The following is a 57,671-nucleotide window of genomic DNA, read 5'->3' as shown; positions in this document are numbered from 1 at the left end:
CGATCAGTGCCGCCGCCCCCGGGATCGCCCTGGAGGCCGAGGTCCCGCTGCCGGACGGCCATGAATCGCTCGGCGTCGTCGTCCCCTTCAGCCGCCGCCGCTTCCAGTACACGGTGAAGGACCTCGGGCGGCCCGTGCACGGGCACCTGACGCTCGGTTCGCAGCGGATCGGGATCGACGAGAGCGACTCCTTCGCTGTCCTCGACCACGGGCGCGGCAGGTGGCCTTACGCCGTCACCTGGAACTGGGCGGCCGGCTGCGGCCCCGGACGTGCCGTCCAGTTCGGCGGCAAGTGGACCGACGGCACCGGCTCGACGGAGAACGCCCTGTTCGTCGACGGCCGGCTGCACAAGATCAGCGATGAGCTGACCTGGGCCTACGACCGCGCGGACTGGCTGCGTCCGTGGCGTATCGACGGGCCCGGGGTGCAGGCCCTTTTCCACCCGTTCCATGAGAAGGCCGCCCGGACCAACCTGGGTCTTGTGGCCAACGAGACGCACCAGTGCTTCGGTCATTTCACGGGACGGGTGCGGACCGATGACGGCACCTGGGTGGACATCGACGGACTGACCGGGTGGGCGGAGGAGGCTCGCAACCGCTGGTGACCAACGGGCGCCGGACCGAACAGGGCCGACGCCCGTTGCCGCTCACTCCTGGTGCGACACCGTCTCGTCCCGGCGGGCCAAGGCGACGGCCCCTGCCGCGACCAGGGCGCATGCGCCGGCCACCAGCCACAGGGTGACGTAGGCCGACTCGCTCGGCGCGGCCCCGTCCTCGGTGAGCAGAGAGCCGAGGACCGTGGCGAACACACCACCGGCCACGGCGCCGCCGAGCGTCTTGACGTTGTTGTAGACCGCGGTCGCGATCCCGGAGCGCGACACGTCACTGGCCTCCACGATGACGGTGGGCATCGCGCTGAGGGCGAGACCGACGGCGAAGCCGAGGAAGGCGTACGTCAGCGACATGTGCCACCACGTGTCGTGCAGCAGCGCGAACGAGCCGAACGACAGCGTGATCACCGCGAAGGCGCCCATGACCGCGGGCCGGTACCCGGTGCGGCCCGCGATACGCGCGGTGAGCGTCGAACCGAGCACACTGCCCACCGCCCCCGGAAGCGCCATCAGCGCGAGCGAGAGGGCCCCCAGACCGAAGCCGTAACCGGTCTTCGCGGGGTCCGCCGCCCAGTATGTGGTGTTCGGGGCCTGCACACCGAAGAAGAAGACCCCGAACAGGAACGAGGTCAGATAGAAGGGCGACGCAGCGCCAGAACGCGCGCAACGGACGGATCAAGGACTACCGCATCGAGGTGTCCGTCGACGGCAGCACGTGGAAGGAAGTTGCCGCAGGTTCACTCACTGAGCAACTGACTCCGCAGAACATCGAATTCAATGCCGCTCCCGGACGTTATGTGCGGCTGACCGGACTGTCCTCCCACGCCGGCAATGCGTTCGGCGGTGCGGCCGAACTCAATGTCGCAGGACGCGAGTCCTGACACGCTTCGCAGCGAGTGTGCGGCGTCGGGCGCGAAATACCCGACGCCGCACACCTCTGGCGGCCCCGCACTCATGGTGCCCCCGGAAAGCCTCAGCCCACGGCAGGCTGAGGGTGCAGGCAATGCCACCGGTGACCGTCGCCCTGCACATCCTCCGGGGGGAAGACGGTCGCGCAGGCATCGTCAGCTTTCCAGCACCGGGTGCGGAACGGACAGCCGGCCGGTGGCTGGGTCGCCGAGGGAATCGGGCCCTGGAGGACGATGCGGTCGGAGCGTTCGAGGAGGCTGGGCGTCGCCGACAGGAGCGCCTCGGTGTACGGGTGACGCGGGCGGCCCGTCACATCGTCCGCCGCGCCCTCCTCGACCACCCGGCCCAGGTAGAGCACCGCGATGCGGTCGGCGAGATAGCGCACGGTCTGCACGTCGTGGGAGATGAACACCATGGCGAGTCCGAGGCGTTCGCGCAGTTCCGTGAGGAGGTTGAGGATCTGGGCGCGCACCGAGACGTCCAGTGCGCTGGTGGGCTCGTCGGCGACGATGAGTTCGGGCTCCAGGGCGAGTGCCCGCGCGATGGCCACGCGCTGCCGCTGGCCGCCGGACAGCTGGCCGGGCAGCGCGTCGAGGGTGTGGCCGGGGAGTCCGACCAGGTCGAGGAGCTCCCGCACGCGCGCCTCGCGTGCGGCACGTGTGCCCCGGCGGTGCACGTCCAGCGGATCGCGCAGGATCTGCCGAACTGAAAGGCGCGGGTTGAGCGCGGTGGACGCGTCCTGGAAAACGACGCCGACGGACGGTCCGAACTGTGTGCGGCGTTCGGTGCCGGACAGGGACCAGAGGTCCTTGCCGCGGAAGTCGACCTGCCCTTCGGTCGGGCGCTGCAGCCCTGTGACCACGCGGGCCAGGGTGGACTTTCCGCACCCCGACTCGCCGACCAGACCGAGGATTTCGCCGGCCTGTATCTGCAGCGTGACATCGGTGAGGGCGAACACGGAGTCGCGGCGCAGCACACCGCCGCTGCGGGCTTTGTGCCGCACATGGATTCCGTCCAGCCGGATCAGAGGGCCCGTCGCGGCTTTTCGGGTCCCCGGTGTGTCCTGGGTCAGTGTCATCGGGTGGCCTCCAGAGGTCGCGCCTTCGGTGCGTCGGCAGGGTGGTGGCAGGCGAACCTGTGGTCGTGCGCGCCGTCGCGGTCCACTGGCGGTGGCGGTGTGGTGGCGCACAGTTCGGTGGCCGCGGCGCAGCGGGAGGCGAACCGGCAGCCCGCGCCGAAGGCCCGGGGCGCGGGCACCACGCCGCGGATCTGGTGCAGCCGCCGCGAGCCTGCCTCCAGGGAGACCACAGAGCTCAGCAGCCCACGGCTGTAGTGGTGGGCCGGATCGGTCAGCAGCGCGCGGGTGCTGCCGACCTCGGCGACCTGGCCTGCGTACATGACTGCGACGCGGTGCGCGAGATCGCCGACGAGGGCGAGGTCGTGCGAGACGAGCACCATGGCGAAGCCGAGCTCGTCGCGCAACTGGACAAGCAGCTCCACGACCTGGGCCTGCACGGTGACGTCGAGCGCCGTCGTCGGCTCGTCCGCGATCAGCAGGCGAGGGCTGCGCGAGAGCGCCATGGCGATCAGGACGCGCTGGCGCTGGCCTCCCGAGAGCTCGTGCGGGTAGCTGCGCAGGGTGCGTTCGGCCGAGAGGCCCACCAGTTCGAGGAGTTCGGCGGGGGTGCGCGTGCCGCCGCGTGAGGTGAGGCGCTTGAGCTGGGTGCCGATCAGGACCGACGGGTTGAGCGAGGACATGGCGTCCTGGTAGACCATGGCGATCTCAGGACCCATCAGAGCGCGCCGTTGCTTCGGCGTCAGCGTCAGCAGGTCACGGCCGCGGTACAGGATCTCGCCGGAGGCCTCGGCGTTGCGGGCGAGCAGGCCCATGATCGCGAGGCTGGTGATGGACTTGCCGCAGCCGGACTCGCCGACCAGGCCCAAGGTCTCTCCCTCGCGCACCGTGAAGGAAATGCCGTCGACGACACGGGTGTCGCCGTACCGGTCGGGGAAACGGATCGACAGATCGCGTACGACGAGGAGTTCGTCGGCGTCGTCCGGCAATGGGGCGACCGCGGGTGCGATGTCGGCCAGGCGGTCGGCCAGGTCCTTGAGGGCGGCGCCGACCTCGTCCTCGTCCGCAACCACAGCGGTGGGCGTCTGTGCCTCGTCGGTGCCACCGGTCCGGCTCGTGTCGGGCGAGGCCGTGGCGTCGGTCATGCCCTCGGACAGGATGTTCAGGGCGAGCACGGTGATCAGCAGGCACAGGCCGGGGAAGAAGGTGGCCCACCAGCCGCCGGACAGCAGGATCTGCCGGCCGTATGCAAGGACGCTGCCCCAACTGGGGTCGGGGTCCTGCACACCGGCGCCGATGAACGAGAGACTCGCCTCGAAGATGATCGCGTCCGCGACCATCACCGTCGCGAACACCAGCACAGGGGCGGCGCAGTTGATGGCGACGTGCCGGGCCACGATGTAGTGCCGGCGCGCGCCGATGACATGCTCCGCGGCCACGTAGTCCTCGCCGTACTGCTCAAGGACGTTGGCGCGCACAACGCGGGCGAGAGACGGCGCGTAGACGAACGCGATGGTGAAGATGATGACCGGGACGCTCGGTCCGAACACGGCGACCAGGACGGCTGCGAGCGCGATCGGCGGGAACGACATCACGACGTCGAGGGTGCGCATGACCGACTCGTCCGCGAACTTGCGCGAGGTCGCCGCGAGAGCGCCCAGCACCGAGCCGATGACCAGAGCCAGCAGAGTGGCGCCGAGACCGATGACAAGCGAGTAGCGGGCGCCGTGCACCACGCGAGCAAAGACGTCGCGGCCGGCCCGGTCGGTGCCGAACCAGTGTTCGGCGCCGGGCGGCATGGCCGGGGTTCCCGTGGCGAGCGGATCCTGGGTGAGCAGGGGAGCGAACAATGCGCCGAGAACGACGACAAGGAGCACGCCCAGCGCGATCCGGGAGGTCAGGGGCAGGCGCCGCAGCCGGGCACCGGGCCTGGCGAGGCGCTCGGCGAGAGAGCGTGGGGCGAGCATCACACCGTCCTGATACGCGGGTTGACGAGCAGGTAGAGCAGGTCGACGACGACGTTGACCACGAGGAACGCGATGGCGATGCTGAGCACGGTGCCCTGGACGAGCGCGACGTCACCGCCGGTGACGCCTTCGAGGATCAGCTTGCCCATGCCGGGCAGGTCGAAGATCGCCTCGATGACGACGGCACCGCTGAGCAGATAGCCGACCTTGACCCCGAGCACGGTCAGCGGGGTGACCAGGGCGTTGCGCAGCACGGACCGGATGACCAGGAACGGCGGCAGTCCGCTGCCCTTGGCGGTGCGCACGTAGTCACGGTCCAGTTCGGCCACCATCGACGTACGGATCAGGCGGGCCAGCGACGCGGCGACGGGCAGCGCCAGGGCGATGGCGGGCAGCGCGAGTGAGCGCAGCCAACCGGTGAAGGAGTCGGAGGGGTTGACGTAGCCGCCGGTCGGGAAGAGCGGTGTGTTGAGCGCGAACTGCTGGATCAGGAGCACGCCGAGCCAGAACGACGGCAGGGCGATGCCGGCCATCGACACGACGCGGAAGACCTGGTCGGGCCAGCGGTCGCGGTACACGGCGCTCGTGACGCCGAGGACCAGCGCGAGCACGATGGCGAGGGCGAGGCCGAGCAATGTGAGCTGGAGCGTCAGCGGGAACGCAAGGATGATCCGGTCGACGACCGGTTGGCTGGGCGGCATTGTGACGCCCAGGTCGCCCTGCAGCAGTTGGCCGATGAAGGTGACGTACCGCACCGGCAGCGGGTCGTCGAGACCGTTGGCCTCGGCGAACGCCGCACGTGCCTCGGGGCTCGCGCTGTCTCCGAGCGCGTTGTACGCGGGGTCGGCCGGCGAGAACTGCAGGACGACGAAGACCAGCAGCGCGATGCCGAGGATCATCACCGGCATCATCGCGACGCGGCGCAGCGCGAGCCGGAGGAAAGCAACCATCGTGAGGTTCCTAGGGATTGAGGGGCCGGGCCCGCCCCGCGTCAGGGAGCAGGCGGACCCGGCGGCCTTGGGGGATTGCGCTCAGGCGCGGCCGACGCCGATGAAGGACAGGCCGGTTGTGGGCAGCGGCTTGAAGCCCGCGAGCGCGCCGGAGTCCCAGCCGGTCGGCAACTTGCGGTGCAGCACCGGATAGAGCGCGGCTTCCTCGGCGACGAGATCGGTCACCTTGCCCCACAGGTCCTTGCGCTTGTTCTCGTCCGCGGTGCTCGCGGCACGGTCGAGCAGGGACTTGGCCGACTTGTACGCTGCCGAGCCGGCCCAGCCGTAGCGCTTCTCGGGCCAGAACCCGTAGTAGAACCAGCGCAGCAGCAGGTCGGCGTCGTTTCCGAAGACGGACGGGTCACCGGGCGCGGCCAGCGCGTCGAAGTCGCCTTTGTCCACCTTCGCGTACTGGGCGGGGGACTGGGCGATGTCGAGCGTGGCGTCCACGCCGACGGCGGCCCAGCTCTCCTTGATCAGCGGGGCGATGTCCTTGACCCAGCCGGTGTCGGTGAGGAGCAGCGTGAAGGAGAGCTTCTGTGCCCCGGCCTCTGCGAGCAGCTTCTTCGCCTTGGCGACGTCGTGACCGTAGACGGTGGACGCCTTGTGGTAGTCCGGGTGCGTCGCCGGGACGTAGCCCATTGCGGGTTCGGCGTTGCCGAGCAGCGCCGTCTTGATGATCTTCTCGGTGTCCAGGGCGTAGTGCAGCGCCTGGCGCACCCGCTTGTCGGCGAACCGCTTGTCCTTGCAGTTGAACATCAGGAACAGCAGCCCGAAGGACTGGACCGACTCGACCTTGTGCTTGCTGCTGATGCCCTTGATGTCGATGTAGGGGACGTCCTCGATGGCCTGCACACGGCCGGACTGCAGAGCGCTGACCCGGGCGGACGGGTCGGCCATCAGGCGCCACACCATCTTCTTGGTCTTGGCGGGCTGCGGGCCGTTGTACTTGTCGTACGCCTCCATCACGATCTTGTCCTCGCGGACGGCCGAGACGAAGCGGTAGGGACCGGAGCCGACCGGCTTGGCGTCGAAGGCCTTGGCATCCTTTCCGGCGATCTTCTTCGGCACGATGCGGACGACGGATATCCGGGAGGGGAAGAGCGCGAAGGAATGCTTCAGCTTGAACTCGACGGTGCCGGCGTCTATTGCCTTGACGGTGTCGATGAACGGCACGAACTGGGCCATCAAGGAGGCGTTCTCCGGGTCGAGTACGCGCTCGAAGCTGAAGACGACATCCTCGGCGGTCACGTCGGAGCCGTCGTGGAATGTGGCGCCCTTGCGGAGCGTGGCCCGGTAGGTCGTCGCGTTGATCTTCTTCGGCATCTCTGTCGCCAGTGCGGGGCGAGCGACCAGGGTGGCCGGGTCGAGGTCGACGAGCCCCTCGAAGATGTGCATGTTCGCGGCGTAGGGCGTGGCGCCGGAGGTGATCATCGGGTCGAAGCCCGTCGAGAGCGGGTAGGACAGACCGGCTTCGATGGTGTCCGAGGCGCCCCCTGACTCTCCTGAGCCGTCACCGCTGGAGGCGGGGCCCCCGCAAGCGGTGAGGCCGGCTGTGATCGCGGTCGTCACACCGATGGCACTCGTGTATCTCAGGAAGGTGCGGCGGTCGACGCCGGCTGCGCTGCGCGAGGGCAAGGGGTCCTCCATGCGGACAGGGTGGCTGAACAGCGGTGGCTGGATCGGCTGAAGGTCAACTAAGGATGACCAGGAAGTGGCCGATCGGATGGTGAGTGTGGTCGAAACCTCACCGATTGACCATCGGACGTCTGACGTCCGATGCCTTGATAGTGTGGGAAGGTAGTCCGGTCAAGGAGAGGGGTCAAGAGGTGGCGATGAGGCAGGGGGCCACACGTCCGATCGCGCCGGAGCCCAAAGTGGCGCGTCAGCCGCTCCGGCAGGAGGTCGTGGACGGCATCAAGTCGTACATCTTGCGCTATAAGCTGCGTCCCGGTGATCCGCTGCCGTCCGAGCCCGCGCTATGTGAGGCTCTGGGGGCGAGCCGATCCAGCGTGCGCGAGGCGATCAGGATCCTCGCCGCTCTCGACATCGTCGAGGTACGCCATGGGCACGGCACCTATGTCGGCCGGCTCAGCCTCTCGGCGCTGGTGGAGAGCCTGGCCTTTCGGGGGCTGCTCAGCCCGGACGACGACTTCCAGGTGCTGTCGGACCTCATCGACGTGCGTGAGTTGTTCGAGAGGGGTATGGCCGAGCGGCTGGTGCGTGACCTCGGAGACGAGGAGGCCGACCGCTTGCAGGGGTTCGTGGACATGATGCGCAAGGCGGGTGATGGCAAGGGGCCCGGTTTCATCGATGCCGACCGCTCCTTCCATACGCTCCTGATCGCTCCGCTGGGCAACGACCTCATCGGTCAGCTCTCCGCGGCGTTCTGGGATGTCTACGCCATCGTCGCCCCGCACCTTGACGTGCTGACGCATGAACACGGGGCAGCCACGGTCGCCAATCACCAGCGCATCGTGGATGCCGTGCGCGCACGTGACTCCGCAGAGTTCTCGGCTGCCCTGACCGAGCACTACGGCCCCGTGCGTCGCCGGATCGCGGAGGCGCGCGCCCGCCGCTGACACTGCCGGCAGCACAGTGGTCGCAGCCGCGCCTGACCCTCACCTGAGGGGCGGGCGCGGCTCATGCATGCCCGCATTCGGCCGGGGCGGGGCACTCAACGTCTCGCGTGCCCTGCCCACTTGACGCGCCTCGCGGAGCAAGCCTAGGGTCCGACAACAGCAGACATCAGACGTCTCCTCACTTGATGGAGGTGACGTCGACGTCCGCGCCGCCACGACCGGGCACCGGACAACCGCGCACCGGCCCTGCGTTTCACACCGGCCGGCGGGCGCGATGACGTGTCTCGGTTCCTTCCCGGCTGCTGCCCGGTTCCGGGCCCCGCACGATCCCCGATTCGCCAGACCACACTCGAAAAGAGGACTGTCCATGCGGAGAAGAGTTCCCTTGGCGGCGGCCGCCGCTGCGCTCGCCATCGTGTCCACCACGACCAGCGCCCACGGTGCCACGGCCGGCACGCTCACCTCGCAGGACCTGGCCACCGCGGGCACGGGATCCCCCTACTACCGGATTCCTGCCCTCACCCGCACCACGGAGGGCACACTGCTGGCCGCGTACGACGCGCGCCCCACTCTCGGTGATCTGCCCGGCAACCTCAGCGTGGTGCTGCGACGCAGCACCGACGGCGGCGCTACGTGGCAGGCGCAGCACACCGTCCGCAAGGACGCCGCGCCGAAGGGCTACGGAGACCCGAGCTTCCTCGTGGACCGGGAGACCGGCCGCATCTTCCTCTTCTACGCGGCCTCCGTGAACCAGGGCTTCTTCGGGTCGGCCACCGGAAGCGACGAGAGCGACCCGAACGTGCTGCAGGCCGATTACAGCTACTCGGACGACGACGGCCTGACCTGGCAGCACGAACGCATCACCGCGGACATCAAGAACCCCGCGTGGGGAGGCATCTTCGCCGCCTCCGGCGAAGGCATCCAACTGCGCCACGGGACATACAAGGGGCGCCTGATCCAGCAGTACGCCATCCGTCACAGCGGAACCAACTACGCGGTGAGTGCCTACAGCGATGACCACGGCGCCACCTGGAAGATGGGCGAACCGGTCGGACCCGGAGACGAGAACAAGACCGTCGAGCTGTCCGACGGCCGCGTCATGCTCAACAATCGTTCGGCCCCGTATCGCACGGTGGCCTATTCCGACGACGGCGGCGTCACCTACACGGCGCTCAAGCAGGACACCGAGCTGCCCGACCCCGCCAACAACGGCTCGATCACGCGCTTCGCCCCCGACGTCGCCGCCTCACACCCGCGTGCGTCCTGGCTGATGTTCAGCAACACCGCGACCACCAGCGGTCGTAGCAACCTCACCGTCCGCCTGTCCTGCGACAACGGGGAGAACTGGCCGATCCGCAAGACCGTCGAGGCGGGTTCCGCCGCGTACTCCACCCTCACCCCGCTGAGCTCCGGCACCGGCTCGAACCCCCGCATGGGTCTGCTGTGGGAGCGTGACAACTACCGGAACATCACCTACTCGTCGTTCGACCTGAAGTGGCTCGGCGGCGTGTGCGCCCCGGTGAGCGTCACCCCCGGCTCACTGAAGGCCGGAACGACCACCGAAGTCGCCGTGCGGGTTGTCAGCCAGAACGACGTGACGCTGCCCGCCGGCTCGGTCTCGCTTCGATTGCCACAGGGATACACCGCCCCGGCCGTGACTGTCCCCTCGCTCAAGACCGGTCAGGGAGCCACTGTGCGCGTGCCGGTCACCGTTCCGGCGAACGCCACAGCCGGCGAGGTCAAGACGACCGCCGACTATGAAGTCCGGGGATGGCAGCACTCGTACGGCGACGCCACCTTGACGGTTGCCGCTCCGTAGCGCGGTGGGGCCGCCGCTCGCCCGCGTCGGCGGCCCCTTCCACCGGTCGCGGGCGCATCCGCGCACCCGCGCATAAGCCCATATCACTCACGCACAAACCCGTACCACCCACGTACAAATGGAGCCACCATGCCCTCGTCCCTGCCCCTGTGCGGCGTCGTGCCGCCTGTCTGCACCCCGCTGGACGCGGCGGGTGAGGTCGACACGGCCTCGCTCGCCCGGCTCGTCGACCACCTCGTCGACGGCGGCGTGCACGGACTGTTCGCGCTGGGCTCCAGCAGCGAGGTCGCCTTTCTGACCGACCGGCAGCGTGCTGTCGCACTCGAGGCAGTCGTCGAGGCAGCTCGTGGACGCGTGCCCGTCCTGGCCGGCGCCATCGACATGACCACCCCCCGCGTCGTGGAACACGCCCGTGCTGCGCGGGCGATGGGCGCCGACGCACTTGTCGCCACCGCCCCGTTCTATGCCCGCACCCACCCGGTCGAGATCGCCCGCCACTTCCGCACAGTGCGCGAGCGCGTCGACCTGCCGCTGTTTGCCTACGACCTGCCGGTGTCCGTGCACAGCAAGCTGTCCACCGGACTTGTACGCGACCTTGCCGAGGACGGCACACTCGCCGGGCTCAAGGACAGCAGCGGCGACGAGGGTTCGCTGCGACGCCTCATCGTGGAGCTCGGCGGTCGGCACGGCCGCGCGGAGGGGCCCGCGCCCGCCTTCAGTATCCTCACCGGCTCCGAACTGACGGTCGACGCAGCCCTGTTGGCGGGAGCCGACGGCGTCGTGCCCGGTCTCGGCAATGTCGACCCCGCGGGCTACGTACGCCTGTACGACGCCGTGCGGGGCGGCGACCTCGACACCGCGGTCAAGGAACAGGAGCGTCTCGTCGAGCTGTTCGCCCTGGTCGACGCGGGGCCGCAGGACACCATGGGCCGCAACTCCTCGGCGATCGGAGCCTTCAAGCACGCCCTGCGGCTGCTCGGTGTGTTCGCCCATGGCACGACCGCCGCGCCGCAGGTTCAGCTGGGCGACGACGCCATCGCGCTGGTGCGCGAACGCCTGCGTGCCGCCGGAATGCTCACCGTCCGATGAGCCGGTCGGCAACCACGCGGGCGGCCACCGCACGGGCTGCATCAGCGCGATCGGCAACGACGCGGCCTGCGACCGCGCCGGAGCATCCGGTCATCGGCCTTGACCTCGGCGGCACCAAGATCGACGCCGCCCTGGTGGCGGCAGACGGAAGCATCCAGGCCCGGCACAGTGTGCCGACCCCCGCACAGCAGGGCGCCGCCGCCGTACTCGACGCCCTCGCGATCGCTGCGGAAGCGGTCCGGGCGCCCACGGCGCGGGAAGCCGGCACCGGGCAACCTTCCCTTCCGGACACCGGGGTCGTGCCCCGAGCCGAGGCGATCGGCGTGGCCGCCGCCGGTGTGATCGACCCCGTCTCCGGGACCGTCACCAGTGCGACCGACACACTTCGGGGCTGGGCCGGTACCGCACTGGCCGACGAGCTGTCCTCCCGCACCGGCCTGCCAGTCGCATGTGACAACGACGTGCGCGCCGCCGCCTACACCGAGCTGACCCACCTGGACGAACGGAGCGGGTCCCTCGTCTATGCGGCGGTCGGCACCGGCGTCGGCGGCGCCGTCGCGGCCGCCGGACACATGCTGCATGGCGCTGCCGGCATCGCAGGGCACCTCGGACACCTCCCCGTACCCGAAGCGGCCGGTCTGCCCTGTACATGCGGAGCCGAGGGCCACCTGGAGGCCATTGCCGCCGGACCTGCCATCGCCGCCCGGTACGCGCGCGTCACCGGGACCGCGGTCGGCCCTCTCCAAAGGGTCGCGTCCTACGCCGCGCACGGAGACCCGCACGCCGTCTCCGCGATCACCTTCGGCGCCCGCGCCGTCGGCCGCGCTCTGGGCGGCCTCGCCAACGCATTCGGACCCGAGCTGGTCGTGGTCACCGGCGGAGTCACCCGCATCGGCGACCTGTACTGGAACGCGCTGTGCGAGGCGTTCGCCGGTGAATTGATGCCACCCATCAGGGACCTGCGCATTTCGCCTCCGCGTGTCGGACACGACGCGGCCGTCCTCGGAGCGGCGTCCCTCACCCGCATCCTTCCTCTGCACACCCACGGCACCGCCGGAGTACCCCGATGAATCCCAGCGCAATCGTCGACGCGCTCACCGGCCGCCTCATCGTGTCCTGCCAGGCACCACCCGGTGACGCGATGCGGCACACCGACACCCTGGTGCGGATGGCACTGGCGGCTCGTGACGGAGGCGCCGCCGCCATCCGTGTCAACGAACCCGAGGTCGTCTCGGCCGCCGTCGCGGCGGTCGACCTCCCCGTGATCGGCCTGTGGAAGGACGGCGACACCGGCGTCTACATCACGCCGACGGTCCGTCACGCCCTCGCCCTGGTGGACGCGGGAGCGTCGGTGGTCGCCGCCGACGCCACATCCCGCCCTCGCCCCGACGGCAGTACCTTCGACGAGCTCGTATCAGCCGTGCACCGGGCCGGCGCCCTGGTGATGGCGGACGTCGCGACCCTCGCTGAGGGCATTGCGGCCGTTCGCGCGGGTGCCGACCTCGTGTCGACGACGTTGTCCGGCTACGTCCCGGGTTCTCCACCGCAGACCGAGCCCGACCTGCGTCTGGTCGCCGAGCTCGCCGCGGCCGTCGCCACGCCCGTCGTGGCCGAAGGACGCATCGCCACTCCGGCCCAGGCCGCGCAGGCACTGGAGGCCGGTGCGGCGGCCGTGGTGGTCGGCACGGCGATCACGGCTCCCACTGCGCTGACCCGGATGTTCGTTGCGGGCATGGACAGCCTCCGTTCGGAGTGACGGAGTGACGGAGTGACGGAGTGACCGGCCGGGCAGGTCGAACCGCCGTCGCGAGAGACGGGCGGTTCGGCGCTGGGGGAGAACGGCCGGCGGTTGCGGCCACGTCGGCCGATGCGCCCAGGACGCACAGTGAGTGCAGAGGAGCGGACCGCGCGAGGCCTTCGTGGCATCGCGCGGTCCGCTCATTGGGCCGGCCGGGCGGCGCACCTCAGCCCTTGCGCGCCGGCTCTTTCGGCCCGCCGCTCTTGACGAGCCGGCGCTGGGTGCGGCGTCCGGCGAGGACGGCGAGCGGCGCCGCGCGGAGGCCGAGGCGGGGCAGGGCGTCGGCGATCCGGGCCTGCAGCCCGCGAGCGGCCGGGAGCGTCGTGACCGGCCTGGGCCGGTCGAGGACGGCGGCGACGGCGGCGGTGACCTCTTCCGGCTGCAGCAGCTTGCCGGAGAAGGAAAGCGCGGAGGCGGGGTCTTCGAGCTTGTCGTGGAGCATCGGCGTCCAGATGCCGTCTGGGCAGACGCATGAGATGTCGATGTCCTTGATGCCTGCCAGCCGAAGGTCGGCCAGCGTGCTCAGACTGAACCCGATCGCCGCGTGCTTCGATGCCGCGTAGACCGCCTCGCCTGGCACGAGGGTGATTCCGGCCAGGGAGACGATGTTCACGATGTGCCCGCCGCCGTGCTCGCGCATGGCATTGACGGCGGCGACGGTGCCGTTGAGGGTGCCGAGGGCATTGACCTCAAGCATCAGCCGGCGGGTGTCGGGGCTCTGCTCCCAGGCGGGCCCGGTCACCAGGACGCCTGCGTTGTTGACCCAGACGTCGAGGCGGCCGGTCCGCTCGATGATCTCGTCGCGGGCTGCGTCGACCGCCGCGTGGTCGCGTACGTCCAGGACATGGGGGATGGCGCGTTCGCCGAGTTCGGCGGCGGTCCTGCGGGCCGCGGTCTCGTCGACATCCGTCACCAGGACCGTGAGTCCGCGCGCGACAAGGAGCCGGGCGATCAGCCTCCCGAGGCCACGGCCCGCTCCGGTGACGACGGCTCCGGAGGGGGTGCGAGCGGCATTGCGTCCGTGGGCACGAGGGCTCATCGCAGTCCTGCCTTGATCCGCCCGTAGGAGATTCCGCCATGGACATAGGTGGGTACGACCGGCCAGAAACGCTTCCAAGGCGCGAGTTCGGTCGAAGGGAGGATCTGGAGCCAGCGCGGATCCCGTCGGCACGGGTCGGCCAGCGTCTTCTCCTTGACCATGGAGTCGTACTGGTCGAGGGAGTCCTCAAGGGTGTTGGCGTTGGGAACGATTTCCCTGCCGAAGTTGCGGTGGTACTTGCGCACGCCAGGGATACGGGACAACTCCGGCTGCCAGTTGTCCAGGGAGATGCCGTTCTCCGACGACACCCAGACGCCGTCCGGGGTGTTGATCACCAGCGAGTGGTTGCCGTCCGTGTGTCCGGGGGTCCAGAGCAGGGCGATCCCGGGACCGAGTTCGATGTCGCAGTCGAAGGCGACGAGCTTGTCCGGATCGACGCCGTCCAGACCGCCGTCCACGTACCAGGCCCACTGCATCGGGTGCAGCGACTGCAGCGTGGCCAGCTCGCGTGAGTGCACCAGCATCCTCGCGTCTGCGAAGAGGGGACGGCGGGGGGCGCTCTCACCGTCGATGATGCGCGAGGAGCCGAGGATCATCCGCGGGTCCTGCACATGCAGATGATCGAAGGTGCAGAAGTCGATGTCTCGGGAGCTGAGACCAACCTTGGACAGGACGTCGCCGGGCTCGTTGTAGTACTTCAGCACCACCCGCTCGGCCAGCTTGCCGCCTGGAATCCTCCCCATGAGCTTCTGCAGGTTCCGGTAAAAGGGAGCCTCCGCCGAACCGTCGGGGACCGTCGGCTCGAAGACCAGCGTGCGCGGTCTGCCGTCGAAGTCGTCGTACTGCACCACGATCATCCGGTTGATCATCGAGATCAGCGGCAGCGTCGGCACCGAGACCGCGCCGTGGAAGGCGTATGCGACCGGGTACGGCGCCGCGGCGATGTCCACCGACTTCACTGCCCGGACCTGGCCCTGCTCCTTGAACCGCACCTTGTACGCCGCAGCGGCCTCGCGGACCGCCCGCAGCCGCTCACCCCGCGGCCATACGTCGTGCACCCCGTCGAACTCGGGGATCGACCGTGCTCCGATTCCCGCCAGGTGACCGGCCGTTGGCCTGTGCTGCTGTTCGTTCCGCTGATCCTGCATGCGCCGTCGCTCCTCGTGTGTCAGGGACCCAGGCGGGTCAGCATGCACTTCGACACCGCTCAGAACTTGTTTCAGCACGACAGCGCTTCGGTGGGTGTGGTGTGGCCGACGGTCTGAGTTCGCGGAGGCTGCGGTCTTCACCGCGCCGGGTTACCTCCGGTAACGTCCGGTGCGTCGATGTAGCGATCATTCTTAGATGCTGGGCGGGATCAAATGAGAAGCACTGCGATGCGACAGGCGGCGGCCGCGGTGGTCGGTGCGATGGTCCTGGCCGCGCTGCCGGCGGCCACGGCGTCGGCGCAGCCGAGCGTGACATCGTCCGTGGCAAGTGACTCGGCGAGTGACTCCTTCTACACCTACGACGGCGAGAAGCCCCTGGCGTCGTTCGCGCCGGGTGCCGTACTCAAGAAGCGGACGCTGCCTTACCACATCATGGGTTTGAAGACTCCGGTAACAGCGATCCAGCTCCTCTACCGCACCACCGACGCCCAGGACCGTCCTGCAGCGGGCGTCACCACCGTGGTGCGGAGTCTGTCCGGCGACGGCGCCAAGGCGGTGTCGTACCAGTCGTTCTACGATTCGCTGAACCCGGAGGACGGCCCCTCGCGTGCCATCGCCGGAGATCTGAGCCTCGGCGGGCTCATCCCGAACGTCGAGAATGTGTTCCTGGTGCCGTTGCTGACCAAGGGGTACAACGTCATCATCCCGGACACCGAGGGACAGAACGCCGACTTCGCGGCCGGCCCGGAGTACGGGGCCACCACCCTGGACTCCATCAGGGCCGCGACCAGCGCGGCGGCCGGGACGGGCATGAACGGCGAGACCCGGGTCGGTCTGATGGGCTACTCCGGCGGCGCCATCGCGACCAACTGGGCCGCGGCACGCGCGCCACGGTACGCGCCCGACGTCAACCGCAGGCTCGTCGGTTTCACTGAGGGCGGCCTCCTGGTGGCCCCGGCACACAACCTCAAGTACGTGGACGGCTCCCTCGCCTGGTCAGGTGTCATCCCGATGGCGATCATCGGCATCGCACGGTCCTACGACATCGACCTCAAGCCCTACATGAGTGACTACGGCATGGAGGTGTACCGGGAACTGGAGAAGGGCTCGATCATCGACGCCCTCGGCCGCTACCCCGGACTGACCTGGAAGAAGCTCGCGAAGCCCGAATACGCAGACCCCAACTCGGTCCCCGAGTTCATCGAAGCGATCAACAAGATCAACCTTGGTTCGGCCGACACACCGACCATTCCCGGCTACATCGCGCAGGGCAACGGCGGCGTCCTCGAAGGCACTTACGGCAACCCGCCGGGTATCGGCACCGGCGACGGCGTGATGGTCGCCGGCGACGTGCGGGCTCTCGCCCGCCAGTACTGCGCCACCGGCAACGCCTCGATCAAGTACCGGCAGTACGAGCTCCTCAGCCATGTCCCGACGGCCCTGGCGTGGGCACCCGGAGCCCTCACCTGGCTCGACGACCGGTTCGAGGGCGAGAAGGCGCCGTCGGACTGCGGACGCATTCCCGTCGGCAACTCACTCGATCCGGAGCGGCCGACGCTCACTCCGTGAGCGTTGTCGGAAGGCGCCCGGGTGCCCCATCATCCGAACCGGCGTCACGAACCGCTCGCCTGCCGCAGCGTGCGAGGACTCACGCCGTACCAGCGGCGGACAGCGTGGGTGAGTGAGGACTGCTCGGTGAAGCCGGTCAGTGCGGCGATCTGGCCGAGCGGCAACTGCGTGCAGGTGATCCACCGGTGTGCGGCTTCACGCCGCACACCGGCGAGGATCGCTTCGAAGGAGGTCCCCTCCAACGCAAGTTGACGTTGCAGAGTGCGGGGGTGGGTGCGCAGCAGGCGCCCCGTGTGGGCAAGGGTGGGCGTGAGCGTTCCGAGCGTTTCGGCCAGCGCGAGCCTGACTTGGGAGGCCACGGTGTCGTTCGGGTCGTGGTGATCGCGTGCCAGGTGGCTCAGGGCGATCCTCCGGATTCCGGCGTCGGCTCCGGCGAAGTGCTCGTCGAGGACACGCCGATCGACGCAGAGTGCGCCGCTGGCCGCCGCGAACCGTACGTCGCAGCCGAAGAAGTCGAGATAACGCCGGACCGGCGAGACGGGGGAGTGCGGCAGTTCTACCGAGCGCAAACCGGTGATTCCGTCCAGCAACAGGGCGGCCACGTGATGGAACAATCCCAGGCCCAACTCCATGGCCTGTGGAGAGTACAGAGATTCCCGCAGATCCTTTCGGTACGTCAGGGCGACCACGCCTCTGCGACCGTGCGGATCCGGTTCGACGCCGATGCTCAGTGCGGGGCTGTGCACGAAGAGGAAACGTGACGCGCACTCCAGGGCCTCCGCCACGGTCGACGAGGATTCGATCGCCACGGCAAGCCGCCCCAGGATGCTGAGGTCCTGGCGTTCGGCCAGTCGCAGCCCCAGATCGAGGCATCCCAGCTGCTGCGCTGCCACATCGAGCATCCGGTCGTGGGCAGTGATGGACACCAGGCCGTCGTCCGACTCCAGGACCTGTCGGGGAATGCCGAACCGGTGGAGCAGAGCGTCGACATCACCGCCCAGTTCCTCGACCAGCGGCCCGAACCCTCGCAGGCTGGCGGCGCGGATCATGGGGCCCATGCACGTAAGGGTAGCCAACGGGCCGGGCAGCGCCGTCGGGGCACTGAGCGGTGACGGTTCCCCCGCGGCTCAATGCCACGTGTGGGCCCGGTTCTCCTGGCCAGGGCCCACGCCGGTGGTGAGGCTTATCCCTCTTAGCCTGCAGCCTTGCCCGTCACATTGACCGTCTCGCGTGCCGGCGTGAGCGTTGCGTAGTAGTCGTACACAGGTGCGCGGCCGAAGGCCGGTTCATGCGGGGGTTTGCCCCTGTTCGTGGACAGTTGCGTGGAATCTGACCGCAGCGGAGATCATCTCCCTCCAGTATGACCACGGACTGTGGAGATGTGTTGGGCACGGCAGTGCTGGAGGAGAAGTGGCTGGTGCTCGGCCGGTACGAACGAGCGGGCCAATTGGCTGCAGGTGTGGACCGACCTGGGCAGGGCGCCTCGGACGATCGACGCCTACGCCCGAGGGCTGGCAGAGTACTTGGCCGCCGCTTGCGCGGCGGCAACTGCGCAGCCACCAGATCCTGGCCAGCAGCCGCTATATCCGCAGTTCACCCTTGCCGCGCTCCAGGCCGGTGCCAGCCACGTCATCGCCCAGGACTACGACCCCATGTCGGCGTACACGTGAACGTGCATGGCCGCGTACGGACGTGCAGAGTTCCTGATGTGCTGATGTTCATGGTTCGGCACTCTGCTGCCTGTTGGTCGAGGTCGCAGAGATGGGGTGGCCGTGGTCCTGGATCCGCAGCGCTGGCTGGGACTACGGCGTCTTCGTGACCTGGTCGAGTCCGGAGCGATGAGCTTGACCGAGGTCGCCAAGGAGACGGTCCTGAACTGGCGGACAGTCAGCAAGTACCTGGCAGCCGACGGACCCGTTGCATTGGCTGCAGGCCGTTGCGAGGCGGGAAAGGCTGTCGGCCACGGATTCGGCGCGGTCGAGCAGAGGCGTGACCGGCGACGATTCCTGGTAGCCCGAGGGGGAACTAGGCAGCACAGAGCCGGAGTCGGCGAGGCAGGATCGGCTACACCTCGAATGGGGACACGACCAGCGTCCGCCGATGACCTGACAGGGTTGTGCCGCCGAAACCGGGTGTATCTAATCAACGGCGGATCTGCTGATCAAGGGAGAGACGCCATGTGAGCGGGCACTCCGCCAGCCTGCGACCACCACTCGGCCACCGCCCTCCACCCGGACACGCAGGTAGGACCCGATAGGCTCATCTGAGAAGTGCTTCTTTCTATGCAGCCAACAGGGCTCTGGACAAGCCTTATCGCTGCAGGTCAGGAGCGCTTCTCGCTTATCTGACAGACAGGCCACCTCGCGAAAGCACGAGGCTAGTTAGTAGGTGGGCGAAGGGGGCTGATGTGGTGGGCGCGGGTGTGGGGGAGTTGCGGGACGGGGACCCTGTTGCTCTGGGGCCCTGGCGGCTGCTGGGAGTGCTGGGCGAAGGGGGCATGGGGACCGTCTACCTGGGGCAGCAGGGGCGGCCGGTCGCCGCGGTCAAGACCGTGCGGGGAGACCTGGTCGACGACCCTCGCTCGGCCGCCCGGTTCCGCAGAGAGCATCAGGCCGCCGATGCCGTGCACAGTCCCTACGTGCCGCGGCTGCTCGGCGCCGACCTGGACGACCAGCAGCCCTGGATTGCCACGGAGTTCGTAGCCGGGCCGACGCTGGAGCGGTGTGTTGAGGAGCGCGGCCCGCTACCCGCCGACTCCGTGCGGGCACTCGGTGCGATGCTCGCCTCCGCGCTCGCAGCGCTGCACGCGGCCGGGGTGGTGCACCGGGACCTCAAGCCGTCCAACGTGCTGCTCGCCGCCGACGGGCCCCGCCTCATCGACTTCGGTATCGCCCGCATCCCCGCCGCGACCACGGTCACGGTGACGGGGCAGCGCCCCGGCTCCGCCGGCTATATGTCGCCCGAGCAGATCCTGGGGCGCGAACTCGGCCCTCCCAGCGACGTGTTCACTCTGGGGGCCGTACTGGCATACGCGAGCACCGGGCATCCCGCCTTCGGCGGCGACGGGGGCGCGTTCGCCGACTTCGCCATCGTGCATGAGGAACCGGAGCTGTCGCGGGTGCCGGACGCGCTGGTCGGCGTGGTGCGCCGGTGCCTGGACAAGGAGACGGACCGGCGGCCGGACGCAGGGTCAGTGGCCGCCCAGTGGGGGTTGCCCCCCGCACCTGCCGCGGCTTGGCTGCCTGAGCATGTCGTACGGGACATCGGCGAACTCGAGCAGCGTGTGGGGGCGTTGGCCGTTGACCGTCCCGCTCGGCCGAGTCGGCGGCGGGTGCTCGGACTGGCGGGGAGCGCCGTGATGCTCACCGGTCTCGGGGGAGCCGGTTGGCGGTGGCTCGAGCGTGACGGCGGCTCCGGCGATGATGTGCCGCTGTGGGACGGCCCGCCCGGCGAACGGCCCGCACCGGTGTGGAGCACGTCAGGGCTGGCTCCCGACATGCCCTTCGGGCCCGCCCAAGCTGGCGACGTGCTGCTGGTCGCGAACCAGGGCGGCCGGGTGACCGCCCTGGAGCCGGGCACGGGGGAACCGCTGTGGTCGTACGCGTCGGCGAGCGCCCCGGTGCCGGGGGCCGCCGGCCCGGTGCTGATCGGACGGGACGGCGTACTGCGCGCTGTCGACTCGCATACGGGCGAGGTGAAGTGGCGGGGACCGGGCGGGCTCGCGCGGCTGCTCGCTGTTGAGGCGGAGACTGTGTACGCGGCCGACTCCGACGGGCGTGTCGTTGCCGTACGGCAGGGGGCGCGTGAGGTGTCGTGGCGGACCGGGATGGGCGTGATGAAGGTCGGCGCGGTGGCCGCTGTGGGAGGCGGGGCGCTGGTGCTCACCACCGGGGGCGGCGACGTGATCGCGCTCGACTCCGCTTCGGGGGGCGAGCGATGGACGGCTCAGGGGGCCGTGCGCGGTCAGCGGGTCGCCCTCGGCGGCGGGCTCGCGGTACTGGGTGAGACGCCCCTGGTCGGTCTCGACGCAGAGTCCGGCACCGAGCGCTGGCGGGCCGAATCGTCCGGCGAATTCGACCGGTTCCGGGCGCCGGTGATCCACGGCGGGCGGGTCTACGTCGCCAATGGTGACCTTGTGCGCTGCATACAGCTGGCGGACGGCTCCGGCGTACGGGAGATCACCGGAGCGGGCGGCGCCTTCGCGCCCGGGCCACCGGTGGTGGCCGCCCACGGCCTGTATGTGCCGCTGGAGGCCGGGCCGGACGGCGTCGCCGCGTTTCCTCTGGCGGGGAACGCGGAGCGCTATCGCTTCGCGCCCCGCTCCGAGGCGGACGGGGCGTGGGCGGTGGCGGCGGCCGGTCAGGTGGTGGCGGTACAGAACGGCGCCGATCTGTATGCGCTGCCCCGGTTCTGAGCCCAGTGCTCTGCGGGGCGGGCAGCGGGGCGTGCCGCTTCAAGAACCGATCATTGCCGCCGAGCGTCCTTTCTCCCGCCTGGCACCGCACCAAGGGGTCCAGAGTGTCGGATGGGCCCGGTGGGGGGTATGAAGTTCGCGTCACAGCAGGGGGGTTGGGGCCGAAGTGTCGTTACGGAACAGTGGTCTGTCGGATCTGCGCGATACCGATCCGCCGCGGATCGGGACGTACCGGCTGCTCGCGCGACTACGGGAGAGCGCGGCCACGCTGGAGTACCTCGCCAGGGACGACGACGGGGACACGATCGCCCTGCTCGTGCCGCACCCTGGACTGGCCGCTTCCTCGGCGCTGCGGCGAAAATTCCGCGCCGAGGCAGATCTCGCCCGGCGGGCCGCCGCCCCGTGGACCGTGCAGGTGCGGGAAACCGGGGAGGACCACCTGGCCACGGCATTCCGCCCGTCCGTCACCCTCGGGGCGGCGGTCTCCGGGTACGGCCCGCTGCCTGAGCACGCCGTACGCATCCTCGGCGCCGCGTTGGCCGAGGCGCTGGTGCGGCTGCATGCACTCGTGCCCACGCACCGAGGGCTCGCCCCGCATACGGTGCTCCTCGCCGCGGACGGGCCGCGGCTCGCCGGGTTCGGCCCGCTGGCCGCCGCCACCGACCTCGATGAGGCGGCAGCAGGCGGTCATGGCGGGCCGCGGCTGACGCTGGGCTATCTGACGCCCGAACAGGTAGCCCTGGCGGCACCCGAGCCCGCATCCGACGTATTCATGCTGGGGCTGCTGCTCGTGTACGCGGCCACCGGGGGCAACCCCTTCGGCTCGGCCACGCCGGAGGCCCTCGCGACCGCAGATGCCGATCTGGGCGACGTACCGGCAGGGCTGCGCCCCCTGCTCGCCCGCTGCCTCGACAAGGACCCGGCCAGGCGCCCGACCCCGGACACGGTCGCCGCGGACCTCGCACCCGGCGGTGCCGCCGCGCTGCTCCGGGAGGGATGGCTCCCGGGGCCACTCGTGACGGAACTCGCCGAGCAGGCGGCGACCGTCCTGACGTTGGAGACGCCGGAGACACCCGAGGCGGGGGGAGAGCCGCTGACCGGGACCCTGATCGAGCCGAAGCCGGCCGGGCAGACCGCCCCTGCCCCTGCGAACCCTCCGGCCCGCCGCACCGTGCTCGCCGCCGCGGCGGGGCTGGTAGTGGGTATGGGGGTGGGCGGTGGCTGGGCACTCGCTGCGGCCCCAGACGCCCCGACGCCCGCCAGACCGACGACCCGAGCGAGCAGGCGTCCCCATACGGTGCCCGGGACACCACCGACGGCGCTGTGGCACTTCAAAGCGCCGGAATCGGTCACCAGCCCCTTGGCGTGGAACGACGAGGCGCTGATCGTTCCCGCCATCGGAAACACCACCTCTGTCGATCTGAAGACCGGGAAGGTGCGCTGGTCCAAACCGCTGAGCTGCAAGTGGGGGCCGGTCGTCGTCGGAGACGACCTCCTGCTCACGGATGACATCGGTCTGACACGCTTCTCGGCGCGGACCGGCGTCGTCCGCGACCGGGACAAAACGGTCGCCGTGACTGACCTGCTCGCGCAGGACGGCGGACGGGTATGGCTGGCCGGCTACACGCTGGACAAGGGGTACGACCATCTCGTCTGCTACGACGCTGTGGAACGCGAGGTGGTGTGGCGTACCAAGCTGCCGAAGGACTTCGTGTACAAGACCGCGGGAGACGAGGTGACGGGAGCGCTCGGGCGGAAGTTCCTCTACGTTCAGCGCCGAGTTCTCACGAAACCCCATGACTACCTGGAGCGCGGCCGGATGCACTTCCTGGCGGTCGACCGCGACACCGGAGAGCCGCGCTGGGAGCAGTGGTTCGGCAAGAAGAGCACCAAGAACTACTGCTGGATCTCACCGGAGGGTGTGCTGTATGGCAGTGGGAAGTGGGACTTCGCGGCGTACGACCTGAAGAGCCTCGATGAGCAGTGGAAGTACGAGGATCCCGACGGCCTCGGGTCCTTCAGTGCACGCGCCGTCCTCCTGGAGGGCGCATCGCTGTATGCCGTGAGTGGCTCCGGAAACACTTATCGCCTCAAAGCCGCTGATGGCACACCTCGTTGGAGCACAGATACGGGGTCTCCTTCCGCCGAGTACGCCGCACTGGCCACCGGTGTCAACGGGGCGCCGCTTTACCGCATGTCCTGGGACTCGGCTGTGGCCCTTGAGCCCGAAGACGGCACGATCCGGTGGGAGTTCCGCGGAGTGGGGGACGATGTAGGCACCTGGCAGGCCTACAGCGGCACCGAGGTCGTCGTCTTCGCGCGCGAGACCGGTCAGCACTTCTTCGCCCTGCCCGTCGAATGACCACCATGAACGAAGCCCACGAAGCCCCCAAGCCCTTCGCGCCGCTTCAGCCCCTGCATTTCGACGACCCCGAGCGCCTCGGCGGCTTCACCCTCCTGGGGCGTCTCGGCGGGGGCGGCATGGGCACGGTGTTCCTGGCCCGGTCCCAGGGCGGGCGCGTGGTCGCGCTGAAGACGGTGCACGAACATCTTGCGCGGGAACCGGAGTTCCGGATGCGGTTCCGGCTGGAGGCGGAGGCCGCGCGGATGATCGGGGCCCGGCACGGGGCGCCGGTCGTGGCCGCCGACACCCAGGGGGTGCTGCCGTGGCTGGCCACGGAGTACCTGCTCGGTCCGTCGCTCGCCGAGGCGGTCGAGCACCACGGCCCGCTGCCTATGCCCGCCGTACGAGCCCTCGGCGCACGGCTCGCCGGTGCGCTCGGCGACATCCACGGTTCAGGAGTCGTCCACCGCGACCTGAAACCGTCGAACATTCTGGTCACCGCCGCCGGTCCGAGGGTCGTCGACTTCGGCATCGCCCGCGCCCTCGGCGCAGGGCGCCTGACCCGCACCGGGCAGGCCGTGGGGACACCCGCATACATGTCGCCGGAGCAGGCCATGGGACGCGATCACGAACCGCCGGGGGACGTGTTCGCCCTGGGCGGGGTCCTGGTGTTCGCGGCCACGGGGCACGGGCCGTTCCCTGGCGCCGACAACGCCGAGGTCCTCTACCGTGTGCGCTGCGGGAACCCGGACCTGAGCGGCGTCCCGGACGCGCTGCTGCCGATCGTCGCCCGCTGCCTCGCCACGCAGCCGGAGACGCGACCGGGGACCGCCGAACTGGTCGGTGAACTAGGCGCCGGCGGCGCCGACTTCGCGAGCGCGCTGCCGGATCCGCTCCTCGCCGACCTCGGGCGACGTGCTGCCGGCGTGTGGGATCTGCGCCCGTCCCGGCGGCCCGCGCCCCCGGCTCCGGCCGCTTTACCGCCCGCCGGGAGGCCGGCCCAAGGGCAGACCCGACGCCGTCTGCTGCTCGCCGGCGTGGGCGGGCTGCTCGCGCTTGGAGCGGCGGGGTCGGCGGTCAGGGGCGCGTCCGGCACCGGGGGGAGCGCGCCCGGCACACCGGGCAGGGCGGCACCGTCCAGGCGGCCCGGCTTCGCGCCCAAGCAGCTGTGGACGTACGACGCCGGGGCGGATGCCACCCTCGAGACCGTCAAGGACGGTGTTGCCGTGGTGCTGGTCGGCGACGGTGACAACACGACGCGGTCGGCCGTCGGTCTCGACGTGCGGACCGGGAAGGTGGTGTGGAAACACCGGCCGTCGCAGAATCTGCTCTTCGCGGAGGCCGGAAGAGGCATTGTGGTCCGTGACCTGTCCAGCTACGCGGACACCGAGCCACCGATCCTCGCCCTCGACCCCGCCACCGGCGGACTCACCCGGTTTGCGGTGCGGCTGGACCGCCCGCTGCTGGATCAGTCCGTGGTCATGGGTGTCACGGCCGACACGCTGTACCTGTGGGGTGAGACCGACGATCGCTTTGTCATCACCGCCTACGCGGCGAGCGACGGCAAGCGGCGATGGGTGCGAGAAGCCGGTGATCTGGATCCGCGTGGACTGGCAAGCGGCGACCTGCTGCTGGTCAGGTCTTCGACGGAACTCGTGGCGCTGGATAAGGCCACCGGTCGCGACCGCTGGCGGACGCGTACCGTTCGTTCGAACCTCGGCCTCGAACGCACCATTCACCACACGTCGGTGGCCCGCGGCCGCATCCACATCGGCGCAGGCGAGGTACGAGCCGTGGAGATCGCCACAGGAGAGACCCTCTGGAGCTTCGGCGCACACCGCACAACCACCAAGGTCCGCCCCACTTACGGCACTCCCGCCGTCCACGGCGACACCATCTACGTCATCACCAGAGGCATCGAAGACCTGGACAGGCCCAACGATCCCTTCGAACTGCTGGCGCTGCGGGCAGCGGACGGCGGGCTGCTGTGGTCGTTCCGCGTCCCCGGTAAGGTCAGACAGGACGTCCCGCCCCGCATCCTCGGCAACACGCTCTACGTCGACACGGGCCGGATTCCCCAGCCTCTCCTCGCCGTGGACCTCACGACCCGCCGTCCGCCCTGGACTTACCACAGCGGCCTCACCGACGACGGCGTCCTTCCTCCATGGACCCGTACCGCCCTGCACCTCGACGACGGCAGCCTCTTCCTCTCCTGCCGCGACCGAGTCCTCAAGTTCCCAACAAGCTCCTGACCGGGCGTGTCCCGGTCGAGAAGAAGACCGGCAGCCGCACAGCATCACCGCAAGGCCGCGAAGTGATCGAACGGGAGGGTTCAATCAACGGCGGATCTGCTGATCAAGGGAGAGACGAGATCCGGCCGCCCGCCGCGACCACGGCCCGCAGGTCTCCCATCTCAGGCCCGTCCTGCGACGCGTTCGTGATCGCGCCGCGCCGGATCGCGCCGCACGTGAAACGACGGTCGCGTTCTCGCTGGAATGGCAGGCCGTTCAGGTCCGGTCCCGGCGCATGAGGTGGCCGTCGCTGCAGACCTGAGGTTCAAAAACAATCACTCATCGAGCGCGGGGTGGTTGCGCAGTGGGCTGGCCGCGGCAGTTCAGAACTTGAAGCCGATGATGCCGGACCCTGGTCTCGTTGCGGCGTGGCGCAGCCAGCCGATGCACTGGAACACGGCGTCGACGACCTCGGGTTCCAGCGGCGGAGCTTGCCCTGAGGCGTCGACCGCCTGTTTAGTGGCCTCGAACTGTTCCAGCGCGCGCAAGCACTGCTCGTGGGTCCAGGTCCCGGACATCGGCGTGTAGCACCACGGCAGAGGAGCGGGCAGGTCGGTGTCCTCGAAATCGGAGGTGGAGACGGCAGTGATGCCGAGTTTCCGCAGTCCCGCGTCCACCACGTGCAGCCAGTCGCCTCGGTGCGGCATGAACGACGAGTTGTCGAGGAACGCCCCGGTCAGCGAACACAACCGATGGTAGGCATAGCCGTATTGGAACGCGTGCTCACGGTCCGCGCTGAACGGACCGCCGAACAACACCGCCTGCAGCGCCTCGTCCGCCGTGGGCGCTCCCTTGGCGAGGGCCCTGCGGTGGTAGTCGTCGTCCCGGTCCAGATCGGCACGGTAGTTTTCGCGGATCACCGTCAGCAGCTGGTCGTTGCGTGAGCCGACGAGCGCCTGCGTGGCGGTCACATCGAGCAAATAGATTTCCAGACCTGAACTCATGATCACACCGTAGACACCCGGCCTGGCCGCGACCGCGGCGGGCTAGCGGGTGATGGCGTTTTGCCTTGCCCAGGACATGTGAGAGTTCGGATCCTGCGGGGCTGACTCGGCCTTGGACGTACGAGGTGCCGGTCGCGCGGCAGGGTCAGTTGGTTGGCACTCTGAACCGCCGGAACAAGTCCGGCACGAACTGGGCCATCAGCCGTCGGGCGGCATTGAGGTCCGCCAGTTCATCATGGCCAAATCGGAACACCTCGTACCCTCTGAGCTTCAGATCGCGGTCAGCCGCCGCCATTCGCGCGTACTTGGCGGTGTCCGGGGTGCGGCCGCGGTCCCGGGTGAAGTGCTGCGAGCCGTCGACCTCCAGGACGACCCGCTGCCCGTCCGGCAGCAGCAGGAGGAAGTCCATGCGGGAATTCAGTAACGCTTGGGGGCCTCGCTCCCGAACGGTCTGGTGGTCCCAGTGGAGCCACACTTCAGGCAGGAGGGCCGGGAACTCAACAGAGGGGGCGAGGACCTGGTGGTAGGCGGTGAAGAGGTTCAGCTGGCCCGGCGAGTTGTGCGGCAAACTCCTGAGAAGTCGCTGATAGAGGTCCGTCCGTGCATCGATCTCGCTGCTGAAGTGGCGGGTGGACTGCCACCAGTCCTGCAGATCGCACCAGCGAAGACCCGTCATGGGGACCTCCTGGTCGTAGACCAGGAGGTCTTTCGGATCCCCTCCGACGATCTCGATGTCGTTGTTCACCGAGGATCGGAAGCGGATGTCCGGCTTGGTGAGCGTGGCGAAGATGAGGTTCTTCGGTCGCCGGTTGCCGTGCGAACGCGTCGACACGATGGCGTATCGCGGATAGCCCTCTTCGTCGCCGACCTTACGCAACTCCGCTCCCGCCGCGCGGAGATGTCTGTTGATCGTCGTGGCGGTGGATTCCTGGAAGCGGTCGTCGAGGAGAACGTCCGCGGACACCAGGCCCTCCAGGAACCGCGCGACGCGCGCGCTCCCGGCGTCGAACACGCCCAGGTGCTCGAAGAGCTCCTCGGTTGACCAGTCACCGGGGTTACGGAAGACGTGCCGCTCTATTCGATCGACCAGAGTCACCGCCCGCCTCCCGTTCAGCAGGTCCTCGAAGGAGGGCCCCGGCTCCTCGCGAAGCCAGAGCCGGTCAAGGAGCCGCAGGAAGGGGTCGTGGTGCCGGGTGAGGTCCGCCAGGTCGAGGGCGCGCGCCACATCGCGGCGGACCTTCTTGACGATCTCGTGTGGCGCCTCCCGCTCCCACAGCAGGTCCTCGAGCTCAAGGCGCATGGACGCGCTCACCGAGAAGTAGTCCTGCTGCAGAACGCGGTGCCCGACCAGCGGCAGCCGAGCATCGGGTACCTGGCTGAAGCTCAACGCGATCCGCTCGCGTTTGCTATGGGCGTCCTGGGGGACCGGCGGCATGGCCAGGTACTCGAAAGCCGGGATCAACTCTCGGTGCGTAAGGATGGAAAGCCCCTCGACAAGCCCGCGCACCAGCGTACGCAGCGCCGCATCATCCCGGGTATCGGCCATCAACCGATGGTCGCAGAGGCCGAGGTACCCAGAGAAGTCCACAGACCAGCCCGCGCTCACTCCCCACCGCGCCAACAGGTCGCCGACGTACAGACCGTCGGCGCGGGGGCCGGCGTGTCGTCGGCGCCCCTGGCGTGCGGGTGCGTACGCTGACGGCTACGGGCTGGGACAGCCCAGGGGCGTGCGATTCACCCGGGTGAAGACGCAGGATGCCCGAAGGGTGTGATGCCCGGTCCCGTTGAAATCCTCCTCGGATTCCTCCTTCATCAGCGGCAGTTCATACTGCGCTTGCCCGGGCCTGCGCGTATGCCGCGATAGGGAGAGCTCCATGCCGCACCGTCGGGATGCTGCGCGGCTGCGCGCAGTTCACGATCTGCTAGACATTCCGTACAGCGCGATCCCGCGCACGTCGAGTGGGCTTCCCGCCCTCGACTCCGCCGATGCTGGCCAACAGCGGTTCCAGGCGGCGTTGTTCACCTGTCTGATGAGTTCCAGCGTGGAGCGTCACGTCTGGGAGCATCCGATGAAGCCGGCGCTGGCGAGCGTCAGCAGCTACGTGAACTGGATCATTCCCTATCCGGATCGGGTGGACCTGCACACCAACACTGCCTGCCGGGTGGCCTCACGCCTGATGCCGCTCCAGTACGGGGAGGACCGGATCTCGGGCATTCCCGGGCTGCGGCTCATCGGCTACGGCAAGCAGCGCCTGCGGCTGCTCCACCTGCCCACCGGCGGCCACCTCGACCTCGTCGACACGCACGCCTGCTCCACGCGCCGCGGCATGGGCCAGGACCTGCGCTTTGAGACCCGCTGGCACCACAAACCGGCTCAACGTCCGCTGTGGCAGCTGGCCGAGGTCACGCCCGAGGAACAAGCCCACCACCTGCACTGGGCCACCGAGCCCTGCACGGCCCTGCGCAGCTCGCTGCTGATCCGGGCGATCTGGATGTACTGGGAGCTGAACCCGAGCTGGAGGCCTGCCGTTCCCGCCGGCGGATACGAGCAGCTGCTCTACACCAAGGCGATCGCGCCGCAGGAGGTTGCCGACCTGCTGACGGTCTCCGAGGTCAGGATCCCGGGGGTGACGTACGAGTCCCGGGGCACCGACGACGGGGTGCTCAGGGCAGGCGGTACTGGCATCACTCTGACTCGGGTGAGGGGCTGAGCGTGTCTGTCGCCGCCCGGGTGAGGTTCACGCCGGGCGGCGACAGTGCGCCTCTACGATTGCGGGAGCGTGGGATCCAGGTGCGCGGCCCGGGACGGCGGGCAACTGCTCGTTATCGAGCGGGTCCAGGGTGCGTCCGATGCGGCCTATGGGCTCCGGGGTTGCCGTCGCGGTGCCATCATGCCCTGACATGATCTAGGGGAGGGCATGATGGCAGCTGGTCGGGCAAGCGGACGCCCTGGTTGTGGGGCGGGATTGCGCTGTGCGCCATCGCGGCGTTCGTGCTGGGCACACCCTATGTTCTGGCAGCTCTTCACGGCCTCCATGGCGATGCGTGGCGTGATGCAGGTGAGGTTGCGGGTGTGTATGGCGGGGTGGCGACGATTCTCGGGATGCTGGCGTTGGCTGGTGTGGCGGGATCACTGCTCCTGCAGGCCCGGGAGGGTGCTGCCAACCGCGAGGTTGCGCAGCGCAGCTTCCACACCGAACTCATTTTGCGGGCCATCGATGACCCGGCCCTGCGGGCGTGCTGGGGTCCTCTGCCGCAGGAAGACGAGGAAGCTCGGCAGCACCTTTACACGAATCTGATCGTGACCTTCTGGCGGTCCATGTTCGAGATCGGCAAGATCACGGACGATCAACTTCGTCTTCTGGCAGCGCAGTTGTTCGCCGGGACCCCGGGCCGCCGCTATTGGGCACTTGCCGGACCTGCCATGAGCGCGCAGTACACGCGGAAACGGGACCGGGAGTTTCTGCTGATACTTCAACTCGCGTGCGACAGGGCATCCGTAAGCGCATCTCCGCCTGCCGGGACTGCCCCAGGGCCGTGACATAGTCTCCGCGGTGGCGGCCCGGCACCTGAGGGGGATGGGAGAGTCCCAGTTCCAGTCATGCAGCGCCCGCCGATGACTCCCACTGCTGCGCCCACGCCGCGCCCTGGGAACCAGGCCAAGGTCTCATGGGGCTCGCGTCCTTCATCGCATCATCACGGACCCTTGAGATCCGGCGGCAGGGCGTGGGCGGCCGCCAGGAGCCGGGAGAGCACCGTGCCGAAGAAGCAGTGCACTGCCGCGAAGAAGGCCAGCGCCGTACAGCGCGCGGGCGGCGGCTAGTTCACCACGCTCCTCGCCGAGGAGACGTGGGGCAAGCGGCTCGACCCGTGGGGCGTACTGCCGGCGACCTGCGCGCGGGCGCCACATCCGGAATCGGAACCGTGCGACCTGGACCGCGACTTCGATGTGGCCGCGTGGAACCGGCTTGTTGTTGCCGAGCGGGCCGCGGCCGCGGCCCGCTGGTAGGCGATGCCCCCGCAGCAGCGGCGGGACGCCGAGGAGCAGGCCCGCGCGTGGGAGTACGAGCAGAACATGGAACCGCCGCTCGGCGACCGCGAAGACTTCGGATGGCACGACTGATGGCCACCGACTGGTACACCGAGCTGGCCAGGTCCTGGGCCGAGCGGCAGCATCGAGAGGACGAGCAGTGGCGTATCCCCGACGGCGGCGCGTGAATCACGCACTGCGCGAAATGGGTCGAGGGAGCTGCTCGGGCCTGCCCGCAGGGCATCGGCCACGGCGGCCCGTGCGGTCTGCCCGCCCAGGACGGCCCGTCGTGCGGGACATCAACCCCACGCGCTCACCGGCGCGTTCACCACCCCGGCCACCGAGGTGTGGTCGCAGGCCCGGATCGGCGGCGAAGAGTCCTTCGACGGCATCTGGGTGCGCGCCACTGCGAGCGACGACCGCGTCTGCCGACCGCATCGAGATCACCCCCCCAGGCCCTCCAGGGCGGCGTACGGCGACCCGCATCACCCTCGCTCAGCCCCGCCCTCGGCGCTGGCGACTCCCTTGCCTACGTGATCCTCGAACGAGAAGGCGTCGAGCACGAGCGGCCGTTCCGCCTCGGCGCCGCCTACGGACCCAACGGCGAAGCCCTCGCGCACGACCTGATCGCCCACATCGACACCTGAATGAGAACCGCCACGCCACACCGCAGCTCACCATCACCCCCATCAAGGCGCCGCCCAGCACGCATGGGCACCACATCACCAAGCACCAAAGCCGACTCACCCTGACCTTCTGAACCCTCGGGGGAGCGGGGTGCCGAGCGGCAGCCCGGGCAGAATCCCAGCCCAATCCTGATGCGCCCCTTCGCGACATGACGTGAAGGGGCCCACGCGCCGCACGGATCGGGATGTCCCGCATCCCAATCGTGGACCGGCCATTCACCGCCGCAGCCGGCGCTTTCGTACTCCTGCGGTCTTGCGGATTGCGTCCGCGAAGGCGGGGGCGATGGTGAACGTCTGGACGGTGCCGTCCTTGAAAGTGAGTTGGACGTTGAACTGGAGTGCGCGTGCCTGTCGCCACTCACAGATGTCGGCCAGCGCCAATTCGAAGATTCGCTCCGGGGACCCCCAGCCGAGGAGCCTGGTCGGGGTGAGCAGGGCGTCGTAGGGCCCAGTGGGGTATTGCTCGGACGCCGGGAGGTTTTCGGGCATTCGGGCAGCATCCAGGGGCAACTTGGCGAGTGCCTGTTCTCCGCCCTTGAGCTGAAGCAGCCCGTCCGATGCGTTGGGTTGTCCCAGCGCGGCCAGCACGTCGTCGACGAAGGTGGCAGCGGCTGCGAGTTGGTGGATCTGCCCGCTGCGCATGGTCAGCATGACGTGGCGAATCCGCCCGTCTTCAACGCGCTGCCTGGGCTCGAAGGACTCGATGCGATCGAGGGGGAACTTCACGATGCGAGGTGGCTCGATGAAGATCAAGGTTCGGTCGGTGAGAACGTAATCGCCGTCGCTCAGCAGCCACTGTGCATAGTGTCGGTACTCCTCGCCCTCGGCGTACGACTCGAACCCTCCAGCTGAGCTCGCCAACGGCTTGTCGTCAGGCAAGAGATGCGCGACGCCCGCGAATCTCTGCCGGACGTTGTCCTGCATGAACTGTTGAGCAGCAGCCCTATCCATTATTTCCCCCCACGGGTTGTTTCGTCGGCCGCATCCTATGAGCTCATGGGGTACCTCAGTATCCGGATGCCACAATGATCGGGCCGCTCCTGCTCGCGCGCAGCTGCGCGAGCTAGGGCCTGTCCGATGGGTCGCGCGAACAGGCTGACTGATGAATCGTTCCGTTCGTTGTGGGGCGGGGCGATCTGACAGATGCGGAGTGGGCCCGGCTGGCACCGCACCTGGCCAAGAGCGCAGGCCGAGGCAGGTGGTGGAAGAGCCACCGGGTGGTGATCAACGGCATTCTCTTCCGGCAACGGACCGGCTATCACGTGGCGGGACTTGCCCATGCGATTCGGCAAGTGGAAGACGGTGCATGACAGGCACTGCAGGTGATCGGCGGACGGTACCTGGGACAAGATCTTGCAGGCCGTCAAGCCGATACCGATAGCGAGGGCCGTCTCGACTGGACGATGGCAGGGGTGGACTCGACGATCTGCCGGGCGCATCATCATGCGGCCGGTGCACGCAAGCAGCCTCCGTGTGTTCCCGGCAGGCGCAGTCGGCCTGCTCATCATCGGGACGACGAAGGGCCGGGCCGTTCCCGAGGAGGGTTGACCACGAAGATCCATTTGGTAGGTGAAGGCGGGCGGCGTCCGCTGGCCGTGCTGATCACACCAGGGCAGGCAGGCGATGGACCGCAGATGATCCCGGTACTGGAGCGCGTCCGCGTGCCGCGCTGGGCCGGCGGGCGTCCGTCCCGGCTTCCCGGTATCGGGAGCCGCTCTGATCTGAAGGTCTCCATGCCGCGTTGTCCAACATCTCCGTGATCTCGGGTTCCGATCCCATGAGGGTTCCAAGATTCTCATCCGAGATGTTCGGATAGGCGGTCTTCACGGCCTCTGTGACAGCTTCTCGGTAGTCGGATACCGGGGAGTCTGCCTTCTGGGTGACGGCAGTCTGTGAGGCGGCCTGAGAGCCGCTCCCGGAGCTGCATGCCGAGACGCCGACTACGAATGTCAGGGCGATAGCGGCACTGGTCAGGGCCTTGGGTCCACTCATGCTCGGCACTGAGGCACGACACCGCTGCTGCTCGGCCCTCACGCTTTCAGGCGCATTGAGTCGATTGGACCGACGCGGTGTCAACAGCCATCGGCCGCTGTGTCGCTCACTGTTGCATCGTCCGCTGAGAGCGTGACCTTGAAGGCTCGGCAGCTGGAGACTTCACCGCCACCGAGCGCGGATGCGTGCGTCCCGTGGACCAGTGCCTTGATGGTCACCACGTTTTGGGCGCGCGCTGTGTCCCGGACGCCGGCTTGTGACATTCGGAGTGCTTGACGGATTTCCTCGTCTGTCAGGTCCCCATCCCGTGCGGCGGACCGCAGGCGCTCTCGCGCGTCAGCAACTGACGCGTTGAGCTGGTCGTGGGCTCTTTCGTCTGCGTTTGCGCGTTGATAGGCGAGGCTTCCTAGAAGGACGCCGAGCAGACAGAGGCCCGCGATGAGGGCGATGAGGCACCCGCCGGTCAGAGAGATGCGTCGCATCCCACTGACCGGTGGTATGTCGCGTTCGCTGCGTATGGGAATGTTGTTACTTCCCTTGTAGTCAATGGCGTTGAGGGTGTCGTTCATGACCGCCGCGTAGCCGGTTGTACCCGAATGCTTGGGGTGGTAGGACTCGCGGCTCAGGCAGGTGTTCACAACATACGGGCAGACCGTCGTGACATCGTCGCCCTTGTGAAAGTCTCCGTCCCCCTCAGGGCCTGCCACCATGCCGTTGATCCATTCATCGCTGTCGCAGAGGCCGTGCCCTTCGAACTTGGCGATCGGGTCGGCGTAGGCCACCTTGACGCCTGCAGTCTTGAGGTCGGCGACCATGGCGGACTGTTTATCCCGGATGTAGTCGGCTAGTTCGTTCATCACGGTGACGTTGGAGCCGATGCAGTCGGCGCGGTGTGGACGTCAATCTGCTGCGGTGGTGCGGGCCAGTATGACGCCGCCGACGATGAGTGCGGCTGCGGCGATGCGGCCGACGGAGACGGGGTCTTTGTGGACCACGATCCCGAGGATGATGGCACCGATGGCGCCGATGCCGGTGAAGACCGCGTAGGCGGTGCCGACGGGCAGGCTTTCCATGGATTTCGACAGCAGGTAGACCGCGCCCATCATCAGGACCAGGGAGATCGCGGTCGGCAGGGGGCGGGTGAAGCCCTCGGTGGGTTTGATGCTCTGCGACCAGACGACTTCCACCAGGCCGGCGGCTATCAGCAGGGTCCAGGTCATCGGAGTTCGCCTCCCAGGGTGCGGGCCGCGGCCAGGGCGGCGGCGCGGGACAGTTCGTGCTGCGGGCGGTGTGCGGCGAGTGCCGGGTCGAGGTGGGTGTTGACCAGCTCGGTGTTGAGGAAGATCGCGTCGTCGCCCATGACGCGGTAGTGGCCGGCGAAGAAGTCGCGCAGGTAACGCTCGTGATGGTCGTACGGCTCACGTGGCGTGCCCGGGCCGTAGGCGCCACCGCGGGCGCCGGCGACGACGAACTTCCGCGGCGCGAGGGACATCTTGGGGAAGGTCACCTGGTCCAGCCACGCTTTGAGCGCGGACGGGACGGAGAAGTTGTACATCGGCGTCGCTATGAGCACGACATCCGCGGTGACCAGTTCGGCGAGCAGCGGCTCGATGATCGCCCACGCTTGTGTCTGGGCCGGGGTGCGTACGGCCTCCTTGTAGCGGTCGATGTTGGTGATCTGGTGCTCGAGGACGTAGTCGCACAACTCGGTCCAGGGCTCCGTGATGTGCGGGACCGGGTCGGCGGCGAGGTCGCGGTGGATGTGGTGGCCGTCGGGGTGTGCCGTGCGCCAGGCCGTCGCGAAAGCATCGCCGAGTTCGCGGCTGAAGGAGGTGCGGCGGGCGCTGGCGTCAAGGTGGAGCAGTACAGCCATGAGGGGTCCCCTCCAGGAACACTTAAGTGGACGGCGTGTCCGTATCGACAGTGACACGTAACTGGACGCACTGTCCACATATTCCGTACGGTGGTCGCATGACGAAGCCGGAGCGGGCCGACGCCGCCAGAAACCGGGTCAAAGTCCTGGATGCCGCCCGGCAGTTGTTCGTGGAGAAGGATCCGCGAGCGGTGACGATGGAGGACATCGCCCGCGCGGCAGGTGTCGGGAGGGGCACGCTGTATCGCCGCTATCCCGACACCGCCTCCATCGCGACGGCCCTGCTCGATGAACACGAGCGGGCGCTGCAGGAGCAGATGATCCATGGCCCGCCACCGCTGGGCCCGGGCGCGCCGCCGGCCGAGCGGCTGGCCGCCTTCTACGCGGCGATGACCGATCTGCTCACCGACCACATCGGCCTGGTATTGGGCGCCGAGACGGGCCCCGCCCGCTTTGCCACCGGCGCGTACGGCTTCTGGCGGCTGCACGTACTCGCGCTGTTGCGCGAAGCGAAGGTGCCGCATCCCGAGGCGCTGTGCGACATCCTCCTCGCACCGCTGGCCCCCGAGGTGTTCGCGCACCAGCGTGAGCGGGGCCTGGACACCGCGGCCATCAAGACAGCGCTCACCCGCCTCGTTGAGGGCGTCCTGGGGGCTCTGCACTGATCCGTGGGCCGGCTGTCCGGCCTCGCGGATCAGGGGTCACGAACAAGGGGGCCGCACACAGGCTGTGTGCCGGTGGCGGCTCTACCGGTCCGTGGTGACGGGGTCGTAGGCGGGATTGCTCACTTTGCTGAGGAAGCGATTCTTGATCACTCGGTGATCATCTGGTGTCCGGTGTGCGTCACCATGGGGCCACTCGAACGTGGGCGCGTCCGTGCCGGAACCGCTGTGGGGCGGCGGCCGGGAGGGCCTTCGTCGGAGGCGATCGGCAAGATTGCGGCCATGAACGTCACTCCAGTCGCGCCGCCACGGCCCACCGGCAGTTGCAGGGTCTGCCATGATCGTCGCCATGGGGATGGACATTGCTACGGCCGGGGTGGCTGACTTCCATGAGGTCCTGACTGACCACCCCCGTTACTGGGGCGAACGCGACCTTCGGTCGCTACACCTTCTCGCGCTGGTGCAGGAGTTCGGTTCAACCTGCCTGGTTGCCCGCGCCGATGACGGAATCCGTGGGTACATCTTTGGGTTCGTCACCCCGGACGGCACCGGGTACGTGCATCTGATCGCCACGCGGGACGACGCCCGTGGCACCGGTCTCGGCCGTCGTCTGTATACGGCGTTCGCCGAAGCAGCGGAGCGCCACGGTGCACGGCGGTTGAAGGCGATCACGTCGACCGAGAACACCGGCTCCATCGCCTTCCACCGAAGCCTCGGCTTCAACACGAAGATCGTCGATGACTACAACGGCCCCGGCCAGGCCATGGCCGTCTTCCACCGAGACCTGCCGCTCAGCGTCACGTAGCGCGGCCCGCCAGCCGTCACTGGGAGTTGCTCCGCAGGCTGCTGAGGACCTGGTGGACGCGCTGCTGCTCACGCGGGGAGCCGGTGTCAGGAGCGGTGGCGCGGGATCAGGTGCTGTGCCCGTACGGATGGTGATGGTCAGGCTGTTGGCTTCGGGGTGCATCCGCACTGGCACTTCGATGCCTTTGGTTTGACCAGCACCATCGGGATGAAGATGGCCACGGAGTAGGCGAGCACGCAGAAGGTGAGCATCCAGGTCCGTACGGCGACAGGTGCCTCGTGGAATGTTGACCACAGCAGAACGGCTCCGACGACCAGGCAGAGGAACCACCAGGCCATGAGTGCCCACCAGGCCAGCTGGGAGCGTCGGTTGTGGCGCAGTACTTGCTCGTGTATCTCGGCCCGCCGCGGGGTGTGCATGGGGTCAGGCCTCGACGTATGCGACCAGGATGAGGGTGCCGAGCGCGGTTGGCACGTACACGATGCGGACTCCGTGGTCGGCTGTTCTGTGGGGGTTCTGCGGGTCTCGGCCGTGAGGACGTCGTAGTTTTCGCAGTACAGATGGCTCTTGCTAGCAAGGTAGAGAGTGCAACACCTGTGGTGCAAGCGATGTTACTCGGACGGGTTGTCAGACCGAGGCGGCCCTGGCGAGAACGTCGCGGATGAACGGCGGGATCGAATGTGAGCCGCTGACCTGACCCGTGCTCGTCGGTGATCTCGAAGAGCTCGGCCAGGTCGGTCACGACGAGGCCGGCTTCTTCGGCCAGTTCCCGGACGATGGCATCGGCTGGCATCTCGCCAGGGTCGCAGCCACCCCCGAGAGCCGACCAGTGTCCAGGCCTTGCGATGCCGACCACGTCATCTCGCAGATGTATCAGGAGATCGTGATTGCTGTTGCGGATGACGGCGATGCCCCGCGGGTGGGCTGCCGTCGACAAGCTGCCGAGTATGGAAAAGCCGACGGAGTGAGGACTCACTCATTGACGGAGTGAGTCCTCACTCCGTACTCTTGCGGTCATGACAGCACCCAAGGAGAACCAGACCACCCGCCGCCGCGCCCCCGCCATGTCGCCGGAGCAGCGCCGTGGAATGATCATCCAGACCGCGATTCCGCTGATCACCGAGTACGGCTCCGCCGTGACGACCGCGAAGATCGCCCGCGCCGCGGGCATCGGCGAGGGCACGATCTTCCGCGTCTTCACCGACAAGGACGAACTGCTGCAAGCCTGCATGGCCGAGGCGCTCTCCCCCGAGAATGCGGTCCGCGAGCTCGACGCGATCGACGTGTCTCAGCCGCTGCCCGGCCGGCTCGCGGAGGCGGCCGAGGCGCTGCAGGCGCACATGGACAGGATGGGCGCGATCCTCGGCTCGCTGGGGCATCGCGGCGGCAAGCACCCCGGCACGGTGCGCGGCGCGGGCCGCGACGAGTCGACGGCCCGTATCCGCGCGGCCCTCGCGGAGTTGCTGGAGCCCGACAAGGCCGGCCTGCGCCGACCGCCGGAGCAGATCGCGGCCCTCTTCATCGGGCTGCTTTTCACCCAGCCGCGTACGGAGGGCGAGCCCGACCTGTCCCCGCAGGAGCTGGTGGAGGTCTTCCTGCACGGGGCACTCTCGGGGGGCGCCAAGTGAGCGCGCGGAGAAGGCGCCTGGGGGTTGCGGCCCTGGCCGTCCTGGCTCCCGTCCTGGTGTGGCTGGTCGCGGACCCACTGCTGGGGCACCGGCTGCGGATCGCCGATGGCGAGCAGACGCTCGCCATCGGCGCCGTGCCCGTGGCGGTCGTCGCACTGCTCGCGTCGCTCTCCGGCTGGGGTCTGCTGGCAGCCCTGGAGCGGTTCGGGGCGCGGCGCGCCCGCGCCATCTGGATAGGGGTGGCCGGCACCGTACTGGCTGTGTCCTTCCTGCCGTTGATCGGTGACGGCATGGACGGCGGCACCCGGGTCTTCCTCGCTCTGATGCACCTGGTGGTGGCGGCGGTGCTGATCCCGGGGCTGGGCGGCAGGTCCCCTGGGGCGGGAGCCGGTGCTGCCAGGGGATGACCGCCAGCACCAAGTACGCCGCGAACAGCACCAGATGGAGGCACGTCGCGCGGCTAGGGATGACCGTCAGAGCGCCCACCACGATCGAGATGAAGAGCGATACCTGGTGGGGCGGGCCGAGGCCCAGGGGGCGTGTCGTTGGCGTAGAGCCGGGCCATGTATTCGCGGTTGACCGAGCGGGCCGCTTCGAGGTCCTCCTCGCTCTCTTGGAGTCGTCGACGGAGTTCGACGGCTTCCTGTTCCAGCTCGGTGATGCGGCCGGTCAGGGTCTCGACGTCCGGCGGTGCCGCAAGTCCCGCCTCGCGCCAGATCTCTTCGCCGCGTGCGGCGGACAGGCGGCCACGAAGCTGCTGATTCTCCTTGGCCAGACGGGTGTTGCGGTCCTGCGCATTCGCGAGGTCAGCAAGCAATGAGGGTCGGCTGACGGTCTCGCCTGTGGTGGGCGGTGGTTCCGCGGCCTGGGTGTGGATCATGTTGAGGAGGTCAAACGCAGCCTCCCAGTTGGAGACCGAGGCATCCGTCTCAAGGTCCCACGTGGACATGCGTCGCCCACAAAGTCGGTGATCTCGGGTACGCGTCCCGCAGGTCCCGGGTAGCTGTGTGGAGTGCTAGTGGTGCGAGGGCTGGGTCGAGATGTCCCTGGCTGTCGCGCAGCCCGGTGTAGAAGGATTCGGTGATGTCCCTCGCCGCCTCGCTGTCCAAGTCCCATAATGTCCCGATCACATGCGGGAAATCAGCCAGTTGAAAGGCGGAGGCCAGATGGATCGCTTCGTCGATGAGCTCGGTCGTGCCCGCGTCCGCCGTACGGCATGCGGATAGGAAGGCCAGTTGTGCGTCGCCTGTGAGTGCAGTCATCAGGTCGGCCACGATCAGCGGGCTTTGTTGATGATCCGTCAGTAGCAGCTGGCTACGTGTGGGGACGTTCGGGTCCGTCCGGCCGTGACAGGCGAAATGGGCGATGAGGCAATCTCTCAATGCGGCCAGTACATGGGCTTTGGTGGGAGCCGGAACTCCCGGTAGGGAGTCTGGAGTTGCCAACACGGTGCTGTCGGGCAGTTGTCGGCGCACCGCGGTGACCTCCTCGCGGACGTGCATGAGCGGCTTGGCCAGGCCAGGGGTAGATCGCATCCCCACGATCAGCGAGCGAGGATGCGGAATGCGCGGAGCGCGCCGGCGCTTGCGGGACCGGGTGCCCGTTGCCCGTCTATTACCGGGCCGTGGTGATCCAGAGCCCGGAGCACGGGTTCCGCTGCCGCCTCCCATAGCCAGTCCAGCACGTCCGCGAGCTGGTCCTGTGCGTCGAGTCGGCGGTGCAGGTCTGGGTGCCCAGTCTCCCGCAGTGCGGCGTGGAAGGTGTTGACGCGGTCCACGAGTGTGCGGTAGCCCAGCTTGGGCAGTTCGAGGGGGATTTGGCCGTCGGCGGTCAGCAGCAGGGCGTCGCTGCGGAAAGCCGACACGTTGAAGATCACTATGGCTCCGTCTGCGGCGAGGTCTCGCAGCAGCTCGTCGGTCCATTCGTGCTCCCCGGGCTCAGTCGGCTGTTGGCGCAGGAGCTGAGTGATCGGTCAGTGCTTCGTGCAGCGGCGCATCGGCTGCGCGGGCGGTATCGATTAGCTGCCAGAACGTATCCGTGTCCATGGCGGATGACTGTGCCACGAGCCGCTGACACGGCTGTGAGGGGGCTCGTGCCACGGTGGGCAGACCGATGTGAGAACAATGCGGTTTGCGGTGCCGCTCATCCACCTCGTGACCTGGCGGTGGACGTCGAGGAAAGTCGGCCTCGTAGCTGGTGTAGGCCCAGCCGGGCGCATCACCCCTGGTGCGGCCCGACTGGCCCGGTCGCTCACCTTGCTGGGTGCGCTCGCCTTCGGCCCGGTCGTGGCGGCCGCCGCGCTCGGTATGGACCAATGAGCGATCTTCGACTCGCCGCGCCACCCCGTACGTCCTCTACCTGGCCGCCTTCTTCGTCCTCCAGCCCGGTTCCCATGGCCTGCGGGGCCTGGACGCCTGGCTTGGCGGCAAGCCGGTCCAAGGCATCCACGACATCGGCAGCATGGTCGCGCTCATGGTCGCGATCGCCCCAGGGCATGCTGGCCGCGGCAGTCGCGTTTCCTGTCACTCGAACAGTCCATCAGGACTTGTGTCGGGTTTCCCCTGAGGAAATGCCACGTGCCTGGAACCCACAAATCGTGATCGTCCCTTAGCTGCACGGGGTGGGGCAGCAGGTGGCCATGGGCGTCCTCCAGCGCGTGCAGGCCAACGGCCAGGCGCTGGTTCAGCTGGCGGCGCGGAATGCGCTCGGTGAGATCGAACAAGCGCTGGTAACGCCCGTCCTGGCGGAGCGCGGGGATGTACTTCCGGTCGACCCCGCCCACCTATGACAGTCCCTTCGGCTCGTTCGGGGTGGCGCAGGGAGTGGGGCCGGCACGGCCGATCAGATCAATGGCCGATAAGGAGCCCAACCAACTGGCGGCATGGCCATGCACATGCCAGAGCGTCATATCGATGCGTACGCTCCCCTCTCAACGCACGCGACCCGCGCGGCACTTGAGAGGGCAAGGGGCATCGACTCCCGCCCCCTGACCCGAGAGCAACTCCTGCACCTTCACCCGTGGCACATCCGGCCGCGGGCAATCCAGAAGAAGGCAGAACAGAGTTGAGACGTTCACGGCGTTCAGGCAAGAGACGCACTGTCAGATCCGTCATGAGCACTATCGCGACGATGGCGATCGCCGCGACCGGCCTGGCGATGGCCGGGTCCCCCGCACAGGCCTTACCGGCCGGCGAGGCGGCCGGTAAGGCAGCCGCGGTCGCCGACGGGGACAAGATACGCCCGGAACTCGCCCGGAACTTCGAGATGAAGAGCGAAGGCGACTTCTGGATCCACTTCCAGGACCGGGCTGATCTGAAGCAGGCCGGTGCGCAGCAGGACTGGGACAAGCGCGGCCAGGCTGTGGTGGACGCGTTGAAGAAGACCGCGTCCGAGTCCCAGGCCAAGGTACGGGCCGAGCTCGACGACGCGGGCGCGGTGTACGAGACCTTCTGGGCGAGCAACGCCATCAAGGTGAGCAACGGCTCCGAGAAGCTGGCGCAGAAGTTCGCGGCCCACGCCGAGGTCGACGGGCTCTACGCGCCGGTCGCGTACAAGGAGCCCGAGGTCACCAAGGGCGATGCGCAGAACACGGTGAACTCCGTGGAGTGGGGCATCGCCAACATCAACGCCGATGACGTCTGGTCCCAGTACGGCGTCAAGGGCGAGGGGATCACGGTCGCGAACATCGACTCCGGGGTCCAGTTCGACCACCCGGCGCTGGTGAACTCCTACCGCGGCAACAACGGTGACGGCACCTTCAGCCACGACTACAACTGGTTCGACGCGGCCGGTGCCTGCCAGGGTGCGCCGTGCGACACCGACGACCACGGCACGCACACGATGGGCACGATGGCGGGCGGCGACGGCGACAACCAGATCGGTGTCGCACCGGGCGTCAAGTGGATCGCGGCGAACGGCTGCTGCCCCTCCGACGCCGCGCTGATCACCTCCGGCCAGTGGATGCTGGAGCCGAGGGACCTTGCCGGCCAGAACCCGGACGTGAGCAAGCGGCCGAACATCATCAACAACTCCTGGGGCTCACGGCTGCCGTCGAACGACCCGTTCATGGAGGACGTGACGCTGGCCTGGACCGCGTCGGGAATCTTCGGGACGTTCTCCAACGGCAACAGCGGCCCCGGGTGCCAGACCAGCGGTTCTCCCGGCAGCCTGGCCAGCAACTACTCGGTCGGCGCCTATGACGTCAACAACAACATCGCGAGCTTCTCGGCCCGCGGCACCGGGCAGAACGGTGAGATCAAGCCGAACATCGCGGCGCCCGGCGTCAACGTGCGCTCGAGCATCCGCGGCGGCGCGTATGCCAGCTTCAACGGGACCTCGATGGCCAGTCCCCACCTCGCGGGTGTGATCGCGCTGCTGTGGTCGGCAGCGCCCACACTGGCCGGTGATGTCGAAGCGACCCGCGCGCTCCTGAACGACTCGGCGACCGACCGGGCGGACAGCCAGTGCGGTGGCACCGCCGACGACAACAACGTCTTCGGCGAAGGGCGCCTCGACGCGCTCGCGCTCCTTGACGCCGCGCCCATCGGCGACACCGGCACCCTGTCCGGCAAGGTCACGGACGCGGCCACCGGGAATCCCGTGGCGAACGCCACCATCACCCTGACCGGGCCGGCCGAGCGCACCTTGACCAGCGGGGCCGACGGTACGTTCTCCTCGCTCCTGCCGGCCGGCTCGTATCAGGCCACGGTGAGCATGTTCGGTTACGAGACCAAGACCGTCCCGGCCGAGATCACCAAGAACCAGACCACCACGCTCGACGTGGCGCTCACCGCGAAGGCGAGCGTCACCGTCAGCGGAGCGGTCACCGACGGCTCCGGACACGGCTGGCCGCTCTACGCGAAGGTGAGCGTCGCGGGCGCGTCGGGAGTCTCCGACTACACCACGCCGGCCAACGGCCGTTACTCCTTCCAGCTGCCCGCCGGTGACACCTACTCCGTCAAGGTCGAGCCGCAGTACCCGGGCTACGAGACGGTGACCCAGGAGGTCGTGGTCGGCTCGGGCAACAAGGCGCACAACGTCGCCGTGCCGGCAGCGGCCAACGCCTGCACCACGGCTCCGGGTTACCGGTTCGGCTCGGACGGCGAGTACCAGACCTTCGACAGCGGCTCCGCTCCGGCCGGTTGGTCCGTGGCCGACCATGCCGGAAACGGCCAGGTCTGGAAGTTCGACGACCCCGGCGCCCGCGGCAACAAGACGGGCGGTGGCGGCGGCTTCGCCATCGTGGACAGTGACGAGTACGGATCCGGCGGTAAGCAGGACACGTCCCTCGTCAGCCCCGCGGTGGACCTGACCGGTGTCACGGCACCGGTGATCCGCTTCAACCAGGACTTCGACCGCCTGAGCACCGACGTCGCCGAGGTCGACCTCAGTCTCGACGGCGGCACGACCTGGACCAACGTGCTGCAGCAGAAGGCCGATGCGCGCGGGCCCAAGATGACCGAGATCCCCATCCCGCAGGCCGCGGGCAAGGACCAGGTCAAGGTCCGCTTCCACTACTACGAGGCGTCGTACGACTGGTGGTGGCAGGTCGACAACGTGCTGATCGGCAGCAAGGTCACCTGTGTGCCCGTCGACGGCGGCCTGGTCCTCGGCCACGTCCGCGACGCCAACGACAACGGCTACGTCAACGGCGCCACCGTCACCAGCGACGACAAGCCCGCGGAGAAGGCCACCAGCGCGGCGACGCCGGACGACACCGCACTCGCCGACGGTTTCTACTGGATGTTCTCCTCGCTGACGGGCAGCCACAAGTTCACTGCCAAGGCGGGCAGTTACGTCACTCAGAGCAAGGCGGTCGACGTCCAGGCCGACTTCGCGACGGCGGCGAACTTCAAGCTCGCCGCGGGCCGGCTCGCCATCACCCCGGCCAAGCTGGCGGCGACGCTGAGGATGCCCGGTGGCAAGGCGGCCAAGACCTTCACCGTGACCAACACGGGACAGGCCCCGGCCGAGGTCGTGTTCGGGGAACGTGACGGCGGGTTCGAGCTGCTGCGGGCCGACGGCTCCAAGCTGAGCGAACAGAAGGTGCTCGGATCGGACGGTGCGCCCGAACAGCGCCTTGACGCCGCGACCTCACTGCGGGCGGTGGCGAGCGGCAAGTCCGCCGAGGCGCCACAGGCCAAGGCCGGCCCGCAGGCCGAGCCCTGGACGGACATCGCCGATTACCCGGCGAACGTGATGGACAACCGGGTCGTGTACCTGAACGACAAGGTGTATTCGATCGCCGGCGGCAACGGCACGGCGTCCACGGCGAAGAACTACGTGTACGACCCGATCGCCCAGAAGTGGACCGCCATCGCCGATCTGCCCGAAGCCCGTAACGCCATGACCGTGGGCGTCATCGACGGGAAGATCATCGCGACCGGCGGCTGGGCGGCGAGCGGCCCGTCCGGCACCACCTGGTCGTACGACCCGGCGGCGGACGCCTGGACGAAGAAGGCGGACAACCCGGCGCCGCGCTCTGCCGCGGGCCAGGCGGTCGTGGACGGCAAGCTGTACGCCGTCGGCGGCTGCACCACGGCGAACTGCACGCCGATGTCGAACGACGTCGTCCGCTACGACCCCGGCGCCGACAAGTGGGAAACACTGCCCGACTACCCCAAGGCGGTGGCCTTCGCCTCCTGCGGCGGGATCGACGGCAGCGCGTACTGCTCCGGCGGCAACGACGGGTCCGTCTCGCAGAAGGCCGGCTACGCCTTCGACCCGGGCGCCGGCACCTGGACCCCCATCGCGGATGCTCCGGCCGACCACTGGGCCGCTTCGTTCGCGACAGCGGGCGGCAAGCTCCTGGTCGTCGGCGGTTCCCAGGGCGGGGCGATCACCAACGCGGGCTTCGCCTATGACCCGGCAACCAACGCGTGGGCGAGCCTGCCGAACGCCAACGCACCGCGCTACCGCGGTGGTGCGGCGTGCGGCTTCTACAAGGTCGGCGGCTCGTCCGGTTCCTTCAACGCGACCCCGGACAGTGAGCAGTTGCCCGGCCTGGACGGATGCGCCGAGGCTGCCGCCGACGTCAGCTGGATGTCGCTCGACAAGTCCAAGACGACACTGGCCCCGGGGGAGAAGGTCACGGTCACCGTCACGATGGCGGCGAGCGTGGACCAGCCGGGTACGTACTCCGGTTTGGTCTCGATCAAGGAGAACACGCCGTACACGGTGCAGCCGGTGGCGGTGACGATGACCGCTCAACCCCCGACGACCTGGGGCAAGTTGATGGGTCAGGTCACCGGAACCACGTGCCAGGGCGCCACCGCACCGATCTCCGCGGCGGTGGTCCAGGTGGACTCGTGGGCCTCGTCCCTCACTCTGGCCACCGACGCGGAGGGGAAGTACGCGCACTGGCTGGACCGGCGTAACAACCCTCTGACGATGATCGTGGCCAAGGACGGGTGGAAGCCCCAGACCCGTACGACAAGAATCAACTCGACGACACCCACGGTGGAGGACTGGGTGTTGCGTCCGATCGGCTGCTGACGGCTGACCAGCGACCGCTGGTTGGTGAATGGTGATCGCTGAAGAAGCGTTCCGGCCCGCCTGTTGATATCAGCAGGCGGGCCGGTTCGCGCGCCACCGCGTGCAGCAGGTGGCCGCCGCGGGTGTGGGTGCGGGAGTGTCTCTGTGTGGCCCATCTGGCGGATCCGCTCCGCTTCCTTTGCCTGCTCGCCGCCTGGGTTGCCACCCCCTGGGCCATCGCACCGCACTCGGTGCTGCTCGCGGTGATTTCGGTCGTGGTGTTGCTCGCCATGTTGACCCTGTTCGCTACTCCGGTCGAGAACGGGCTGGCGAGGGAGCAGATCCTCGGGCCGAGCAAGCCCGGTGGCGCCGGCTGCTCGCTTCACCGCGCTGGCGAGCCGATGCCGTCTTCGCTCGTGACGTCGGCGCCCTGTTCATTCTGAACACCTGGCTGCAGAGGGCGCGGACGTCCTCTCAGCGGCTGTCGGCCACCTCGCGTTCTTGGTACTCGCGTGGGGAGAGTCCGTGGAAGCGGGAGAAGGCGGCACTGAACGTGGGGAGGTGGGCGTACCCGATCCGGCGTGCGACGGTGCTGGGCGGGGCGCCTGCGGCCAGCAGGTCGCGGGCAATGCGCATACGGGCGGCATAGCGCCAGCGATTGAGTGTCATGCCCGTTTCGTTGCGGAAGGCGCGGGTGATCTCGGTACCGACATCGGCATCATGCGTTCCGCCGGGCTCGCCGATACGGCGCAGGTACTCCATCGCGACAGCACGCGCGCGCGGATCGGTCGGCATCGGCACCGACAGCGCCTGCTGGGCGGCGACCTGATCCGCGAACAGGTCCAGGATGTGGCGGGGGTTGTGCTCTTCGGGGCGCAGTGCGGACCGGGCGCTGATCGAGCAGAACATCAAGTAGTCGTCCCACGCCGGCGGGAAACGCGCCTGTAGCGGCGCGGTCAGGTGGAGGTCGGCGGTTCTCGCGTTGCCCAGCGGCAGGGAGACGGAGTTCTCGCGCAGGCCGGTGACATGCTCCATGTCCGCCGGGATCCAGGTCGCCACGCCTCGTTCCCGCTCGTAGCGCCGGTCGCCGATGTCCAGGTACCCGCTGCCGCGGTACATCCAGCTGAGGACGTGGATGTCGTTGGTATGCGAGGGCGTGCTGGCCGCGGGCAGGGTCTGCGGCGCGGCGGGAGTGTCCGTCTGGTGCATCATCCGGATCAGGTCGTCGGTCTGCCGCGCTGCCGCCGCCCGCTGCGTCAGCCCACCGGCGCCGGGCCGGGCGAAGAGTCTGCGTCCGAACTCGTGGGGGGTCTGTCCGAACTGTCCTTTGAAGGCCCTCGTGAGGCCGTTGCGGCTGGCAAATCCGACCAGGGCGGCCACCTGGTCCGCGTCGTAACCGGCGGCGAGGAACTCCACGGCGGCGCCGAGCCGGCACAGCAGTCGCCACCGCTCGAACGTGAGCCCGGTGTCGGCGAGGAAGTCACGGCGAAGCGTGCGCGCACTGCACAGCACCCGTGCCGCCCAGCGCTCGACCGTGAGATCGAGCCCGGGGTCGCGCATCAGTTCCTCGGCGACCGCTCTGGCGCCGCGGGCTCGCGGCATCGCCGGCGGGGCGAACTCCGTTGGGTTCGGCTCTTGTTGGGCTACGGCGGGCGTCGGCGGGCGCGCGCCGGGACGCCGAAGTAGCTCTTCGATCGCCTCGGGGGAGTACCCGCGGCCGCTGAATGGTGTGACCTGCAGGTTGAAGAGCTGGATCAACCAGTTCTGCCAGCCGCTCGGTACGTCGAACCGGGTCAGTTCCGACAACCCCCGCGCGCCGACGCCTGCGTGGGGGAACAGCGGGAAGGCGACCGTGCCCGGCTCGGTGGTGATCGCCCGCTCGGCCTGGGCGTCCGCGGGAATCCAGGCGCCTTCGCCGGCCCTGAGCCGGATGACCGGCCCGCCGTCGAGGCGCACGTGTGCCGTGCCGGTGCGCACCCACAGCAGCAGCGGTCGAACGGGTGCGTCGGCCGGACTCCACCGCGCGCCCGGAATCGGCGGAGGGGAGCCGGAACTCGCGGTGTACGAGGAGGACATCACCATGTCCTAACCGTACGGCAGTCTGCGCACACCATCTGAGGTAAGGTTCCCCTAACCTTACCTCGGCGCGCCCTCCTGTACCGGCGCGGCTCCTTCCCTCGAAGCGATGAGAAAGCTCGGTCTCCCGCATGCCCAAAACCTCGCGCCGGCTCACCGTGCACCCGCCGACCCTGCGTGAGGTCGAGGTGGTCCGGACCGTCGACATCACCCCGGGAATGCGGCGGGTCACGCTGAGCGGGGAACAGCTGCGCGCCTTCACCACCGCGGCCGGCTTCGCACGTCCTGCTTTCGAGTCCCAGGGCTTCGACGACGACCTCGGGCTCTACTTCCCTTACCCCGGTCAGCGCGATCCGGTGCTCCCGGCCCAGGGCGAGGCCAAGTTGACCATGCCCAAGGATCCTCGGCCGCTGTCGCGGGCCTACACGGTCCGCCGGTGGGACCCCGAGGCGGGCGAACTGGACATCGACTTCGTCAAGCACGGGGTGGGCGCGGGAACGACGTGGGCCTACCGCACCCGGCCGGGGGACCGGATCCACCTGAGCGGCCCGAGCACATCGAAGGCGCTTCCGGTCGGCGCCGACTGGTGGCTGGTGGCGGGCGACGACACCGCGCTCCCCGCGATCGGCCGCCTGCTCGACGAGCTCCCGTCCGACGCCCGGGCGCAGGTGTTCATCGAGATCGCCGAGGAGGGCCACCGCCAGGAGCTGCGTGAGCTGCCCGGGGTGGAGGTGACGTGGCTGGTCCGTTCGGAAGTGACGACCGGGAACGCCTCGCCGCTCACCGAGGCCGTCCGCGCCGCGCAGTGGTGGTCGGGCCAGGCGTTCGGCTGGCTGGCCGGCGAGCACACCGCCGTGCGGGACATCCGCCGACACCTGGTCGAGGACCGAGGTGTGCCGAAGGAGGACATCGACTTCGCCGGCTACTGGCGCCGCTCCTCGGTCGTCGCCATGGACGGCGACGGGGCCATACCCGACCCGGAGCGGACGGTCGCCCCGTTCCAGAAGCTCCACGACCTGACCGAGCTCGTCGCGCCGCTCGCGATCCGCAGCGCCGTCGAACTGGGCATTCCCGATCTGATCTCCCGCGGCGTGAGCAGCGTGCGCGAACTGGCCGCCAAGGCCGGAGCCGACGAGCGCGCGCTGGGCAAGCTGCTGCGCTACCTGCACACCCTGGACGTGGTGACCGAGACACAGCCGCGTCACTACGCCCTGACGCCGGTCGGTGAAGTCCTCACCCTCGAGTTCATCGCCGACAGGCTCCACTCCGCCGGGGTGGTCGGTCGCGAGATGCTCGGCATCCACGGACTCACGGAGTCGCTCCGCACCGGCCGTTCCGCCTACGCCTCGGTCACCGGCCAGACCTTCACCGAAGTACGGGCCGAGCAGGACTACGAGGACCGTCACCTGGAGCGCCTGGCCAAGTTCCAGCCCGCACTGGCCGGACCGATCGCCACCTCCGGCCTGCTCGCCGGAGTCCGCCACCTGGTGATCCACTCCGGTGGCGCCGGTGCCCACGCCCGCGAGTACGTCACGGCCCACGACACCCTGCGCGTGACGATCTGCGCCCTGCCCGCCCAGGCCGACTGGCTGCGCCGCGACCTGCCCGCCACGATTCCCGAGGAGTCGCAGCGCATACGGGTCGACGTCCTTGAGCAGTCCGTCTTCGAGCCCACCCCGGCAGCCGACGCCGTGCTCATCAGCCGCGCCTTCAAGACCCTGCCCGACGCCGACGCCGCGCACGCACTGCGCCGGGCGGCCGAGAACCTCACCCCCGACGGACGAGTGCTGCTGATCGAGGAGGTCTTCGACACCGACGACCTCGACGAGCACGACGGCGAGGCAGACCTGATCGGCCTGGCCTGCCACGGCTCAGGTCTTCGCACCGCAGCAGAACTGGACGCCGTCATCACCCGGGCCGGCCTCACGCGCCGAGCGGCGCACACCGTCGGCCTCGGCACCACCGTCCACGAACTCGTCCGCTCCACTGCCAACTGATCCCCTCCACCCAGGGCACCCCTTTCCCTTGGGAAGAAGAGAGAGACAAACCACCATGAGCAGCACCCCTTTGACGCGGCGCGGCACGGTCCTCGCCGCCGCACTGACCAGCGCGACGCTCCTCCTCACCGCCTGTGGCGGGGACGGCGGCGACAGCAGCGACGCCGGCGAGAAGGCCGCAGCGACCCGCAGCGTCAAGGCCGAGAACGGCACCGTGAAGATCCCCGCCGACCCCCAGCGGATCGTCACGATCGGCAACACGAACCTCCCCTTCATCGACCTGGGCGGCAAGCCGGTGGGCGTCACCGAGGTGTCCGACTCCGAACTCGCCGTACTGCCGGACGAACAGAAGTCGGCATACGAGGCGGCCGAGGTCGTCGGCAGCGACGGGGGCGAGGTGGACCTCGAGAAGCTCGCCGCGCTCAAGCCGGACCTCATCCTGGTCCAGTTCCACTCCAATGACTGGGACAAGGTCGGCAAGCGACTCGAGTCGATCGCCCCCACCGTGCTGTGGGGACTCGACACCGAGTGGAAGGCCTTCGCCGGCGAGATCGCGGAGGCCGGCAACGTCACGGACGAACTCAGCCGGCAGACCGCGGAGTTCAAGAAGAAGGTCACAAAGATCCAGGAGACACACCGCAAGACCATCGACGGCACCTCCTTCGTCGACATCTCCCGCGGAGACTGGAGCGACCCCGGAACGTTCTACATCGCTGACATCGGCTGCTCCGAGATAGCCCGGGACGACATCGGCCTCGACCTGCCCGAGGCGGCCGCGGGCAAGGACCCCCTGGCCTACGATTCCCTGCCCTTCGAGCAGATCAGCGATCTGGCCAAGTACGACGTGGTCACCTACCCCGTCGACGCCGACGGCAGGCCGACAAAGCCCTTCAAGCCGGTGGTCGACACCAACACCTGGAAGGCGCTGCCCGCCGTGGAATCCGGATCGGCGCTCGGAGTCTTCTGCCCCGGCAACAACTCCTACGGGCCCGTCCTGCAGTACCTGGACTCCCTGGACCGTGCCCTGGCGAAGCTCACGAAATAGAAGCACCGGCAACTGACTTGGCGGCCTCCCTCGCAGCACCGAAGGAAAAGAAGAGCACGGCGATGACCATGACACCCCTGCGGCAGTACGGCGCGGCCCTCGCCGCCGTACGCGTGAGCGCCGCGCTCGCCACGCAGGCCGAGGCCGGATGACGCTCGTGGACGCAACAGAAGCGGCGACTTTCACACAAGAGGCGCCCCCCGCGGTCTCGCACCGGCGCCGCCGGGTCATCGGACTGGTCGCAGCCTTCGCCGTGTTGATCGCGCTGATGGTGCTCAGCGTGATGGTCGGCTCCAAAGTGATCCCCGTCCCGGTGATCTGGGAGGCACTGCTCAACCCGCCCTCCAGCCCTGATCACTTCGCGATCCGCGACTTCCGGCTGCCGCGCACCCTCGTGGGCCTGGTCGTCGGCATCGCCCTCGGTCTGTCGGGCGCGCTGATCCAGGCGCTCACCCGCAACCCCCTGGCCGATCCGGGTGTCCTCGGTGTCCATGCCGGTGCGTCCTTCGCGGTGACGGTCGCCGTCGGCCTGCTCGGCGTTCGCGAATCGCAGGGCTACATGTGGTTCGCGTTCGCCGGGGCACTGATCGTCACGCTCCTGGTGCTCGCCCTCGGGTCGACACGGAAGGGTTCCTCGCCGGTGGTCATGGTGCTGGCCGGGGTCTGCGTCGGCGCCGTGCTCGGCGGCGCCAGGGAAGCCCTCCAGCTGACCGACCCGGACGCCTTCGACGCGATGCGGTACTGGAACGCCGGGTCGATCACGGGTCGTCCGCTCGATGTCGTGTGGCCGGTACTGCCGTTCTTCGCGGTGGCACTCGTCCTGGCCCTGGCGGTGTCGGGCCCGCTCAACGCACTCGCGCTGGGGGACGAACTGGCGGTCGCACAAGGGGTCCGGCTGGCACGCACCCGTGTGCTCGCGGTGCTCGCGCTCACCCTCCTGGCCGGTGGCGCCACCGCGATCGCCGGGCCCATCGGCTTCGTCGGACTCATGGTGCCGCACGTGGCCCGCTGGATCGTCGGCCCGGACCAACGCTGGATCTTCGCCTACAGCATCCTCCTCGCGCCGAGCCTGCTCCTTGTCTCCGACATCCTCGGCCGCGTCGTGATGCGCCCCGGCGAGATCCCCGTGGGCATCGTCACCGCCTTCGTCGGCGCGCCCGTCCTCGTCGCGCTGGCGCGACGCAAGAAGGCGAGCGGACTGTGAACACCACACTTCCACCGGTGGACTTCGGACGGCGGGTCCTGGTGCTGAGGCACCGGCGGATCTCGGTCCGGCTCCAGTGGCGCTCGGTCGTCGTCTGCACGGTGCTCGCGATCGCGGCCGCCGCCACGGCGTTGCTCGCGCTGATGACCGGCTCGTACGCGCTGAGTCCCGGACAGGTGCTCTCCGCACTGACCGGCCGGGAAACCGGCTTCGTCCAGGAGGTCGTGGTCGACTGGCGGCTGCCCCGGGTGACCGGGGCGCTGGTGTTCGGCGCGGCGCTGGGCGTGAGCGGGGCGGTGTTCCAGTCACTGCTGCGCAACCCGCTCGCCGACCCCGGCATCATCGGGCTCACCCACGGCTCCTACACCGGCGCGCTGTTCGTGATCCTTGTCGTCAACGGCACCTACGCGCAGCTGGTCGGCGGGGCGTTGCTGGGCGGGATGGCCACCGCCGTGGCCGTGTACGTGCTCGCCTACCGGCGCGGGGTGCAGGGGTTCCGGCTGATCGTCGTCGGTATCGGCGTCTCGGCGATGCTCGGGTCGCTCAACACCTGGCTGATCCTCAAGGCCGACCTGGACCAGGCGATGTCCGCGGCCGCGTGGGGTGCCGGGTCGCTCAACGGCCTGTCGTGGAACCAGGTCGCCATCGGCGGCTCCTGTATCGCCGTACTCCTGCTGCTTGCCGGGATGCTGAGCCGGCCGCTGCGGCAGCTGCAGCTGGGTGACGACGCGGCCGGCGCGCAAGGGGTACGGGTCTCGCCCGTACGCCTCGGCCTGATCCTGGTCGGCGTGGCGCTGACGGCGACGGTCACGGCCGCTTCGGGACCGATCGCGTTCATCTCCCTGGTGGCCCCCCAGATCGCCCGCCGCCTCGCCCGCACCGCCGGGATCACCCTCGTCCCCGCCGCCTTCGTCGGAGCGCTGCTGTGCCTGGCGTCGGACTACCTCGCCCAGCACGTAGCCCCCACTCCGCTGCCGGTCGGCATCATCACCGTCGTGCTCGGCGGCGGATACCTCGGATACCTGTTGTTCACCGAAGCGAGGAGACGCCTGTGAGCGCAGTCTCGACCGACACCGCGCGCCTGAGCGTTCAGTCGGCGACCATCGGCTACGACAAGCGGACCATCTCCGACGGCCTCTCGGTGGCGATCCCCGACGAGTCGTTCACGGTCATTGTCGGCCCGAACGCGTGCGGCAAGTCCACCCTGCTGCGCGGCCTGTCCCGACTGGTGAAGCCGTCGGCCGGGCAGGTCGTTCTCGACGGCGCCGGCATCAACTCGTACAAGACCAAAGAGGTGGCGCGGCGGGTCGGACTGCTGCCGCAGACCTCGATCGCCCCGGACGGGATGACCGTCGCCGACCTGGTGGCACGGGGACGGTACCCCCACCAGGGGTTCATGCGGCAGTGGACCGAGGACGACGAGCGGGCCGTGCTCAGGGCGATGCGCCAGACCTCGGTCGCCGAGCTGTCCGGGCGCCCGGTGGACGAATTGTCGGGCGGGCAGCGCCAGCGCGTGTGGGTGGCGATGGCGCTCGCGCAGCGCACCGACATCCTGCTGCTCGACGAACCGACCACCTTCCTCGACATCACCCACCAGATCGAGCTCCTTGAGCTGTTCACCGATCTGCACCATGCCGGCCACACCCTGGTCGCCGTCCTGCACGACCTGAACCACGCTGCCCGCTACGGCACCCACTTGATTGCCATGAAGGACGGCGCCGTGGTCGCCGAGGGCACTCCGGACGAGGTCGTCACGGCCGAGCTGGTCGAGGAGGTCTTCGGCCTGCGCTGTCTGGTGCTGCCCGATCCGGTGACCGGCAGCCCCCAAGTGGTGCCGCTCGGCCGCGAACGCACCCGGCACAGATCCGCCCACACCACCGACGCAGAGAGCGCGATACATGTCTGACCCGGCTGTCGAGAAGCTGTCGAGCGGTGAGTGGAGCCCGGAGAGGTTCCGACGACATCTCCAGCAGGCAGGTACACCGCTCGTGGAGCGGGTCTCTGCGCACGAGGTGGAGGTGACCTTCGTCGACGAGCCGGCAGACGACACGACGGTCGCCCTCTCGGTGGTGATCGGCCCCAGGATCGCCTTCAACCCGATCGACACGGAATTCACCCCGGTCGCCGGGACACCCTTCCGTGTGCTGACCCTGCGGATGCGTTCCGACCTGCGCTTCTCGTACGTGTTCGTACGACGCGGGCCGTCAGGCGAGAGCGAAAAGGTTGCGGACCCGTTCAACCCGTCGCCGAAGTTCTCCCAGTGCTCGGTGGAGCGGTTCTCCGGAGCTTCGGTGGCAGCGCTGCCCGACGCGGCGCCGTTGCCCTGGCTCGACCAGGCCGAAGCGCGGCCGGCCCCGGCCATGGACGCTGCCGTGCTGGCGAGCGGGTTCCTGGGAGACGAGCGCCGCATCTGGGTTTCCATGCCGCCGGGGGAGTACTCGCACGAGAGCGCACTGCCCTTCGTGATCCACCTGGACGGGACACCGGAGCACAGCGCGCCGAGCGTTCGTGATGCCCTGGTCGAAGCGGGGCAGATCCGGCCGTGTGCGGTGGTCCTCGTCGAACAGAGTGGAGCGCAGCGCGACAAGGAACTGCTCTGCAACCCGGCGTTCTCCCGGATGCTGGTCGAAGAACTGCTGCCGTGGCTCCACCACCGGTATCCGCTCTCGCACGACCCCGCCGATGTCGCGCTGGCCGGTGAGAGCTTCGGCGGACTGAGCGCCGGCTGGACAGCGCTCCATCACCCGACGACGTTCGGCAACGCCATCGTCCAGTCCCCGTCGTGCGGGTATCACCCGGACCTGACGTGGGGGACGGGGGCAGGTGAGTTGCTGCGCCGCATCCCCGTACCGACGCTGATCGCCGACTTCCTGGCCGAGGAGACGGCGCCGATCCGCATCTTCCACGACGTCGGTGAGCTGGAGAGCTCGCTCACCCATAGCCGCTGGCTCGATCACGTGCTCACCGGCAAGGGCTACGACACCTTCTACCGGGAGTTCGCCGGCGGACACGACTACGCATGGTGGCGGGGACTGTTCGCCGATGCGCTGCTCTGGTGCTTCCCGCTCGGGAGCAGGGATGGCAGCAGCGACGGGAGCCGCGCGTGAGCAGCTCTTCGCGTCTCCCGGGCGCCGACTGCTCGGGCGCCGACCCCGCCGGTCTGGGGCGCGGACCTCTGACCCGTCGGCTGCCTGCGCTGCTGCAGGCGCCTGCCGAACCCATCGAGGCTCCTGCGTACGAGGCCGGGGCGGGTGTCACCCCTGGGCGGTTCCTGCTGCGCGTGATCTTCTCGGTGAAGCGGGTCACCGTTCCGGCGATGCTGCTCGCGGTCGTGTGGCAGGTCGGCGAATCGGCGGTCCCCGTGGTGATGGGGGTAGCCATCGACCGGGCGCTGGCGACCGGCAACACGGGACAACTGGCCCTGTGGCTCGGCGTGTTGGTGGGCCTGTACGTCGTACTGACGATGGCGGCGAAGCTCGCGAACCGGCTGACCTCGTACGCGGTGCAGTTGCTGCAGCACCGGCTCCGGAGCACCCTTTCCACTTCCGTACTGCATCCGGTCGGTGGGGTGGACCGGGCGCCGGACGGCAGCGTCGTCTCGGTGATGACCGGCGACGTCGCCCGCCTGTCCAACGCGGTGATCCTGACGATCCTGCCGGTCTCCAGGATCGCGGCCATCGGATTCATCGCCGTATCGCTGCTGGCGACGCACTGGCTGCTCGGACTCGTGGTGCTCCTCGGAGCACCTGCCGCGGTATGGCTGATGGGCGTGCTCAGCGAGCGCCTCTCCCGGGACACCCGCGCGTACCAGGAGCTGTTGGCCTCCACCGTCGGGCGGGCCACCGATCTGGTCGCCGGCTACCGCGTGGTCAAGGGCGTACGAGCCGAGGCCGAGGCGACCAGGAGGTACCGGCAGGCGAGCCAGGAGACCCTCGTCGGGGCCAAGCGCAATGCGGGGCTGCTGGGAAGGTTCCTCGCCGGCTCGGGTGCGGTCACCGGCACGTTCGTCGCGGCGGTGATGGGGCTGGCGGGCTGGTTCGCCGTGGACGGGCAGCTGAGCATCGGCGAGTTGATCGCCGCCGTCGGCCTCACCCAGGCGCTGCTGCCCCAGATCCAGTCGATCGCGAGTGCCTCCATCCCCAACCTCGCCGGAGGCCGCGCCGCGTCCGCGCGCGTGATCGACGCACTGCGCGGCCATCGCGGTGAGGGTCCCGGGCAGGACGACACGACGTGCGCCGAGGTCGCACCGCTGCCCGTGCTGGAGGTGTCCACGCCCGCTGCGACGATCCGTGTGGACCCCGGAGAGCTCGTGGGCGTACGCGCCGACGACCGGACCGCCGCCCGCATCGCACTGGCCCTGCTCGACCCGCGCTCCGACAGTGAGATGGAGGCGCGCCTCGACGGGCTCGCGGCGCGGGAGTTGACCGCGCAGGAGTACCGCGCCCGGGTCACGGTCGCGCCGCACCGGACCACACTGTTCAGCGGAACGATCCGCGACAACCTCACCACCGGGGACGGCGTCGGCGCGCCCGGGCTGTTCGAAGCCGCGGTGCGAGCCGCGGCGTGCGACGACTTCGCCGCCGACCTCGACCTCCCGGTCGGCGAGGACGGCAACCGCCTCTCCGGCGGCCAGCGCCAGCGGATCGCACTCGCCCGCGCCCTGGCGAGCGATGCGCCGGTACTCGTGCTGCACGACCCGACCACGGCGGTGGACCCGGTCACCGAGCACGCGATCGCGGTGCGTCTGCCCGGCGCCCGCGCGGGCCGCTCGACGCTGCTGATCGCCTCGTCCCCGGTGCTGCTCGGGCGCTGCGACCGCGTCGTGGACCTGCTGGAGAACTCCGCGGAAGCACCCCTGCGCGGAAGGACGGTGGGATGAGAGTGACATCCGCTGCGACGACCGGGCATGCGCTGCCCGTCGCGGGCGGCCGGGCGACGGCCAGGGAGGTCTGGCGCCTCAGCCGCGGACACCGGCTCCGGCTCGCCGCCGTCGGCGCGGTCGGGATCGTCAGCACCGCCGTCGACCTGATCCCACCGGTGGCGATCGGATACCTCGTCGACCAGGTGCAGACGGGCACCGCGGATTTCGGCACCGTCCTCACCGTCACGGCGGTCATGGCGCTCGCGGGCGCCCTCGGTGCGGCCGGCACCGCGGTGGCGATCGTGCTCGCCACCCGCATCTATCACACGGTCCTCGCCGCGCTGCGCGAGCGGCTGGTGAGCCGCGCCATGACGCTCCCGCAGCACCTTGTCGAGCGCGCGGGTACGGGGGACTTGGTGTCCCGGACCAGCGACGACGTCAACGCCGTCGCCGATGCCGCTCCCGCAGTGATTCCCGCGCTCACCGTCACCGCGTTCACCATCGTCGTGTCGCTCGGCGGGCTCGCGGCGCTGGAATGGCCCTATGCGGCCGCGTTCGCCGTCGTCCTGCCCGTCTACGCCCTCGCCATGCGCTGGTACCTGCGCACCGGGCCCCGGGTGTACCGGGCCGAGCGTGCGGCGATGAGCGGGCGTGTTCAGCAGATCCTTGAGTCTCGGCGTGGGTATGCCACTGTGCTCGGCTTCGGGCTCGCCGAGCGACGTCATCGCGCTGTGATGTCGGGTTCCTGGGG

At 69.0% G+C, this 57,671-nt stretch carries 47 protein-coding genes and 2 pseudogenes (1 of these 49 running past the window's edge); 29 read left to right on the top strand and 20 right to left on the bottom strand.

Annotated features, from left to right (window positions below; genetic code table 11):
- A protein-coding gene (locus ACIBI4_RS04425) for a DUF2804 domain-containing protein (protein WP_399202081.1) crosses the window boundary here: on the top strand, positions 1–605 show its 3' portion. It extends 376 nt beyond the left edge of the window; the window shows 605 of its 981 coding nt (coding positions 377–981); its start codon lies beyond the left edge, outside the window; the stop codon is at positions 603–605.
- A gap of 42 nt (positions 606–647) precedes the next feature.
- On the opposite strand, the gene ACIBI4_RS04420 is transcribed toward ACIBI4_RS04425, so the two are convergent.
- Positions 648–1,244 (bottom strand): MFS transporter, encoded by a 597-nt coding sequence (locus ACIBI4_RS04420; RefSeq protein ID WP_399202642.1) that lies wholly within the window; start codon positions 1,242–1,244, stop codon positions 648–650.
- A 62-nt stretch (positions 1,245–1,306) separates the two neighbouring features.
- Here ACIBI4_RS04420 and ACIBI4_RS04415 point away from each other — a divergent pair, with 62 nt between their 5' ends.
- Entirely contained in the window at positions 1,307–1,492 is a 186-nt protein-coding gene (locus tag ACIBI4_RS04415) for a discoidin domain-containing protein (RefSeq protein WP_399202080.1), read from the top strand.
- A gap of 92 nt (positions 1,493–1,584) precedes the next feature.
- On the opposite strand, the gene ACIBI4_RS04410 is transcribed toward ACIBI4_RS04415, so the two are convergent.
- The 4 genes from ACIBI4_RS04410 to ACIBI4_RS04395 all read right to left on the bottom strand — a co-directional run bounded on the left by ACIBI4_RS04410 (position 1,585) and on the right by ACIBI4_RS04395 (position 7,201).
- Entirely contained in the window at positions 1,585–2,547 is a 963-nt protein-coding gene (locus tag ACIBI4_RS04410; protein WP_399202641.1) for an oligopeptide/dipeptide ABC transporter ATP-binding protein, read from the bottom strand.
- Positions 2,548–2,594: 47 nt separating this feature from the next.
- On the bottom strand, positions 2,595–4,562 hold the full coding sequence (locus ACIBI4_RS04405; protein ID WP_399202079.1) for a dipeptide/oligopeptide/nickel ABC transporter permease/ATP-binding protein: 1,968 nt from the start codon (positions 4,560–4,562) through the stop codon (positions 2,595–2,597).
- Positions 4,562–5,512 carry an ABC transporter permease gene (locus tag ACIBI4_RS04400; RefSeq protein ID WP_399202078.1) on the bottom strand — a complete coding sequence of 317 codons (951 nt, stop codon included), beginning with the start codon at positions 5,510–5,512 and terminating at the stop codon, positions 4,562–4,564. Before ACIBI4_RS04400 ends, ACIBI4_RS04405 begins: the two co-directional genes overlap by 1 nt.
- A gap of 81 nt (positions 5,513–5,593) precedes the next feature.
- Positions 5,594–7,201 (bottom strand): ABC transporter substrate-binding protein, encoded by a 1,608-nt coding sequence (locus ACIBI4_RS04395; protein WP_399202077.1) that lies wholly within the window; start codon positions 7,199–7,201, stop codon positions 5,594–5,596.
- Between the two features lie 185 nt (positions 7,202–7,386).
- Here ACIBI4_RS04395 and ACIBI4_RS04390 point away from each other — a divergent pair, with 185 nt between their 5' ends.
- The 5 genes from ACIBI4_RS04390 (at position 7,387) to ACIBI4_RS04370 (ending at position 12,797) form a co-directional block, all read left to right on the top strand.
- Positions 7,387–8,133, top strand: a complete 747-nt coding sequence (locus ACIBI4_RS04390) for a FadR/GntR family transcriptional regulator (RefSeq protein ID WP_399202640.1) — start codon at positions 7,387–7,389, stop codon at positions 8,131–8,133.
- A gap of 367 nt (positions 8,134–8,500) precedes the next feature.
- Positions 8,501–9,952, top strand: coding sequence for an exo-alpha-sialidase (locus tag ACIBI4_RS04385; RefSeq protein WP_399202076.1), 1,452 nt, complete (start codon positions 8,501–8,503; stop codon positions 9,950–9,952).
- A 129-nt stretch (positions 9,953–10,081) separates the two neighbouring features.
- Positions 10,082–11,041, top strand: a complete 960-nt coding sequence (locus ACIBI4_RS04380; RefSeq protein WP_399202075.1) for a dihydrodipicolinate synthase family protein — start codon at positions 10,082–10,084, stop codon at positions 11,039–11,041.
- A gap of 134 nt (positions 11,042–11,175) precedes the next feature.
- The gene (locus tag ACIBI4_RS04375; RefSeq protein WP_399202074.1) at positions 11,176–12,111 is read left to right on the top strand and encodes an ROK family protein; all 936 of its coding nucleotides are present in this window, start codon (positions 11,176–11,178) and stop codon (positions 12,109–12,111) included.
- The gene (locus ACIBI4_RS04370; RefSeq protein WP_399202073.1) at positions 12,108–12,797 is read left to right on the top strand and encodes an N-acetylmannosamine-6-phosphate 2-epimerase; all 690 of its coding nucleotides are present in this window, start codon (positions 12,108–12,110) and stop codon (positions 12,795–12,797) included. Before ACIBI4_RS04375 ends, ACIBI4_RS04370 begins: the two co-directional genes overlap by 4 nt.
- A 208-nt stretch (positions 12,798–13,005) precedes the next feature.
- Here the strand turns inward: ACIBI4_RS04370 and ACIBI4_RS04365 are convergent, their stop codons facing one another.
- Positions 13,006–13,878 (bottom strand): SDR family oxidoreductase, encoded by an 873-nt coding sequence (locus tag ACIBI4_RS04365; RefSeq protein WP_399202072.1) that lies wholly within the window; start codon positions 13,876–13,878, stop codon positions 13,006–13,008.
- Positions 13,875–15,026 carry a hypothetical protein gene (locus tag ACIBI4_RS04360; RefSeq protein ID WP_399202071.1) on the bottom strand — a complete coding sequence of 384 codons (1,152 nt, stop codon included), beginning with the start codon at positions 15,024–15,026 and terminating at the stop codon, positions 13,875–13,877. The genes ACIBI4_RS04365 and ACIBI4_RS04360 overlap by 4 nt, the downstream gene beginning before the upstream one ends.
- Before the next feature lie 228 nt (positions 15,027–15,254).
- Here ACIBI4_RS04360 and ACIBI4_RS04355 point away from each other — a divergent pair, with 228 nt between their 5' ends.
- Entirely contained in the window at positions 15,255–16,595 is a 1,341-nt protein-coding gene (locus ACIBI4_RS04355; protein WP_399202070.1) for a lipase family protein, read from the top strand.
- Between the two features lie 44 nt (positions 16,596–16,639).
- Here the strand turns inward: ACIBI4_RS04355 and ACIBI4_RS04350 are convergent, their stop codons facing one another.
- Entirely contained in the window at positions 16,640–17,653 is a 1,014-nt protein-coding gene (locus ACIBI4_RS04350; protein ID WP_399202069.1) for an AraC family transcriptional regulator, read from the bottom strand.
- Positions 17,654–18,367: 714 nt separating this feature from the next.
- Here ACIBI4_RS04350 and ACIBI4_RS04345 point away from each other — a divergent pair.
- From ACIBI4_RS04345 to ACIBI4_RS04330, 4 genes and pseudogenes are all read left to right on the top strand, one after another.
- Positions 18,368–18,517: pseudogene (locus ACIBI4_RS04345) on the top strand (IS21 family transposase); the annotation flags it as partial.
- Positions 18,518–19,002: 485 nt separating this feature from the next.
- Complete coding sequence (locus ACIBI4_RS04340) at positions 19,003–21,009, top strand: PQQ-binding-like beta-propeller repeat protein (protein WP_399202068.1); 2,007 nt, start codon at positions 19,003–19,005, stop codon at positions 21,007–21,009.
- Between the two features lie 166 nt (positions 21,010–21,175).
- Positions 21,176–23,371, top strand: coding sequence for a PQQ-binding-like beta-propeller repeat protein (locus ACIBI4_RS04335; RefSeq protein ID WP_399202067.1), 2,196 nt, complete (start codon positions 21,176–21,178; stop codon positions 23,369–23,371).
- A 5-nt stretch (positions 23,372–23,376) separates the two neighbouring features.
- Entirely contained in the window at positions 23,377–25,605 is a 2,229-nt protein-coding gene (locus tag ACIBI4_RS04330; protein WP_399202066.1) for a PQQ-binding-like beta-propeller repeat protein, read from the top strand.
- A 362-nt stretch (positions 25,606–25,967) separates the two neighbouring features.
- Here the strand turns inward: ACIBI4_RS04330 and ACIBI4_RS04325 are convergent, their stop codons facing one another.
- Positions 25,968–26,588, bottom strand: a complete 621-nt coding sequence (locus tag ACIBI4_RS04325; RefSeq protein ID WP_399202065.1) for a hypothetical protein — start codon at positions 26,586–26,588, stop codon at positions 25,968–25,970.
- Between the two features lie 145 nt (positions 26,589–26,733).
- Positions 26,734–28,134: a hypothetical protein gene (locus ACIBI4_RS04320; protein ID WP_399202064.1), complete on the bottom strand. Its 1,401-nt coding sequence runs from the start codon at positions 28,132–28,134 to the stop codon at positions 26,734–26,736.
- A gap of 328 nt (positions 28,135–28,462) precedes the next feature.
- Here ACIBI4_RS04320 and ACIBI4_RS04315 point away from each other — a divergent pair, with 328 nt between their 5' ends.
- Together ACIBI4_RS04315 and ACIBI4_RS04310 are read left to right on the top strand one after the other, a co-directional pair.
- Positions 28,463–29,299 carry a hypothetical protein gene (locus tag ACIBI4_RS04315; RefSeq protein WP_399202063.1) on the top strand — a complete coding sequence of 279 codons (837 nt, stop codon included), beginning with the start codon at positions 28,463–28,465 and terminating at the stop codon, positions 29,297–29,299.
- A gap of 281 nt (positions 29,300–29,580) precedes the next feature.
- The gene (locus ACIBI4_RS04310; protein ID WP_399202062.1) at positions 29,581–30,129 is read left to right on the top strand and encodes a DUF6082 family protein; all 549 of its coding nucleotides are present in this window, start codon (positions 29,581–29,583) and stop codon (positions 30,127–30,129) included.
- A 1,391-nt stretch (positions 30,130–31,520) separates the two neighbouring features.
- Here ACIBI4_RS04310 and ACIBI4_RS04305 read toward each other — a convergent pair.
- On the bottom strand, positions 31,521–32,228 hold the full coding sequence (locus ACIBI4_RS04305) for a hypothetical protein (RefSeq protein ID WP_399202061.1): 708 nt from the start codon (positions 32,226–32,228) through the stop codon (positions 31,521–31,523).
- Between the two features lie 197 nt (positions 32,229–32,425).
- On the opposite strand from ACIBI4_RS04305, the pseudogene ACIBI4_RS04300 reads away from it, so the two are divergent.
- Positions 32,426–33,004 (top strand): annotated as a pseudogene (locus ACIBI4_RS04300) (IS5 family transposase); the annotation flags it as partial.
- A 372-nt stretch (positions 33,005–33,376) separates the two neighbouring features.
- Here the strand turns inward: ACIBI4_RS04300 and ACIBI4_RS04295 are convergent.
- Genes ACIBI4_RS04295 through ACIBI4_RS04285 form a run of 3 tightly spaced genes read right to left on the bottom strand, consistent with a single transcriptional unit; the run spans position 33,377 to position 35,169 of the window.
- Positions 33,377–34,153: a hypothetical protein gene (locus ACIBI4_RS04295; protein WP_399202060.1), complete on the bottom strand. Its 777-nt coding sequence runs from the start codon at positions 34,151–34,153 to the stop codon at positions 33,377–33,379.
- A 42-nt stretch (positions 34,154–34,195) separates the two neighbouring features.
- The gene (locus tag ACIBI4_RS04290) at positions 34,196–34,516 is read right to left on the bottom strand and encodes a DMT family transporter (protein WP_399202059.1); all 321 of its coding nucleotides are present in this window, start codon (positions 34,514–34,516) and stop codon (positions 34,196–34,198) included.
- The gene (locus ACIBI4_RS04285; RefSeq protein ID WP_399202058.1) at positions 34,513–35,169 is read right to left on the bottom strand and encodes an FMN-dependent NADH-azoreductase; all 657 of its coding nucleotides are present in this window, start codon (positions 35,167–35,169) and stop codon (positions 34,513–34,515) included. Before ACIBI4_RS04285 ends, ACIBI4_RS04290 begins: the two co-directional genes overlap by 4 nt.
- 98 nt (positions 35,170–35,267) lie before the next feature.
- Here ACIBI4_RS04285 and ACIBI4_RS04280 point away from each other — a divergent pair, with 98 nt between their 5' ends.
- Positions 35,268–35,834, top strand: a complete 567-nt coding sequence (locus tag ACIBI4_RS04280) for a TetR/AcrR family transcriptional regulator (RefSeq protein ID WP_399202057.1) — start codon at positions 35,268–35,270, stop codon at positions 35,832–35,834.
- Between the two features lie 334 nt (positions 35,835–36,168).
- On the top strand, positions 36,169–36,636 hold the full coding sequence (locus ACIBI4_RS04275; protein WP_399202056.1) for a GNAT family N-acetyltransferase: 468 nt from the start codon (positions 36,169–36,171) through the stop codon (positions 36,634–36,636).
- Between the two features lie 106 nt (positions 36,637–36,742).
- Here the strand turns inward: ACIBI4_RS04275 and ACIBI4_RS04270 are convergent, their stop codons facing one another.
- Positions 36,743–37,492: an NUDIX domain-containing protein gene (locus ACIBI4_RS04270; protein WP_399202639.1), complete on the bottom strand. Its 750-nt coding sequence runs from the start codon at positions 37,490–37,492 to the stop codon at positions 36,743–36,745.
- A gap of 160 nt (positions 37,493–37,652) precedes the next feature.
- Between ACIBI4_RS04270 and ACIBI4_RS04265 the strand changes: the two genes are divergently transcribed.
- Together ACIBI4_RS04265 and ACIBI4_RS04260 are read left to right on the top strand one after the other, a co-directional pair.
- Complete coding sequence (locus tag ACIBI4_RS04265) at positions 37,653–38,264, top strand: TetR/AcrR family transcriptional regulator (protein WP_399202055.1); 612 nt, start codon at positions 37,653–37,655, stop codon at positions 38,262–38,264.
- Positions 38,261–38,671, top strand: coding sequence for a DUF6069 family protein (locus ACIBI4_RS04260; protein WP_399202054.1), 411 nt, complete (start codon positions 38,261–38,263; stop codon positions 38,669–38,671). Before ACIBI4_RS04265 ends, ACIBI4_RS04260 begins: the two co-directional genes overlap by 4 nt.
- Before the next feature lie 53 nt (positions 38,672–38,724).
- Here ACIBI4_RS04260 and ACIBI4_RS04255 read toward each other — a convergent pair whose 3' ends face one another.
- The 4 genes from ACIBI4_RS04255 to ACIBI4_RS04240 form a co-directional block, all read right to left on the bottom strand.
- On the bottom strand, positions 38,725–39,213 hold the full coding sequence (locus ACIBI4_RS04255; protein ID WP_399202053.1) for a hypothetical protein: 489 nt from the start codon (positions 39,211–39,213) through the stop codon (positions 38,725–38,727).
- A complete protein-coding gene (locus ACIBI4_RS04250; RefSeq protein ID WP_399202052.1) occupies positions 39,194–39,799 on the bottom strand; it encodes a CHAT domain-containing protein in 606 nt (201 codons plus the stop codon). Before ACIBI4_RS04250 ends, ACIBI4_RS04255 begins: the two co-directional genes overlap by 20 nt.
- Positions 39,800–39,807: 8 nt before the next feature.
- Entirely contained in the window at positions 39,808–40,140 is a 333-nt protein-coding gene (locus ACIBI4_RS04245; RefSeq protein ID WP_399202051.1) for a hypothetical protein, read from the bottom strand.
- Positions 40,141–40,734: 594 nt separating this feature from the next.
- Positions 40,735–41,046: a hypothetical protein gene (locus ACIBI4_RS04240; RefSeq protein WP_399202050.1), complete on the bottom strand. Its 312-nt coding sequence runs from the start codon at positions 41,044–41,046 to the stop codon at positions 40,735–40,737.
- Between the two features lie 329 nt (positions 41,047–41,375).
- On the opposite strand from ACIBI4_RS04240, the gene ACIBI4_RS04235 reads away from it, so the two are divergent.
- Positions 41,376–45,758: a S8 family serine peptidase gene (locus ACIBI4_RS04235; RefSeq protein ID WP_399202049.1), complete on the top strand. Its 4,383-nt coding sequence runs from the start codon at positions 41,376–41,378 to the stop codon at positions 45,756–45,758.
- Between the two features lie 146 nt (positions 45,759–45,904).
- Positions 45,905–46,180, top strand: coding sequence for a hypothetical protein (locus ACIBI4_RS04230; protein WP_399202048.1), 276 nt, complete (start codon positions 45,905–45,907; stop codon positions 46,178–46,180).
- Between the two features lie 31 nt (positions 46,181–46,211).
- Here the strand turns inward: ACIBI4_RS04230 and ACIBI4_RS04225 are convergent, their stop codons facing one another.
- A complete protein-coding gene (locus ACIBI4_RS04225; RefSeq protein WP_399202047.1) occupies positions 46,212–47,819 on the bottom strand; it encodes a helix-turn-helix domain-containing protein in 1,608 nt (535 codons plus the stop codon).
- Between the two features lie 125 nt (positions 47,820–47,944).
- Between ACIBI4_RS04225 and ACIBI4_RS04220 the strand changes: the two genes are divergently transcribed.
- The 8 genes from ACIBI4_RS04220 to ACIBI4_RS04185 form a co-directional block, all read left to right on the top strand.
- Positions 47,945–49,810, top strand: a complete 1,866-nt coding sequence (locus tag ACIBI4_RS04220) for an SIP domain-containing protein (protein ID WP_399202046.1) — start codon at positions 47,945–47,947, stop codon at positions 49,808–49,810.
- Positions 49,811–49,865: 55 nt separating this feature from the next.
- Complete coding sequence (locus ACIBI4_RS04215) at positions 49,866–50,855, top strand: ABC transporter substrate-binding protein (protein ID WP_399202045.1); 990 nt, start codon at positions 49,866–49,868, stop codon at positions 50,853–50,855.
- 148 nt (positions 50,856–51,003) lie between these two features.
- Entirely contained in the window at positions 51,004–52,059 is a 1,056-nt protein-coding gene (locus tag ACIBI4_RS04210) for an iron chelate uptake ABC transporter family permease subunit (RefSeq protein ID WP_399202044.1), read from the top strand.
- On the top strand, positions 52,056–53,114 hold the full coding sequence (locus tag ACIBI4_RS04205) for a FecCD family ABC transporter permease (RefSeq protein ID WP_399202043.1): 1,059 nt from the start codon (positions 52,056–52,058) through the stop codon (positions 53,112–53,114). The genes ACIBI4_RS04210 and ACIBI4_RS04205 overlap by 4 nt, the downstream gene beginning before the upstream one ends.
- On the top strand, positions 53,111–53,965 hold the full coding sequence (locus tag ACIBI4_RS04200) for an ABC transporter ATP-binding protein (RefSeq protein ID WP_399202042.1): 855 nt from the start codon (positions 53,111–53,113) through the stop codon (positions 53,963–53,965). Before ACIBI4_RS04205 ends, ACIBI4_RS04200 begins: the two co-directional genes overlap by 4 nt.
- On the top strand, positions 53,958–55,166 hold the full coding sequence (locus tag ACIBI4_RS04195) for an alpha/beta hydrolase-fold protein (RefSeq protein WP_399202041.1): 1,209 nt from the start codon (positions 53,958–53,960) through the stop codon (positions 55,164–55,166). The genes ACIBI4_RS04200 and ACIBI4_RS04195 overlap by 8 nt, the downstream gene beginning before the upstream one ends.
- On the top strand, positions 55,163–56,938 hold the full coding sequence (locus ACIBI4_RS04190; RefSeq protein WP_399202040.1) for an ABC transporter transmembrane domain-containing protein: 1,776 nt from the start codon (positions 55,163–55,165) through the stop codon (positions 56,936–56,938). The genes ACIBI4_RS04195 and ACIBI4_RS04190 overlap by 4 nt, the downstream gene beginning before the upstream one ends.
- A partial coding sequence (locus ACIBI4_RS04185; RefSeq protein ID WP_399202039.1) for an ABC transporter transmembrane domain-containing protein occupies positions 56,935–57,671 on the top strand: 737 nt, incomplete at its 3' end. The genes ACIBI4_RS04190 and ACIBI4_RS04185, both read left to right, overlap by 4 nt.

It is taken from the genome of Streptomyces sp. NPDC050418 (assembly GCF_044458745.1).
In the GTDB taxonomy this organism is placed as follows: domain Bacteria; phylum Actinomycetota; class Actinomycetes; order Streptomycetales; family Streptomycetaceae; genus Streptomyces.
Note: the sequence above shows the minus strand (reverse complement) of the source record. Positions and strands in the feature narration are given on the sequence as shown.

What these genes read in the sequence shown, in the direction of transcription:
- ACIBI4_RS04405 (WP_399202079.1), bottom strand. Translation starts at nt 4,562, where the DNA reads ATGCTCGCCCCACGCTCTCTCGCCGAGCGCCTCGCCAGGCCCGGTGCC.
- ACIBI4_RS04400 (WP_399202078.1), bottom strand. Translation starts at nt 5,512, where the DNA reads ATGGTTGCTTTCCTCCGGCTCGCGCTGCGCCGCGTCGCGATGATGCCG.
- ACIBI4_RS04395 (WP_399202077.1), bottom strand. Translation starts at nt 7,201, where the DNA reads ATGGAGGACCCCTTGCCCTCGCGCAGCGCAGCCGGCGTCGACCGCCGC.
- ACIBI4_RS04390 (WP_399202640.1), top strand. Translation starts at nt 7,387, where the DNA reads ATGAGGCAGGGGGCCACACGTCCGATCGCGCCGGAGCCCAAAGTGGCG.
- ACIBI4_RS04385 (WP_399202076.1), top strand. Translation starts at nt 8,501, where the DNA reads ATGCGGAGAAGAGTTCCCTTGGCGGCGGCCGCCGCTGCGCTCGCCATC.
- ACIBI4_RS04380 (WP_399202075.1), top strand. Translation starts at nt 10,082, where the DNA reads ATGCCCTCGTCCCTGCCCCTGTGCGGCGTCGTGCCGCCTGTCTGCACC.
- ACIBI4_RS04370 (WP_399202073.1), top strand. Translation starts at nt 12,108, where the DNA reads ATGAATCCCAGCGCAATCGTCGACGCGCTCACCGGCCGCCTCATCGTG.
- ACIBI4_RS04365 (WP_399202072.1), bottom strand. Translation starts at nt 13,878, where the DNA reads ATGAGCCCTCGTGCCCACGGACGCAATGCCGCTCGCACCCCCTCCGGA.
- ACIBI4_RS04360 (WP_399202071.1), bottom strand. Translation starts at nt 15,026, where the DNA reads ATGCAGGATCAGCGGAACGAACAGCAGCACAGGCCAACGGCCGGTCAC.
- ACIBI4_RS04355 (WP_399202070.1), top strand. Translation starts at nt 15,255, where the DNA reads ATGCGACAGGCGGCGGCCGCGGTGGTCGGTGCGATGGTCCTGGCCGCG.
- ACIBI4_RS04350 (WP_399202069.1), bottom strand. Translation starts at nt 17,653, where the DNA reads ATGGGCCCCATGATCCGCGCCGCCAGCCTGCGAGGGTTCGGGCCGCTG.
- ACIBI4_RS04330 (WP_399202066.1), top strand. Translation starts at nt 23,377, where the DNA reads ATGAACGAAGCCCACGAAGCCCCCAAGCCCTTCGCGCCGCTTCAGCCC.
- ACIBI4_RS04325 (WP_399202065.1), bottom strand. Translation starts at nt 26,588, where the DNA reads ATGAGTTCAGGTCTGGAAATCTATTTGCTCGATGTGACCGCCACGCAG.
- ACIBI4_RS04320 (WP_399202064.1), bottom strand. Translation starts at nt 28,134, where the DNA reads ATGGCCGATACCCGGGATGATGCGGCGCTGCGTACGCTGGTGCGCGGG.
- ACIBI4_RS04315 (WP_399202063.1), top strand. Translation starts at nt 28,463, where the DNA reads ATGCCGCACCGTCGGGATGCTGCGCGGCTGCGCGCAGTTCACGATCTG.
- ACIBI4_RS04305 (WP_399202061.1), bottom strand. Translation starts at nt 32,228, where the DNA reads ATGCAGGACAACGTCCGGCAGAGATTCGCGGGCGTCGCGCATCTCTTG.
- ACIBI4_RS04295 (WP_399202060.1), bottom strand. Translation starts at nt 34,153, where the DNA reads ATGAACGAACTAGCCGACTACATCCGGGATAAACAGTCCGCCATGGTC.
- ACIBI4_RS04290 (WP_399202059.1), bottom strand. Translation starts at nt 34,516, where the DNA reads ATGACCTGGACCCTGCTGATAGCCGCCGGCCTGGTGGAAGTCGTCTGG.
- ACIBI4_RS04285 (WP_399202058.1), bottom strand. Translation starts at nt 35,169, where the DNA reads ATGGCTGTACTGCTCCACCTTGACGCCAGCGCCCGCCGCACCTCCTTC.
- ACIBI4_RS04280 (WP_399202057.1), top strand. Translation starts at nt 35,268, where the DNA reads ATGACGAAGCCGGAGCGGGCCGACGCCGCCAGAAACCGGGTCAAAGTC.
- ACIBI4_RS04275 (WP_399202056.1), top strand. Translation starts at nt 36,169, where the DNA reads ATGATCGTCGCCATGGGGATGGACATTGCTACGGCCGGGGTGGCTGAC.
- ACIBI4_RS04265 (WP_399202055.1), top strand. Translation starts at nt 37,653, where the DNA reads ATGACAGCACCCAAGGAGAACCAGACCACCCGCCGCCGCGCCCCCGCC.
- ACIBI4_RS04255 (WP_399202053.1), bottom strand. Translation starts at nt 39,213, where the DNA reads ATGTCCACGTGGGACCTTGAGACGGATGCCTCGGTCTCCAACTGGGAG.
- ACIBI4_RS04250 (WP_399202052.1), bottom strand. Translation starts at nt 39,799, where the DNA reads ATGCGATCTACCCCTGGCCTGGCCAAGCCGCTCATGCACGTCCGCGAG.
- ACIBI4_RS04235 (WP_399202049.1), top strand. Translation starts at nt 41,376, where the DNA reads ATGAGCACTATCGCGACGATGGCGATCGCCGCGACCGGCCTGGCGATG.
- ACIBI4_RS04225 (WP_399202047.1), bottom strand. Translation starts at nt 47,819, where the DNA reads ATGGTGATGTCCTCCTCGTACACCGCGAGTTCCGGCTCCCCTCCGCCG.
- ACIBI4_RS04220 (WP_399202046.1), top strand. Translation starts at nt 47,945, where the DNA reads ATGCCCAAAACCTCGCGCCGGCTCACCGTGCACCCGCCGACCCTGCGT.
- ACIBI4_RS04215 (WP_399202045.1), top strand. Translation starts at nt 49,866, where the DNA reads ATGAGCAGCACCCCTTTGACGCGGCGCGGCACGGTCCTCGCCGCCGCA.
- ACIBI4_RS04210 (WP_399202044.1), top strand. Translation starts at nt 51,004, where the DNA reads ATGACGCTCGTGGACGCAACAGAAGCGGCGACTTTCACACAAGAGGCG.
- ACIBI4_RS04195 (WP_399202041.1), top strand. Translation starts at nt 53,958, where the DNA reads ATGTCTGACCCGGCTGTCGAGAAGCTGTCGAGCGGTGAGTGGAGCCCG.